This is a genomic window from Sphingopyxis sp. LK2115 (genome assembly GCF_014595975.1).
GTDB lineage: Bacteria > Pseudomonadota > Alphaproteobacteria > Sphingomonadales > Sphingomonadaceae > Sphingopyxis.
The window spans coordinates 56,803-113,797 of the sequence record NZ_JABWGQ010000042.1 but is presented as its reverse complement, the minus strand read 5'-3'; the positions used below and the strand labels follow the sequence as shown (position 1 = coordinate 113,797).

Below are 56,995 nucleotides of genomic sequence, written 5' to 3'. Positions count from 1 at the left end.
CCTGCTCGTGCGGCTGCGCGTCTCGTCCGATCATTCAAAGCTCAGCCTCGCCGCCAAGTTCGGCGCCGAGCCTGAAGAGGTCGCCGAACTGCTGATGGCGACGCGGCAGGTCGCCGACGCGCTCGGTATCTGCTTCCACGTCGGCAGCCAGGCAATGACGCCGCACGCCTATGCGCAGGCGATGGAGCGTGTCCGCGCCGCGATCGTCGCGGCGTCGGTCACCGTCGACATCATCGACGTCGGGGGCGGCTTTCCGTCCTCCTATCCGGGCATGGAGCCGCCGCCGCTCGATGCCTATTTCGACACGATCCACCGCAGCTTCGAAAGCCTGCCGATCAGCTATTCGGCGGAGCTTTGGTGCGAGCCGGGCCGCGCGCTGTCGGCCGAATACAGCTCGCTGATCGTCCGCGTCGAAAAGCGCCGCGGCGAGGAACTGTATATCAACGACGGCGCCTATGGCGCGCTGTTCGACGCCGCGCACGTCGGCTGGCGCTTCCCGGTGTCGCTGCGACGCGACGCCGAAAGCGACGCCGAACTGGTGCCGTTCAGCTTCTATGGCCCGACCTGCGACGACCTCGACCATATGGCGGGGCCGTTCTTCCTGCCGGCCGACATCAAGGCGGGCGATTTCATCGAAATCGGCATGCTCGGCGCCTATGGCTGCGCGATGCGGACGAAGTTCAACGGCTTCGGCGCCGACGAAACCCATGTCGTCAGCGACGAACCGATGACCAGCCTCTATACCGGCGAAGTCGAACAGGAACGCCGCAGCGCAACGGTGACAAAGCTGTTCTGATCGTCGCTGCGCGGCGACCGGCTTACATCGCGGCGATCCGGGGGATGACGTAGTCGGCGTCGCGCCCGACGCCGCGCAATGTCGCCGAAGCGAAGCCGTTTTGGCCCGAAAGCCCGACAAAGCCGAGCCCGCGGACGGCGGTCGATACGCCGCGGCGGTGGTGCGGATGGCCGTGCGCGTTAAGCGCGCCGGACGGGCGCAGGAAGGTCATCGCGTGGCGAAATCCGGTTGCGAAAATGACCTGGTCGACCCGCTCCTCGGTGCCATCGGGCCAGATAACCCCGTCGGCGCTGAAGGCACGGAACATCTTTCGCGTCGCGGGACGATCGGCCCGCAACGCGGCCTTGTAACGCCCGTCGTCGACGATCGGGACGCCATGGTCGGAAAACAGGTTGAGATCGTTCAGGCGCAGCTTGTCGAACCACCAATGGACGTCGCGGCCCAGCATCCGTTGCGGCAGAAAGCGAATGCGCTCGCGGACCGCCAACGTAACGTCGGCATGACTGGCCAGCTCGACCGCGATCTGCACCGCCGAATTGCCAGCCCCCACGACGATCACGCGCTGGCCGCTAAAGCCGCCGGGGCTGCGATAAGCCGACGAATGCAGGACACGGCCGCGAAAGTCGTCCTGCCCCGCCAGCGTCGGCATATTCGGTGTCCCAAAGGCACCCGATGCGACCACCAGTTTCCGCGCGCTGATGACCTGCCCGCCGCCGATGTCGGCCGAAAAGCCGCCAGTATCGCGCGTCACCGCCGCGACGCGCGTTGCCAGCCGCACGGGAAAGGCGAAATGATCGGCATAGCGTTGCAGATAATCGACAACATCGTCGCGCCGTGGATAGGCATAGGGCGCACCCGGCATCGCCATGTCGGGCAGCGACGAATAGCGCACCGGCGAGAATAGCTCGAGGCTGTCATAATAGTGCCGCCACGATCCGCCGACCGAAGGTGCGGCATCGACCAGCAGGAAATCGGCGCGCGACAGCTGCAGGCGCCGCGCCGCAGCGAGCCCCGCCTGCCCGGCGCCGATCACCAGAAAATCGACGTCGCTCATGCGTTGGCCCGCTCGGCAAAACCATGCCGCAACCGGTCATCGCCGTCGGCGAACTCGGGAACATTGAGCCACAGCCGCAGCAGGTGCCTTTTTTCGTCGGGCGCGTCCCAATCCTCATAATCGGTGCGCGCATGCAGCACGACCGAGTTTTTGAGGAACTGCATGTCGCCCTCCTGAAAATTCATGTCGAGCGCCATGCCGGGTTCGAACGGCAGCCATTCGAGCAGGTCGAGCAGGCTCTGCCCGTCGTCGCTGAGCGCCGCGATGTCGGGAAAATCCTCGGCGGCATTGCGGATATACCAGGTTAGCAGCATCATCCGGAAAATCCCGCCTGCGCGACTGACGATCGGATAACGAAAGGTCTTGGGACCACCCGGCCCCAGCTGGCCGTGCGCGTGATGGTGAAATTCGCGCTCCATCAACGGAGCAAGCTCCGGGCGCCGTGCGACGACCTGATTATACACCTCGACCGACGAACAGATGCGGCTGACCCCGCCCGCCCGCGCGCCGCGCAGGCAGAGCAAGCCGATGATGTCAGCGCCGTCGGTGTGAAAGGCCAGCTCGGCCCGCGTCTTGTACAGCCGGACATTGTGATCGCTGGCCGGTGCGCCGGTGTCGCGGATATCGACCAGCATCTCGCCCGCCGGATTCTGCGCGGTCGGCTGGCCGAGATGCAGGCCGATCAGCCAATAGGCCGCCGCCGCGACCTCGCGCCCGATGCGCCGGACCGGAAGCCCGCGGATCAGCACCATCCCGTGGCCGCCGTCGATCCGGGCGCGCCAATCGTCCAGCGCCGCCTGCAGTCCGGTGAGGGGATATTCATCGCGCCCCAGCCGGGTCAGCGGCACGCCCGCCGCGACTGCGGATTGAGCCGCCGTCACGATGGCGGTGATTTCAGTGTCATCCAACAGGTAGAGCCACTGTTCGGGTCGACCTTGCAGATGCTCGCCCCGCCAGGGTGCGGGAGATTGAACTGTCGACGTCATAGGGCGGTCCTCCATCCACGAAGCAGCGCGCCCTTGCAGCCGAAGCCGAACCAGACCCGCATCACATGATTCGATATTATTAGAAATATCGAATCATGTGATGCGGTCAACATATTTCCATAATTGTCGAAACAACATGGTTCCGCCTTCCCGCTGGCCTCGCAGGGAAAGGCTGCTAGATCTGCGCACAAATGTCCCCCTTTCACCATCTCCTTGCCAACAATCTGGTCGCCAACATCACCAATTTCACGGTGTGGTTCGCGCTGACCTTCTGGACTTTCCTGGAAACCCGGTCGGTGTTCGCGACCGGGATGATCGCGGGCATCTATCTTGTCCTCACCGCGATGCTGGGCATCTGGTTCGGCAGTCTGGTCGATCATCATGGCAAGCGTAATATGATGCTCGTCTCCAGCCTCGCGTCGCTCGCATTCTATGCCGCCGTGCTCGGCGGATATGCGCTCGATCCCGACATCCGCGCTGCAAATATCGCAAGCGTCACTTTCTGGCTCTTCATTCTGCTGACGATGCTCGGCGTGATCGTCGGCAACATCCGGATGATCGCGCTGCCCACGCTCGTGACCCTGCTGGTGCCTGAGGACCGTCGCGACAGGGCGAACGGCCTTGTCGGCATGGTCAGCGGCATCGGCTTCCTCACCACGTCCGCTATCAGCGGTTTTCTGGTCGCGTGGGGCGGTATGGTCGCCACCCTCATCTTTGCGATCATCCTGGCGATCGCGGCTGCGGTCGATCTGCTTTTCATCGGCGTCGACGAGCCGCGCGAGGCCGGGGAACCTGACACGCCGCGCCGCGTCGATCTTGTCGGCACATTGCGCGTTGTCCTGGCCATTCCGGGCCTGATAGCGCTGATCCTGTTCGCCGCGTTCAACAATCTGCTCGGCGGCGTCTTCATGGCGCTGATGGACGCCTATGGCCTGTCGCTGATGAAGGTCGAGGAATGGGGGCTGCTCTGGGCGGTCATATCCTGCGCTTTCATCCTCAGCGGAATGGTGATCGCGCGGACGGGACTCGGCGCCAATCCGGTGCGCACCTTGCTTTTGGTGAACCTGATTGCGTGGACGGTGGCGGTGTTTTTCACCATCCAGTCGTCGATCCTTCTGCTGACCATCGGCTGTTTCATCTGGATGTTCCTTGGTCCCTATGCCGAAGCCGCCGAGCAGACGACGCTGCAAAAAGTCGTGCCGTTCGAACGGCAGGGGCGCGTGTTCGGTTTTGCCCAGTCGGTCGAGCAGGCGGCCTCGCCGCTCACCGCCTTCCTGATCGCGCCGATCACGCAATTCGTTTTTGTGCCGCTGATGACCGACGGTGCCGGGGCCGCAGCGATCGGCGACTGGTACGGACGCGGGCCCGAACGCGGCATCGCGATCGTCTTTTCGATCGCAGGGCTGCTGGGCGTGCTCGCAACGCTCGCCGCTTTTGGGTCAAAATCCTATCGGCGCATTTCGGCGGCCTATGCCGACAGCGCAGGCAGCGGCGCCGCAGCGGCGTCAGCGACCTGAAACACTAACAGAAAAGCCTCTTCCGTTTCACTTTGCAATGCGTCTATCGTGCGCGGCGACCAGAGGGAGGCGCCATGTCCATACTGTCCGGCATTCGTATCATCGACCTGACGACGGTGATCTTCGGTCCCTATGCGACGCAAATGCTCGCCGACCTCGGCGCCGAGGTCATCAAGGTCGAGACGCCGGGCACTGGCGACATCTCGCGCTATCTGGGCAGCGGCATCCCCGATCCGACGATGGGATCGATCCACCTGACCGTGAACCGCGGCAAGCGGTCGATCGCGCTCGACCTGAAAAGGGTCGATGATGCCGCGGTGCTGCGCGATCTGGTCGCCACCGCCGACGTGTTTTTCCACAATATCCGTGGCAAGGCCATCGCCCGGCTGGGGTTTGATTATGCGGCGTGCCGCGCGCTCAAGCCCGACATCATCTATGTCCACGGCACCGGCTTCGGGCAGGACGGCCCCTATGCCGATCTTCAGGCCTATGACGATGTGATCCAGGCGGCGAGCGGCACCACCAGCCTGCTTCCGCGCGTCGATGGCGACCCGCGCCCGCGCTATTTTCCGTCGCTGATCGCCGACAAGATCGCCGGGCAGTTCGGTGCACAGGCGATCCTCGCCGCGCTCGTCCACAAGCTGCGCACGGGCGAGGGGCAGGCGGTCGAAGTGCCGATGTTCGAATGTTTCACCGCCTTCATGCTTACCGAGCATCTGCGCGACGCCGCGCTCGACCCGCCGATCGGCCCCGCAGGCTATCCGCGCCAGCTCGATCCGACGCGCCAGCCTTTTCCGACGCGCGACGGCCATGTCGCGATCGTCCCCTATACGCCCGAATCGACCGCACGACTGATGACGCTGCTGGGCAGCGAGGGCCTGACCGACACGCCAGAGTTCGAGGCGGCGAAGGCCACAGGACGGCATATGTCGATCGTCTATAGCGAAATCGCCCGCAAAACGCCGACAAAGACCACCGCCGAATGGCTGGCGCTCTTCGCCGCGAACGACATCCCCGCGATGGCGGTGCGCGACATCGATGACATCAAGGAGGATCCGCACTTCATCGCGACCGGCTTTTTCCGCCGCCGCACCCATCCCGACGTCGGCGCTTTTCACGAAATGCAGCCGCCCGTCCGCTACGGCGCGATGCCGCCGCGCGACCTGGGCTTTGCCCCGCGGGTCGATGGCGATGGCGAAGCGATCCGCGCCGAACTGTCGCAGGGGCAGGATTGAATTGCATATTGCCGCGCCTTGCCTAGCATCGCGGCCTGATAACTAAGGGGGACGCCATGTCAGACAGTTTACTTGCACCCGGCGCCGTGCTGGCGCTCTGGACGATCATCATGCTCGGCTGGGTCGCAGTGACCCGTTTTACGGCGATGGCCAAGGTCGGCGTCGACATCAAGACCGCGCCGCCGGGCGGGCGCGGCGCCGACCTGGAAAATGTGCTGCCGCCCGAAACCAACTGGAAGTCGCATAATTATACGCATTTGTGCGAACAGCCGACGATCTTTTACGCCGTCCTCATCTTCCTGCACCTGTCCGGCGGCGACACCGATCTGACGCGCGGCCTTGCCTGGGCCTATGTCGTGCTGCGTATCGTCCACAGCCTGTGGCAAGCGACCGTCAACCGCATCCCGGTGCGCTTTACGATCTTCGCGCTTGCGACATTCTGCCTGTTCGCGCTGTCGATTCTCGCGGTCATCGCCACTCTGGGCTGAAGGAGGCATCATGGATACGAACGCTATTCTGGGACCGGTCGCAACGCTCGCGCTGTGGTCGATGGTCATGTGGGTGTGGATGTATGCGACGCGCATCCCGGCGATGCAGCGCGCCAAGATCGACGCCGCCAAGATGGTCGGCGGCACCGGCAAGGGACTCGACGATGTGCTGCCGCCTGAGGTTCAGTGGAAGGCCCATAATTACAATCACTTGATGGAGCAGCCGACCGTCTTTTACGCCGTCGCCATTGCCCTGGCGATCGGCGGCATGGGCGGCGGGTTGAACGCGCAGATCGCCTGGGCCTATGTCGTGCTGCGGATCGTTCACAGCCTGATCCAGGTCACCGTCAACCGCGTGATGTGGCGCTTTCTGGTATTTGCGCTGGCCAGCCTGGCGCTGCTCGCCCTCTGCCTCCACGCCTTCATGGGCTTTGTGCTGAACTGATCAGCGGCTGAACCGCGCGGCCAGTTCCACATGGGTCGACCAGCGGAACTGGCCAACGGGCCGCACCCAATCGAGGCTGTATCCGCCCTCGACGAGCATTTTCGCATCGCGCGCAAAGCTCGCGGGGTTGCAGCTGACATAGGCGATCACCGGCACCGTTGAGGCCGCAAGCTGTTTCACCTGCTCCTCTGCGCCCGCACGCGGCGGGTCGAGGATGACGGCGCCAAACCGATTGACCTCGGCCGGCACCAGCGGACGGCGGAACAGGTCGCGATGCTCGGTTGCGACAAGCGCACGAGCGCGGTTGGCGGCCGCCGCCAGCGCCGCAATCGCGTCGCGCGCGCCTTCGGCTGCATAGACTTTGCGCCCCGCCTGCACCGACAGCGCAAAGGTCCCGACCCCGGCGAAAAGGTCGGCCACCGCAGGCGCGTCGCCGATAGCCCCGGCGACGGCATCGACGAGCGCCGCCTGCCCCGTCGCCGTCGGCTGCAAAAAAGCGAAGGGCGGGACTTCGACCGCGATGTCGCCAAAGCGCATCGTCGGCGGATCGGGCTGCCACAGGATTTCAAGTCCATCCCCCTGATCGATTGCCAGGCGCGCGAGACTGTGCGCACCGGCGAAATCCTGCATCGCCATGGCGGCATCGAGCCCTTCGGCCTTCACGCCCTCCAATATCAGTTCGACCCCCTGATCAAGCAGTTGCAGCTTGACCTTCACAGGTCGCCGCGGGTGCGCGAGCATCGTCAGCAGGTCGCGGACCGGCGCGACCAGTGCGAACAGCTCAGGCGCAAGCAGCGGGCACATCCGCATATCGACGATCTGGTTGCTCTGCGCGGCGTTGAACCCGATCGCGACCTGCTTTCCGGTCCGAAGCGCGGTCAGCGCCGCGCGGCGGCGGCTCTGCGGCGGCGACAGAAGCGCGGGCAGAACGTCGCCAAAGGGCACCCCCTGCCCCGCCAGACCGCCGACAACGCGGTCGCGCACGAAATCGGCCAGGGCAGGCTCTGCAACATGCTGCAACTGACAGCCGCCGCATTTGCCGAAATGGCGGCACAGGGGCTCGGCCCGGTTCGGCCCCGGAATGAGGATGCCGTCGTCGCGCACCTGGTCACCCGGCACGCCGCCCGCCACATGGCGGCCGTCGCCCGTCACGCCATCGCCGCGCGCGGCGATGCGTTCGATCAGCGCCGGTTCGCCCATGTCAGTCCCTTATCAGATCGTCGGCCACAAGGCCGGGGCCTATATGCGCCGCGCGCGCATTATGCCAGCCCACCGCCGCGACAGCGGCGTCGAAGGCGTCGCTGCCGCGTGCCAGCATCGCTCCGCACGCTCCCGCGAGCACATCGCCTGTTCCCGCGGTCGCCAGCCAGGGATTTCCGGGCCACGCCGCCGCGACGCGGCCGTCGGGTGCGGCGATGATCGTATCGGCGCCCTTGTAGACAACGACCGCTTGCGCAAGCGCGGCGGCGGCCCGCGCGCGGTCGATCTTGCTGCCATGCGTGTGCGGAAAGGCGCGTGCGAACTCGCCCTCGTGCGGGGTCAGGATCACCTGACGCGGCGTTCCGCAGAGGCGCGGCAGTGCGGCGTCGATCGCGGCGGCGTCGATCACCAGCGGCTTGCCCGAATCGAGCGCCGCACGGACATCGAACAGCAACTGCTCCCCCGGCGGAAATCCCGGCCCGATCACGACCGAATCGACGCGCGGGTCATTCAGACGTTCACGGAACCTCTCGTCCCCCTCGGTGATGATCGCCGAAAGCGGCGCGTCGTCGCTGCCGCCGAGTATGACATAGCCCGCGCCGGCGCGCAGCGCGGCGGCGGCAGCCAGGCCAGCGGCGCCGCGCATCGGCCCGGCACGGACGAGCAGCATGCCGCGACTGAACTTGTGCGCAGCGGCGTCGGGTGTTCGCAACCGGCCTCGCGGCAATGTCCGCATCACCCCCGCAGCAGCAATCCCGATCGGCGCCAGCTGCACGCGCCCGCACGACGGCGCGGTCGGCAACAGCACATGCGCGGGCTTGAGCGCACCGAGCGCCAGCGTTACGTCGGCGGCCAGTGGGGGCATCCAGTCCGCCCCGCCATCGCTGTCGATCCCGCTCGGCACATCGACCGCAAGCACGCGCCCGGACAGATGGCGCAGCACCGCCGCCAGACGGTCGGCAATCGGCCGTGACAGGCCGACGCCAAACAGCGCATCGACGATCAGCGGCGCGGCCGCCAGCGCGGCGTCGATCGCCTCGACCGGCCCGGTCCACGCCGCACGCGCCGCGCGCGCCAGGTCGGTCGCAGGATCGGCCGATGACGCCACGCGCACCCTCGCGCCGCGCTCCGCCAGGCGGCGCGCCGCGACATAGCCGTCGCCGCCGTTGTTACCGGGACCGCACAGGATCAGGATCGGCGCGCCCGCCGACATGCGCCACGCGGTGTCGGCGACTGCCGCACCCGCGCGTTCCATGAGTTCGCTGAGCGGCGTGCCCGCAGCGACGCATGCGGCCTCGGCGGCGCGCATCGCGTCGGCGGTCAGGATGGGAGCGTCTGCGGGCACGGACATGATGCTGACGTAGCGCGTTTCGCCGCCAGTGAGAACCAAGCAGGTTATAGCGGGCTTCGGCGTCGAATATCGTCGCGGCCGCGACAGCGGGGCCCGCCGGAAGCGCCGTGCACGGCCGACTGCGGCTCTTGCCGTCGCGGGAACGACGGCTATTCGGTCGCCCCGCCGGTGTTGGCGGGCAAGCGATATCGATCGCTGCCGATCGCCACTTCGATCAGCCTGTCGCCGATGATCGTCACTTTCGCTGGCTCCGCGCCATCGGCCGATACGACGCCGCGCCCGTCGGTCGTGATCTGCAAACGCCGGTATCCGACGTCGCTGCGCCCGACGACCAGAACCGCGCCGTCCGCCCCGCTCATTTCATCGACCGTGCAGTCGCGGGCGAAGGCGTCCGCGCCCTCCAGCGCGCATTCGATCCGCTTTTTGCCCGCGTCCGCCGCCTCGTCGCCCGACGCTCCGCCGCACGCGGCCAGCGACATCGCCATAACCATCGCCGCACCGCGTTTGCAAATCATCCCTTGCCCTTCAGCTGCGACAGGTCGCGCACCGCGCCGCGCGCCGCGCTCGTCGTCATCGCGGCATAGGCTTGCAGCGCGACCGAAACCTTGCGCGGCCGCGGTTTTGCGGGTTGCCAGGCGGCCTCACCCTTTGCCTCCATCGCGGCGCGGCGTTCGGCGAGCAGGCTGTCGGCGACGGCGAGCGTGATCGTGCGCGCCGGGATGTCGATGGTGATGATGTCGCCATTTTCGACCAACCCGATCGTGCCGCCCTCGGCCGCTTCGGGCGAGACATGGCCGATCGACAAACCCGATGTGCCGCCCGAAAAACGTCCGTCGGTGACGAGCGCACAGGCGGCGCCCAGCCCCTTCGACTTCAGATAGCTGGTTGGATAGAGCATTTCCTGCATCCCCGGCCCGCCCTTTGGCCCTTCGTAACGGATGACGACGACGTCGCCCGCCTCGACCTGTCCGGTCAAAATACCCGTGACCGCGGCATCCTGGCTCTCGAACACTTTGGCGGGACCGCTGAACTTCAGGATGCTTTCATCGACCCCCGCGGTCTTCACGATACAGCCGTCGAGCGCGATATTGCCGCTGAGCACCGCCAATCCGCCATCCTTGCTGAACGCATGATCCGCCGATCGGATCACCCCCGCCTCGCGATCGAGGTCGAGCGAATCCCAGCGCCGGTTCTGGCTGAAGGCGGTCTGCGTCGGCACACCGCCGGGGGCGGCCATGAAGAATTGCTGCACCGCGGGATCGTTCGTCCGGGCAATATCCCATTTATTCAGGGCATCGCCCAGCGTCGCGCTGTGCACCGTGGGCAAATGCGCGTGGAGCAGTCCGGCGCGGTCGAGTTCGCCGAGGATCGCCATGATCCCGCCCGCGCGGTGGACGTCCTCCATATGCACGTCGGCCTTCGCCGGCGCGACTTTCGACAGGCACGGAACGCGGCGCGACAGCCGGTCGATATCGGCCATGGTGAAATCGACCCCGGCCTCGTGCGCGGCGGCGAGCAGGTGGAGCACGGTGTTGGTCGATCCGCCCATCGCGATGTCGAGGCTCATCGCATTTTCAAACGCCTCGAACGTCGCGATATTGCGCGGCAGCACGCTGTCGTCGCCTTCTTCATAATGGCGGCGACACATTTCGACCACGATCCGCCCGGCGCGCAGGAACAGCTCCTTGCGGTCGGCATGGGTCGCGAGCGTCGATCCATTGCCCGGCAGCGACAGCCCAAGTGCTTCGGTCAGACAGTTCATCGAATTGGCGGTAAACATCCCCGAACAGCTGCCGCAGGTCGGACACGCCGCCTGCTCGATCGCCAGCACCTCTTCGTCGCTATATTTCTCGTCCGCCGCGGCCACCATCGCGTCGACCAGATCGAGCGCGACCTCCTTGCCTTTCAGCACGACCTTGCCGGCCTCCATCGGCCCGCCCGACACAAACACCACCGGAATATTGATGCGCAGCGCCGCCATCAGCATCCCCGGCGTGATCTTGTCGCAATTGGAAATACACACCATCGCGTCGGCGCAATGCGCATTGACCATATATTCGACCGAATCGGCGATCAGGTCGCGGCTGGGAAGCGAATAAAGCATCCCGTCATGCCCCATCGCGATGCCGTCATCGACCGCAATGGTGTTGAACTCCTTGGCGACCCCGCCCGCCGCCTCGATCTCGCGCGCGACCATCTGGCCCAGATCTTTCAGGTGAACGTGGCCCGGCACGAACTGGGTGAAGCTGTTGACGACCGCGATGATCGGCTTGCCGAAGTCGCTGTCCTTCATCCCTGTCGCGCGCCACAGGCCGCGGGCACCGGCCATGTTACGGCCATGGGTCGTGGTGCGCGAACGATAAGAAGGCATCTTACTCAATCCTGATAATTTTATTTCACAAACCGGCGGCAAGATGCGCCTCTACACGCCTATGCGCCGATGTTCAACGCCGCTTTCCTGCACATGCGCGACAGTCGCTCGGCGAACAGCGCCTGCCCCGCGGCATCGCCGACCAGATCCTGCCGCATCTCGATGCCGATATAGGGGATGTTGTTCGCCTCGGCATGACGGTTCATCGTCGCGTTCAGCGCCTTTCCCGAATAGGGCTGCTGATCGCCGACAAGCAGCCCTTCGTCCTCCAGCGCAGCAATCGCCCCGGCGACCAGCCGGTCGTCCTCATTATAAAGCACCCCGACGTGCCAGGGCCGCGGCTGATCGGGATGCGCCGACAGCGCGGGCGTAAAGCTGTGCAGCGACAGGATCATCGCGGGGCGGTGGGCCGCGACCGTTGCCGCGATATGGTCGTGATAGGGCCGGAAAAAGCGCGCCAGCCGCGCCGCGCGCGCCGCATCATTCAGCGCATTGCCCGGCACGGCATGACCATCGCTGGCGATCGGCAGCACACCCGGTGCATCCTCCTCGCGGTTGAGATCGACGACGAGCCGCGACACACCGCCGAGGATCGCCGCATCGACCGCGCCGCTGTCGACAAGCAGCGCCGCGACCTCCGCGACGCCGATGTCGATCGCGATATGGTTGGCGAGCAGCGCGGGATCGATGCCCAGATCAACGTCGTCCGGAACATGCGCCGACGCATGATCACCGATCAGCAGGATACCGCCTGCGCGCGGATCGCCCAGCTGACGCCAGGCCTCGCTCACCGCAATGCCCCCGCCATCAGCCACCAGCCGGGATGCCGCGCCGCGAGCGTCGCCGCCGCCGCGTCGCGTTCGGCCGGCGCGTCGAACAGCGCGAAACAGGTCGCTCCCGATCCCGACATGCGCGCCAGCCACGGCCGCAGCGCGCCCAGTTCGAGCAATATGTCGGCAATCGCCGGACAGGCGGCGGTTGCGGGACGCTGCAAATCGTTGCGCGCACCGATCAGCTGCGCCCGGTGGTCGGCGCCGATATAGAGCGGGCCACGGTCGATCCCGTCCCACGCGGCAAAAACCGGCCCCGTCGCAACCGGCTGGCGTGGATTGACCAGCAGCACCGGTGTGCCCTCGATCCGCAGGCCCGATGCCGCGCTCAGTTCATCGCCGACCCCCGACCCCACGCAGGCCTTGCTCGCCACACAGGCAGCGATGTCCGCGCCCAGCGGACTGACGATCCGCGCAAGCGTCGCATCGCCCAGCTCGGTCAGGAAATGCGTGCGGACCAGCCGCGCCATCGCCGCGGCATCGGCCGACCCGCCGCCAATCCCCGCCGCGACCGGAAGCCGCTTGGTAAGCGTTACCGCGAGCGGCGGCACACGGCTGGCGCCATAGCGTTCGCGCAGCAACGCCAGCACGCGCAGCACCAGATTGTCCGCATCCGCGTTCAGGCTCTCCGCAAACTCGCCGTCGATGAACAGCGTGTCGGCGTCGGCGACCGCCGCTTCGATTCCATCGCCGCCATCGACGAACGCGAACAGCGTCTCAATCTCGTGATAGCCGTCGGCACGCCGCGCGCGGACGTGAAGCGCGAGGTTGATCTTCGCCCATCCCGTCTCGCGCATCGACACGTTCATGGCGCCACCGTGGCGGGAGTCAGCCCGTCGCGCAGCTTCGCCTCGATCCGCGTCGCCATCTCGGCGTCGGCGAGCAGCGCCGCCGCGCGCCAGCTATAGCGCGCCAGAAACTTGCGGCCCGCCTGCCAATAGGCGTCGCCCAGATGTTCGACGATCACCGCATTGTCGGGTTCGCCGCGCTGCGCCTTTTCCAGCAGCTCGACCGCTTCGTCGGTGCGCCCGGTCAGGAAATAGGCCCAACCCAGCGAATCGGTGATGCTCGCGTTCTGGGGGGCCTTGGCCCACGCCGCTTCGATCCGCGCGATCGACCGCTGAACATCCTTGCGCCGTTCGAGCGCCGAATAGCCCGCGAAATTGAGCACGACGGGGTCGTCGGGCTGCAAGGCCACCGCACGTTCGATCAGCGGTGACGCCGCGTCCCATTCATCGGCCTGCAATTTCAGCTCGGCGCGGGCAAGCAACAGCGAACTGCGCAGCGCGCGGTCCTCCTCGCCCAGCGCCGCGTCCAGTCGCTCATAGGCGGCCGAGGCGGCCCTCGCGTCGCCCGACCGCCGCGCCAGATCGGCAAGTCGCACCAGCAAGGCGCGCGGCGCGTCGTCACGCGCGGCCGCCGCGGCGCGTTCGAGGCCGTCCGCCAGATTCCCGCTGTCAGCGATCAGCTCGGCCTGCCGCATCGCCAGGACCGGGGGCAGCTTTCCGCGCAGGCCGTCGAGCAGCGCCATGGCCGCTCCCTCCTGTCCGTCGCGGATAAGCGCCTCGACCAGCGTTGCCCGCACTGCCCAATCCTCATCGTTCAGCCAATGCGCGGCGCGCGCGAACAGCAGGGGCAATTTGGCGTCACCGGTCGGCGTGCGGGCCAGGCTGTCGGCGAGCAGGCCGAGCCACTGCGCGCTGCCCGCGCGCGGGCTAGTCACCGGCTGGTCGGGCAGCAGCAGCATCGGATCCTCGCGCTCGCCCGCTGCGAGCACGATGCGCGCACGGAGGCGTTCGGCGGCCGCGCCCTCGCCTGCACGATCGAGCGTCGCCGCGGCGCGCCGTGCGACGAGCTGGCTGAGCCGGTCGCTCAGGCCGATCTCGTCCGCCAGCCGCGCCGCATCGTTCCCGCGGCGCGTTGCCGCATGCACCAGCACGATCTGGAGCATCAACGCGGGTTCCGCGCGCGTGCCAGCAGCGGCCATCAGATGGCGATCGGGCCGCCGTGCGCGCGCGCCAACGTCGATCCAGGCCTGAAATGTCGGCACGATGAGCCGCGCCACCGGATTCATGCCTGCCTTGTCTGCGCGTCCCGCCAGAAAAACGCGCGCCGCCTTCCAGTCCGACCGCCGCATTGCATCGACCAGCAGCACGAGTTGCGCGTCGAAACGATGGTCGCCCGCAGTCCACAGCTGCTGCGCCGCGCTCCGCGCCGCATCGAGGTCACCCGCCGCGACCGCCTGTTCAAGCATCCGTCCGCGCAGACCCGGCAGTCCGGGCGAAAGGCTCGCAACCTCGTTCAGCGCCGACAGCGCCGCCGCAGGTGCGCCGCGCTCTTCGGCCAGCCGCGCGCGAACCAGCGCGTTCAGCGCGGCACCGTCGCCGTCGGTCGCCCCGACGGGGGCTGCCGCACCAAGCAGCGCGGCCGCGATCGACAGGCCGACGGGCTTACATATTTGGATAATTGGGGCCTCCGCCGCCTTCGGGGGTGACCCAGTTGATATTCTGGGTCGGATCCTTGATGTCGCACGTCTTGCAATGGACGCAATTCTGCGCGTTGATTACGAATTTGGGATCGCCCTCTTCCGCGCCGACGATTTCATAGACCCCCGCTGGGCAATAACGCTGCGCGGGTTCGTCATAGAGCGGCAGATTATATTCGACCGGAATCGACGGATCCTTGAGCTGGAGGTGAACCGGCTGATCCTCCTCATGGTTGGTATTCGACAGGAACACCGAAGAGAGGCGGTCAAAGGTCAGCACGCCGTCGGGTTTCGGATAATCGGGTTTCGGCATCATGTCGGCGCGATAGAGCGTCTCATTGTCGGGATGATGCTTCATCGTGAACGGCATCCTGATCTTGAACGTTTCAGCCCACATGGTGATGCCCGCGAGGATCGTCCCGCCAAGGTCGCCCCATTTTTCGACGAGCGGCAGAACATTGCGCACGACGCTGAGCTCCTTCTTGACCCAGCTGTCGTCATAGGCGGCCTGATAGGCATCGAGCGTGTCGCCCGACCGGCCCGTGGTCACCGCGGCAAAGGCCGCCTCGGCCGCCATCATGCCCGACTTCATCGCGGTGTGCGTGCCCTTGATGCGCGGCACATTAAGGAAACCGGCGCTGTCTCCGATCAAGGCGCCGCCGGGAAAGGCCAGCTTCGGCACCGACTGATAGCCGCCGTCGCTGATTGCGCGCGCGCCATAGGAAACGCGCTTGCCGCCCTTCAATATCTTTGCGATTTCGGGATGCGTCTTCCACTTCTGCATCTCCTGAAAGGGGGAGATGTGCGGATTGCGATAGTTGAGCCAGGTCACAAAGCCCAGCGCCACCTGTCCGTTCGCCTGATGATAGAGGAAGCCGCCGCCATTGGCATGTTCGTCGAGCGGCCAGCCCTGCGTGTGGATGACGCGCCCCGGCGCGTGGTTTTCGGGATCGATGTCCCACAATTCCTTGACGCCGAGGCCATAGACCTGCGGCTCGCAATCGGCGTCGAGCGCGAATTGCGGTTTGAGCATCTTGGTCAGATGCCCGCGCGCGCCTTCGGCAAAGAAAGTATATTTCGCGTGGAGTTCAAGGCCGGGGGCATAGTCGGGCTTGTGGCTGCCGTCGCGCGCGACGCCCATGTCGCCGGTTGCAACGCCCTTCACCGACCCATCCTCGTGATAGAGGATTTCGGCGGCCGGAAAGCCGGGGAAGATTTCGACGCCCAGGCCCTCGGCCTGCTCGGCGAGCCAGCGGCAAAGATTGCCCAGGCTGCCCGTATATGTGCCCTTGTTGTGCATGAAGGGCGGCGAGATGAACTCGGGCAGGTTGAACTTCTTTTTCCTGGTCAGCACCCAATGCTGGTTGTCGTTCACCGGAACGTCGGCGAGCGGACAGCCCATGGTGCGCCATTCGGGCAAAAGCTCGTCAAGCGACCTGGGGTCGATGACCGCGCCCGACAGGATATGCGCGCCGACTTCCGACCCTTTTTCAAGGATGCACACCGACAGCTCGCTGCCCGCCGCATTCGCCAGTTGCTTGAGGCGGATCGCCGCCGAAAGTCCCGCCGGACCCGCGCCGACGATGACCACGTCATAGGGCATCGATTCCCGTTCGCTCACCGCAATCACCTTTCTGCCGTCCCTGCGCCGATCATTCATCGTGTCCGGCGCTCATTCTGTCACGAAATGCGATGCCCGCCAATTGACGCGCCCGTCAACCTCCTGTTTCAAACATTTTCATGGGTGGGCCAAACACTGCATTGCTGGCGGAAAGCTATTGCGACTGGTGGTCGCTGGCGGGCGTCGAAGCGCTGGTCGGCGACCGGCCGGCGGGGTGGCTTGCGGTGCCGCCAGCCCATGACGCTGCGGCATCGCGGCCAAAGCGCGTCGCTGACCCCGCGCCCGAAACACAGCCATTGCCCGCAGCGCTTCGGCGGCAGCCCGCCGAAGCGCCTGCCGAACCCAGAGGACCCATCGCGTTTCCCGACGAGTGGAACGATTTTCAGCAATGGCTGGCCGCCAGCGACGAGGTTCCCGGCAGCCAGTGGGACGCGCGCCGCGTTCTTCCCGTCGGCAATGCCGCCGCGCCGCTGATGCTGCTCACCGCCTGGCCCGAAATCGACGACCAGCGCGAGGGGCAATTGTTCGTGGGCCCGGCGGGCACGCTGCTCGACGCGATGCTGCGGGCGATCGGTCTGACGCGCAGCCAATGCTATCTCGCCAGCCTTGCCATAACCCGCCCGCCGGGCGGCCGCATCGCCGCGCACGACAGCACCGAACTGGAACGATTGCTATGGCATCACCTGCGCCTCGCCGCACCGCAGCGGCTGGTGCTGGTCGGTGGCGATATCCTTCGTATGGCGGCGGGGCTGTCGCTCCCTGACGCGCGCGGAAAGTCACTCGATCTTAACCAGAATGGCGGCAAGGTGGATACGGTAGCCGTCGCGCATCCCGCGACACTGCTGGCCCGCCCCGCGCAAAAGGCAGCGGCGTGGGATAGCCTGAAACTGTTCAACTGGGGACGTTGACAGAATGCCGTTTGTGACCCGAATCCTTTTATCCTGCGCGACCGTGGCGTTCACGATCACCTCCGTTCCGGCGATTGCCGCCGATGCGGGCATGCCCGGCCTCACGGCCGCACCTCAAACCGTCCCCGGCATCATGTCGGCCAAGCAGAAGCAGCATTACGGGCAGATCCTGTCCGCGATCCGTGGCGAGCGGTGGACCGAGGCCAAGGCGCTTCTCGACAGCGCCGACGCCGATCCACTCACCGATTTTCTGCGCGCCGAACTGCTCGTCGCCGCGAACAGCCCTCGCGCCGAAGTCGCCGACATCATGCCGATCCTTGTGCGCGCTCCATTTCTGCCGCAGGCGCCGCAACTTGCCCGCCTTGCGACAAGGCGCGGCGCGATCGACATTCCCGCTTTGCCCGCCGAAACGCGGCTCACCTGGGCGGGCAGCGCACCGCGCCGCATCGGCGCCGACGCGGTGAGCAGCGACCCGGTCGCCGCCGGCCTTGCGCGAACGATCCCCGACCGGATCAAGAATGACGACCCCGCGGGCGCCGAAGCGTTGCTCAACGCCGTCGCCGACCAGCTCAGCCCTGCGGCGCGCGCCGAATGGCGGCAGAAGGTCGCCTGGTCCTATTATATCGAAAACGACGACGCCAATGCGCTCCGTCTCGCGCAAGCCTGCACCGCCGACGGCGGACCTTGGGCGACGCAAGGCGCATGGGTGCAGGGCCTCGCCGCATGGCGGCTCCATGACTATCGCACCGCGCTCGCCGCCTTCGATCGCGTTTCAAAAGAAGCGCCCGACAGCGAACTGCGCGCTGCGGCCTATTATTGGGCGGCGCGCGCGGCGGTCGCGGCGGGCGAACCGGCGGCGGTCCAGTCCCGACTGCGCGCCGCCGCAGCGAATGATGAGACGCTTTACGGCCTGCTCGCGGCCGAGACGCTCGGCGTTGCGCCAGTCAGCCAGCGCGAACAACTCCGCGCCGATCGCAGCGCATGGCGCGCGCTTCAGGGGCTTCCCAACGTGCGGATCGCCATGGCGCTCGCCGAACTCGGCGAGGAAAATTACGCTGGCGAAGCGCTGCGCCACCAGGCCCGCATCGGCCATCCCGACCAGCATGACGAGCTCATCGCCATGGCGGGCGCGCTCAGCCTGCCCGAAACGCAGCTCTATCTGGCGCACAACACGCCGCATGGCCGCAAGCCCGCGGCAACCGCGCGTTACCCGCAACCCAGATGGGAACCCAGCGGGGGTTGGCGCGTCGATCCCGCGCTCGTCTTTGCCCACACCCTTCAGGAGTCGCGTTTCCAGCGCGCCGCGGTGAGCAGCGCGGGCGCAATGGGGCTGATGCAGGTGCGCCCCGGCACTGCGCGCGATGTCGTGCGCTGGGAAGGCGCGGTTGCGGCGCTGGGCGACCTGAAGACACCGGCCGTGAACATGGACCTCGGACAGCGCTATCTCCAGTATCTGAGCCGCGAACCCGCTACCGGCGGCCTGCTGCCCAAGGTCATCGCCGCCTATAACGCCGGCCCCGCGCCGGTCGCGCGCTGGCAGAGCGAGATACGCGACAATGGTGACCCGCTGCTCTACATCGAATCGATCCCCTATTGGGAAACGCGCGGTTATGTCGGCATCGTGCTGCGCAATTACTGGATGTACGAAGCCCAGCAAGGCAAGCCGTCAGAAAGCCGCGCTGCGCTTGCGCAGGGCAAATGGCCCCGCTTTCCCGATAGCAAGGATCGCACGCGCCTGACCTGGGCTGGCGGGCTCGCCGATGCCGATTGACGAAAGCCTGACCTTCAAGCCCGTCCGCATCGCGCTGCTGACCATTTCGGACAGCCGCAGCGCCGCCGACGACCGGTCGGGCGACAAGCTGGAGGAACTGCTCACCGGCGCGGGGCATATTCTCGCCGCGCGCGCGATCATCAAAGACGAAACCGACCTCATCGTCTCGCGCCTCCACAACTGGATCGACGATCCCGACGTCGATGTCGTCATCACCACCGGCGGAACGGGCCTCACCGGCCGCGATGTGACGCCCGAGGCGCTGCGCCGGCTCGACGGCAAGGATATTCCCGGCTTCGGCGAGCTGTTTCGCTGGCTGAGCTATCAAAAGATCGGCACATCGACCATACAGTCGCGCGCATGCGCCGTCGTTGCGCGCGGAACCTATATCTTTGCGCTTCCAGGCTCGACAGGCGCCGTCACCGATGCGTGGGAAGGCATTTTGTCGACCCAGCTCGACCGCCGGTATCGGCCTTGCAATTTCGTCGAGCTGATGCCGCGGTTGATGGAATAATCGCACCATTGCTTCCTTAGGGTAGCCGCGGGCGCTCGATTTTTTGGCCTCCTCTTCGTGGCTTTGCGCCTTTTGCGTGAGATTATCCGGGGCTGACGCCAAGCCGCGAAGGCACGATTATAACGGGGCAAACCTGCGCTGACAGCGGCGAATGTTCTTTATTTGTTCCAGAAACGGCGATAAACTCGACCGGTGGAACACATCAAACCCCTACCCCCGATCTCCGGTCGCGGCGCTCCCGCCAACCCGCGCCCGACGCGGACCGGCTCGCTCGATCGCGAGGCTGATGGCGACTGGCTCGACGCGGCGAAGGATGTCGACGGTGCCCCGCCGCCGCTTCGCACCACCGTCACTGTCGAACAACCCAAAACGATCATTTCGCGCAACAAGTCGCCCGACATCAGCTTCGACCGTTCGATCAATCCGTATCGCGGTTGCGAACATGGCTGTATTTATTGCTTCGCGCGCCCGACCCACGCCTTCCACGACCTGTCGCCCGGTCTTGACTTCGAAAGCCGCCTGTTCGCCAAGCCCGGCGCCGCCAACCTGCTGCGCGCCGAACTGGCCAAGAAGGGCTACACCGCCGCCCCGCTCGCGATCGGCACCAACACCGACGGTTACCAGCCGATCGAGCGCGAATGGGGCATCACCCGTTCGGTGATCGAGGTGCTCGCCGAAACGCGCCACCCGCTGCTCATCACCACCAAGTCCGACCGGGTGCTGCGCGACATCGATCTGCTCGCGGCGATGGCGCGCGACAATCTGGTCGGCGTCGCGATATCGGTCACGACGCTCGACGCCACGCTTGCGCGCACACTCGAACCCCGCGCGCCGCATCCGCGCCGCCGCCTCGCCGCGATCCGCAAGCTCATCGACGCGGGCGTGCCCACGCAGGTCAATATCTCGCCGATCATCCCCGCGATCACCGACCACGAGATCGAGTCGATCATGGCCGCGGCGGCCAATGCTGGTGCGATCCGCGCGTCCTATATCTTGATGCGGCTGCCCTATGAGGTGGCTCCGCTTTTCCGCGCCTGGCTGGACGCCCATTACCCCGAACGCGCGGCCAAGGTGATGCACGTGGTGCAGGACATTCGCGGCGGGCGCGATAACGACCCCGACTTTTTCAGCCGGATGAAGGGGCACGGCATCTGGCCGCAGCTGATCCGCCAGCGCGTCAAACGCGCCGCCCGCGCGCATGGCATGGACCGCAGCTTTCCGCCCCTGCGCAGCGACCTGTTCAGGCCGCCTGAGCGCGATGGCCAGATGGAACTTTTCTGAACCAAAACTGTCGCCCGCGCGAAGGCGGGGCGACGATCTTTATCGCGCCTTCCGCCGGCTTACGCCTCCGCCAGCGATTTCAGCCGGTAATCCTTATAGTCATCGCGGATCTGGCGCTTCAGAATCTTGCCCGTGGCGGTGTGCGGCAGTTCGTCGACGAACACCACCTCGTCGGGCAGCCACCATTTGGCAACCTTGTCCTTCAGATAGTCGATGATCTCCGCCTCGCTGACCTGCGCGCCGGGTTTCCGGACGATCAGCAGGATCGGCCGTTCATCCCATTTCGGATGATAGACGCCGACCGCAGCCGCCTCCTGCACGCCGGGCGCGCCCACCGCGGCATTTTCCAGCTCGATCGAGCTGATCCATTCGCCGCCCGACTTGATGACGTCCTTCGCGCGGTCGGTGATCTGCATCACGCCATTGGGGTGAAGCACCGATACGTCGCCGGTGTCGAACCAGCCGTCGGCGTCGGCTGCGTCGGCGTCGGCCTTGAAATAGCGCTGGATGATCCACGGTCCGCGGATTTGAAGCCGCCCGCTGGTCTGGCCGTCGCGCGGCAGCTCGCGGCCATCATCGTCGACGATGCGCAGTTCGACCCCGAAGGGCGGGCAGCCCTGGCGACAGATGATGTCGACCTGTTCGTCGAAACTCAGCATGTCCCAGTTCCATGGCCGCTTGCCCATCGTCCCGATCGGGCTGGTTTCGGTCATTCCCCAGGCGTGGCCGACATAGACGCCCGCCTTCATAAAGCGCTCGATCATCGCGCGCGGTGCCGCCGACCCGCCGATGATGACATGCTTGAGCGCGCCATAATCCATGCCCGTCGCATCCATATGCGCGAACATCGCGAGCCACACCGTCGGCACCCCGGCGCTGTGCGTGACGCCCTCGGCATGCATCAGGTCGCACAAGGTCTGCGCATCGTTGGTGGCTGAAAAAACCAGTTTCGCGCCGACTGTTGCCGCCGCAAAGGGGATGCCCCAGCTGTTCGCATGGAACATCGGGACAATCGGCAGGATCACGCTGCGGCTCGACAGGTCGAAGGCGTCGGGCTGGATTTCGGTGATCGCGTGAATGACGTTCGAACGGTGCTCGTATAGCACGCCCTTGGGATTGCCCGTCGTGCCGCTGGTATAGCAAAGGCCCACCGGGTCGCGCTCGTCCAGTTCAACCCATTGAAAACTGCCGTCCTCGGCCGCGATCAGGTCGCGATAGGATTGATAGTCGCCCTGCGCCGGCGCGTCGAACAGCACGAAATGCTCGACGCACGAAAGCTGGCCGCGCAACCGCTCGACGATCGGCAGGAACGCCGCGTCAAAAAACAACACCCGATCCTCGGCATGGTTGATGATATAGACAAGCTGTTCGTCGAACAGCCGCGGATTTACCGTGTGCAGCACCCCGCCCATCCCGGCGGTCCCATACCAGCTCACAAGATGGTGGCCGTGGTTCATCGCCAGCGTGGCGATGCGGTCGCCCTTTTTGATCCCCAGCTTTACCATCGCGGCGGCAAAGCGCCGCGCGTCGGCGCCGATTTCGCCCCAGTTCGATCGCGTCACACTGCCATCGGCCCATCGCGAGACAATCTCGCGTCCCGCATGTTCGCGTGCGGCGTGGTCAATAAGGCTGGTGACGAGCAGCGGCTGGCCCTGCATTCCCATGGTGCGGCATCCTCTATTCCTGTCGTTGCCGGGCAGGAATAGGGCGCGATCGCGCCGCTGTGCAAGGGTCAAAGCGCGTCAGCGCACCCGGAACTCGCGCGGGGCCTCCAGCGACAGGGCGGCTTCGGATATCCCCGGCACAAGGTTCAGCCGCGTGACGATATCGGGGCCGAGCGCAAATCCGCGTCCCAGCTCGATCCGCACATCCTCGTCGGTCATTGGATCGGGCGTCACCACTATCACCCGACCGCGCGCATTGACGCGCTTTTCGAGCAGGCGCGCCATTTCGGCGATCGCGTCGGCCGCTTCGACGCGGCACAGCAGTTGGAGCGACGCCGTCGCGGCGATGTCGGCCAGCGGCTGTGCCCCGCGCACCGTCACGCGCGGCGTTTCCTCGCCTTCGAGGAGATCGAGCTCGACCGATAGCAGCGCGCAGCCTCCCTCGCCCGCCAGTTCCTCCAGCACCTTTCCCGCCGCTTCGTCAAAACAGCTCGATTGGAACTGTCCGCTACGATCGGAAAGCGTCAGATTGAGAAAGCGGTTGCCCCGCTGCGACACGCGCGCGCGCGCGCTTTCGACCATCGCCGCCATCACCATCGGAATGCGCGTGCCCGGCGTCATTTCGACATTTTCGCATATGTCGCCATAGGTGCGCGCGCCGCGCGCGGACAGGATCGCTTCATATTGCTCGACCGGATGCGCCGAGAAATAAAAGCCGAAAGCCTCCTTTTCGCGCGTCATCCGTTCGGCGAGTGTCCAGGGTTCGGCGGCGGGGAGCTGCAATGCCGGTGCGATCGCAATGTCCCCGCCGAACAGGCCGCCCTGCCCCGTCGAGCGTTCGTGCGCCGATGCATTAGCGCAAGCCAGCAGAGCCTCGGCGCCCGCAAAGGCGCGCGGGCGGTCGGGCTCGACGCAATCAAAGGCCCCTGCCCCGGCAAGCGCCTCGATCTGCCGCCGGTTGAGCAGCCTGGGGTCGATACGGCTCGCGAAATCGTCGAGGCTGGCGAAATCGCCCTTCGCGTGCCGCTCGGCGACCAGCGCCTCCATCGCCTTTTCGCCGACGCCTTTCAGCGCCCCCAGAGCATAGCGCACCGTCAGTCCCCCGTCGGTGCGGCCGACCGAAAAATCGGCTTCGCTGTCATTGATCGACGGCGGCGCAATGTCGATATTCAGCCGCCGCATGTCGTCGATGAACACCGACAATTTATCGGTCTGGTGGCTGTCGAACGACATGGACGCGGCGAAAAACTCATGCGGATAATGCGCCTTCAGCCATGCCGTCTGATAGGACAGCAGCGCATAGGCGGCGGCGTGGCTCTTGTTGAAGCCATAGCCCGCGAACTTGTCGATCAAGTCGAACAGCTCGTTCGCGGTCTTCGCGTCAATCTGGTTATGCTCGCCGCAGCCTTTGACGAAGGTTTCGCGCTGCGCGTCCATTTCGGCCTGGATCTTCTTGCCCATCGCGCGGCGGAGCAGGTCGGCGCCGCCGAGGCTGTAGCCGGCCAGAATCTGCGCGGCCTGCATCACCTGTTCCTGATAGACGAAGATCCCGTATGTTTCCGCAAGGATGCCCTCTAGCAGCGGGTGCGGATAGGCGATCGGCTCGCGCCCGTTCTTGCGCGCGCCGAACAGCGGGATATTATCCATCGGGCCCGGTCGATAGAGCGCGACCAGCGCGATGATGTCGCCGAAATTGGTCGGCTTCACCGCCGACAGCGTCCGCCGCATCCCTTCGGATTCCAGCTGGAACACCCCGACCGTCTCGCCGCGCTGGAGCAGTTCATAAACCGCCGGATCGTCCCACGCGAGGGTGTCGAGGTCGACGTCGATCCCGCGCAGCGCGAGCAGGCGCCGCGCCTCCTTCAGCACCGAAAGCGTTTTCAGGCCCAGAAAGTCGAACTTCACCAGCCCCGCCGTCTCGACATATTTCATGTCGAACTGCGTCACCGGCATGTCCGATCGGGGGTCGCGATAAAGCGGGACAAGCTGGTCGAGCGGGCGGTCGCCAATCACCACGCCCGCCGCATGGGTCGAGCTGTGCCGCGGCAGGCCTTCCAATTGCCGTGCCATGTCGAACAGCCGCCGCACGCCGTCGTCCTGCTTATATTCGGCCATCAGCTCCGACACGCCGTTGAGCGCGCGTTCGAGCGTCCAGGGGTCGGTCGGATGGTTCGGCACCAGCTTCGCGAGCCGGTCGACCTGGCCATAGCTCATCTGGAGCACGCGTCCCGTGTCCTTGAGCACCGCGCGCGCCTTCAGCTTACCGAAGGTGATGATCTGCGCGACCGTGTCGCGACCATATTTCTCTTGCACATAACGGATCACCTCGCCGCGCCGCGTTTCGCAAAAGTCGATGTCAAAGTCGGGCATCGACACGCGTTCGGGGTTGAGGAAGCGTTCGAAGAGCAGGCCCAGCCTCAGCGGGTCGAGGTCGGTAATCGTCAGCGCCCAGGCGACGACGCTGCCCGCGCCCGACCCGCGTCCCGGTCCGACCGGAATATCCTGCGCCTTCGCCCATTTGATGAAGTCGGCAACGATCAGGAAATAGCCCGGAAATCCCATCTGGGTGATGACGTCGATCTCGTAATCGAGCCGTTCGACATAGGCCTGCCGCTCGTCGGCGGTGAGGTCGGGATAGAGCGCCAACCGGGCATCGAGTCCGGCATGGGCATCGGCCTTCAATTGCGCCGCCTCGCCCTCGCGATCGCCGGCAAGGCTCGGCAGGATCGGCTTGCGCTTTGGCGCCATGAACGCACAGCGCTGTGCGATCACCAGCGTGTTATGGATCGCTTCGGGCAGATCGGAAAAGGCATCTTCCATCGCCTCTGCGGGCTTCAGCCAGGCTTCGGGATTGCTCGATCGGCGATCCGCGCTGTCGACATAGGCCGACTGCGCGATGCACAGCATCGCGTCATGCGCGGCGTGGAATTGCGGTTCGACGAAATGGGCGGGATTGGTGGCAACGATCGGCAGCGCGCGCGCATAGGCCATGTCGATGAGCGCATTTTCGGCGGCCTGCTCGGTGGAATCGCCGCGCCTTGACAGCTCGATGTAAAGCCGTCCGCCGAACAACGCCTCCAGTTGCTCGACATAATCTTCGGCGGCGCTTTGCTGCTCGCCCGCGAGCAGGCGCGCCAAAGCGCCTTCGCCACCGCCCGTCAGGCAGAGGAGGCCGTCGGTCTTGCCGGTCAGATCGGCCAGGACAACGTGCGGTTCCAACTCGACGGGTCGCGCGAGATGGGCGGCCGAGACGAGCGCGCAGAGATTATTGTAACCCACCTCGTCCTGCGCATAAAGCGCGAGCCAGTCGATCAACGGCGCGCCGTTCGCCATCCGCTGCCCAGGCCGCGCAACGCTGAGCAGCGCGCCGACGATCGGCTGCACCCCGGCCGCCTTGCACGCTTCGCCAAAGGCCATAACGCCATAAAGGCCGTTGCGATCGGCAATTGCAATCGCCGGAAACCCCCTTTCGCGCGCCGCCTTGGCAATCGCCTTGGGGTCGATCGCCCCTTCGAGCATCGTGAAACTGGAAAAGACGCGCAGGGGAACGAAGGGGCTATAGGCCATCGGGGGACGCTAACGTGAACCCGATGATTCGACCATGGCCTCGTTTCACAAAAACGTCATGGCGAGGAGCCGGAGGCGGCGTGGCAATCCAGAGTGGCGAAACGCCCCGGCGTTCGCTTCGCCTGCAATGACGAATCTCAGAAGGACTGTCCCAACAGGTCCTCAATCTCTTTGCGCAGCTGCTCCGGCGTCGTCGTCGGCGCGTGCCGCGACACAACCTTGCCGTCGCGATCGACGAGGAACTTGGTGAAGTTCCACTTGATCGCGCTGCCCAGAAGGCCGGTCTTTTCCTTCTTCAGATGCTTGAAGATCGGGTCGGCATCGTCGCCATTGACGTCGATCTTTGCCATCAGCGGAAACGAAACATCATAGGTCAGCGAACAGAAATTGCGGATCTCCTCGGCGTCGCCGGGTTCCTGCGCGCCGAACTGGTTGCACGGAAAAGCCAATATCTCGAACCCGCGATCCTTGTAATCGCGATACAGTTGCTCCAGCCCTTCATATTGCGGGGTGAAGCCGCATTTCGATGCGGTGTTGACGATCAGCAGCACCTTGCCCCGATAGTCCGCGAGCGGCTGCGCGCCGCCGCCCGGCAGCTTCGCCGAAAGATCGTAAAGCCCCATATCAATCCTCCTTCGCCTTGCGCGGCCTGTAGACGAAATCGAAACTCGTCGCCCACGTCAGCCCGTGATCGAGCGACTGTTCGCCATGCTGGCGTACCGCGCCGCCCGGCAGTTTGCTAAAGGTCATGCGGATCAAGCCGTCCTTGCCCTCTCCGGCAACATTCGCCCAATGCCCCGTCAGCACCATCCGCCCTTCGGCGACGCCGCCGTCGAAATCAACCCGCGTCCCGCTGCCGTCGACCCACGCCTGCCGCCAGCGGCGGCGTTCCTTGTCATAATGGCTGAACGAGCCGCCACCCGCGCCCTTGAAGGGCTTCCGGGTCTCGCGGATCGCACAGCCGCCGAACATCGCCTCGATGCTGCTTGTCGCGACCTGTGTGGTCGCACCGTTGGCAAAGACGTCCCATTCGCCGACCCAGAAATCAAAGGCGCGATATTCGGGGCCGATGCAGGTCGGCGGCGCGGGCAAGATCGGCGGGGGCAATATGGGTGGCGGCGGCGGTGGCGCCGACGGCGGCGGGGGCGGCGGCGATTGAGCCCGTCCAGCGCTCGCACCGCCCAGCACCAGGGCAAGCAGCGCCACCATGAAACGGATGGTCATCGGCAATCCCCCTACCTCTGATGGAAGGAGCCTAAGCCTCGATATGCCCTTCGTGCAAGCGCAACACGCGATCCATCCGCGCCGCGAGCCGTTCATTATGCGTCGCGACGAGCGCCGCCGACCCATGATCGCGGACCAGCGCGACGAATTGGTCGAACACCCGGTCCGCCGTCGCCTCGTCAAGATTGCCCGTCGGCTCGTCGGCGAGCACGAGCAAGGGCCGGTTCGCCAGCGCGCGTGCCACCGCAACGCGCTGCTGCTCGCCGCCCGACAGCTTGCTCGGCTTGTGGTGCAGCCGTTCGGCGAGTCCAAGCCTTCCGAGCAGGTCGGCGGCGCGCCCCTCGGCCTCCGCCTGGCCCGCGCCGCGAATGAGCTGCGGCAGCACGACATTCTCGATCGCGCTGAAATCGGGCAGCAGGTGGTGAAACTGATAGACAAAGCCGATCTTTTCGCGCCGCGTCCTGGTGCGTTCGCCTTGCTGGAATCGCGTCACATCCTCGCCGTCGATGCGGATCGTGCCGCCGAAGCCGCCCTCGAGCAGCCCGACCGCCTGAAGCATCGTCGACTTGCCCGACCCCGACGGCCCCAGCAGCGCCACGATCTCGCCACGGCGCAGCGACGCGTTGACGCCGCGCAGCACGTCGATGGTGACGTCCCCCTGCACAAAGCTGCGCTGAAGGTCGACGAGTTCCAGCACGGCGTCATTCATAGCGCAGCACCTGCACCGGATCGGTATTCGCCGCCTTGTAGGCGGGATAGAGCGTCGCGAGGAAACTGAAGACGATCACCATCACCGCGATGCCGACGATTTCGACCGGATCGGGCTTTGACGGCAGTTCGGTCAGAAAGCGGATCGACGGATCCCACAAGGGCTGGCCGGTCAGAAACTCGACGCCGCGCAGCACGCCCTGCCGAAAATGGAGCAGCCCGAAGCCGGCGATCATGCCGACGATCGTGCCCGCAACACCGATCGACAGGCCGATCGCCATGAATATCCGCATCACCGAATCGCGCGGCGCGCCCATCGTGCGCAAAATCGCCATGTCGCGCGTCTTGGCGCGCACCAGCATGATGAGCGACGAAATGATATTGAACGACGCGACCAGGATGATCAGCGACAGGATCACGAACATCGCGACGCGCTCGATCGACAGCGCCTCGAACAGGCTGGCGTTCATCGACCGCCAGTCGGACACGACCGCCTGCGCCGCCAGCTTTTCGGCGAGAGGCTGCAATATCTCGCCCACGCGGTCGGGATCTTCGGTCTTGACCTCGATCATCCCGATCTGGTCGCCGCTGAGCAGCAAGAGCTGCGCATCCTCCATCGGCATGACGACATACGCCTTGTCAAAGTCATAAACGCCGATCTCGAACACCGCCGATACCCGGTAACCGATCTCGCGCGGCACGGTTCCGAACGGCGTCGAGCGGCCCTGCGGATTGATGATCGTCACGTTCGAGCCGACCGTCGCGCCCAGGTTGCGGGCAAGTTCGCTGCCGATTGCGACATTGCCGGACCCCGGCGTCAGGCTGTTCAGGCTGCCCTGCAACACCTTGCCGCCCAGCACGGCGTTGCTGCGAATGTCGGGCACGGTCATGCCGCGCACCAGCACCCCCTCGACGCGCCCGCCAAAGGTCGCAAGCAGCGGCTGTTCGATCAGCGGCGTGGCCGAGGTGACCCCCGGCGTCGCCTTCGCCTGATCCAGCACGTCGCGCCAGTCGTCGAGCCGTCCGCCGAACCCCTGCACGACTGCATGGCCGTTCAGGCCGACGATCTTGTCGAACAGGTCGCTGCGCACGCCGTTCATCACGCTCATCACGACGACCAGCGCCGCGACGCCCAGCGTCACGGCGACGAAACTGAACGCCGCCGCCACGAAGATAAAGCCCTCGCCGCGCTGTGGCAGCAGATAGCGTTTGAAGATGGCGCGCTCATAAGGGCGGAGAATCATGGAAAACGCGGTCCTTGCGGCGCAGGAGAAGCATCACGCATGGCGCCGCTTTAGGCAGGTCGCGGGGCGCTGGCAATGGGCGCTGCAATGCGAGCGATTCGCAACATATGTTGCCCATTGGCCACAGGGCTTTGAAAAAGCGCGCTCGGCAGAGCGCGGAAGGGTGACAAGAGGCCGCCGCCGACCTACCCATCTGGCTTCTGGAACAACGCGGCCCGAAGGCCCGGCTCCAGGGAGCGCAGGTCTTTCGCCAGGCCTGCGACAAGGGGGATGGCGAGTGTTCGTCACAGGCGCCCGGGTCTTGGGAACAAGGCCCGGGCGTTGTGATTCCGGCAGGTTCAGCCGATTGAAAATGCGGCAGCAGCCGGCTTGACCCCAAACCGGCATCCACATCGCCGCCGTGCGCTGCCCGCAAAGGACAACGAAATCCTACTGCCCGTAACCCGCGGCCCCCGCGACCCGCACCGCCTCGCGCGCGGCGGTAAAGAGCGCCCCCGCCTTCGCCTCGCACTCACGCTGTTCATAGGCCGGGTCGCTATCGGCGACGATCCCCGCCCCCGCCTGGACGTGCATCATGCCGTCCTTGACGATCGCGGTGCGCAGGACGATGCAACTGTCCATATTGCCGTCGGGTGCGAAATAGCCGACGCCGCCCGCATAAGGCCCGCGCGCATCTGCCTCCAGTTCGGCGATGATCTGGCACGCGCGGACCTTGGGCGCGCCGCTCACCGTCCCGGCGGGAAAGCCCGCGAACAAGGCGTCGATCGCGTCCTTGCCCGGCGCGATGCGACCGATGACGTTCGACACGATGTGCATCACATGGCTGTAAAACTCGACCGTATAGCTGTCGGTTACGGTCACGCTGCCGCCGATCGCCGCACGACCGACGTCGTTGCGGCCGAGGTCGAGCAGCATCAGATGTTCGGCGCGCTCCTTGGGGTCGGCGAGCAGGCTTTCGCGGTTCTCGGCGTCCTCGGCGCTGGTGCGTCCGCGCGGGCGCGTGCCTGCGATCGGGCGGATCGTGATCTCGCCGTCGCGCACGCGCACCAATATTTCGGGCGACGAGCCGATCAGCGCAAAGCCCGGCAGATCGAGAAAATAGAGAAAGGGCGACGGATTGACGCGCCGAAGCGCGCGGTACAGATCGAAGGGCGGCAGGTCGAACGGCGTCGAGTAGCGCTGCGATAGCACCACCTGAAAAATGTCGCCCGCGGCGATATAATCCTTCGCCGTCGCCACCATCTCGGCAAAGCGTTCGGGCGACGTCGCGGGTGTTGCGGCGACGTCGCAGGGAAGCGATGCAGTCGACACGCGATCCGCGTGGACGCTCGCGCTCGACAGGCGTGCCGCGATGCTTTCGAGCCGCTCTTCGGCGGTGTCGATCATCCGGTCGATCGCGCCATGGGCGTCGGGCCAGATCGGCGCGATCAGGAACAGTTCGTCGGCGAGCCGGTCGAAGACGAGAATCGTCGTCGGACGCACGAAAATCATGTCGGGCAGGCCAAGCCCCGTGCCCGGCGCGCGCGGGATGCGTTCAACAAGGCCAATGGTTTCATAGGCAAAAAAGCCCACGAGCGTCGCCAGCGCCTTGGGCAGTCCCTTGGGCACGTCGAAACGGCATTCGGCAACGAGATCGCGCAGCGCCCGCAACGCCCCCGCCGCGACCGGGACAAAGGCGTCGCGGTCGAATCGCCAGTCGCGGTTGACGCGTGCGGTGTCGCCGCACACCTCGAACATCAGGTCGGGGTCGAGGCCGATCAGGCTGTAACGCCCGCGCGTCTCGCCGCTTTCCACCGATTCGAGCACCCAGTCGCCGCGCCCCGGCTCGATCAGCTTGAGCGCCGCCGACACCGGGGTTTCGACGTCGGCGATCAGGCGCTGCCAGACGACGGCCCCGCGTCCCGCGGCGAGCGCTTCGAGCGCGGCGGCCCTGCCCTCCAGGCTCACGCTTATTCGACGACCGGCGCGGTGCCGGTCAGTTCGCGGCGCAACTGGTCGACCAGCTCCCTGTTGATCGTCACCCCGGCGCGCCGCTTCGCCTCGGCCGCCATCTGCTCGACCAGTTCATTGCCAAAGGCGGGCGCCAGCGGCCGCGCAATCGCAGCTATGCGCTCGGGTTCGATCGCCTTGGGATCGGGACGCTGCACCTCGGCCAGCGCGATCACCATCCAGCCGCGATTGCCGGGAATCTCCAGCGTCTTTACGCTGCCCTCTGCCATCGAAAAGAGCAGCGCCAGTTCGGGCGGCACCCGGTCGCCATTGGCGCCCAGATCGGCGCGGCGACCGCCGATCGCCTGTACATTGCCGATGTTCGGCCCAGCAGCCGCGACGGCTTCGTCGAGGGTCTTGCCACCTTCGACCGCCTTGACGATCGCGCGCGCCTTGTCGCGCGCAACCTTCTGCCCCTCGGCAAAGCGCCATTCGGACAGCAGTTCGCCGCGGATTTGCGCGAAGGGCGGCGGCGCGGCGGCAACGATCGACTTCACCGCAAAGACGGCGAACTTCTCATTCTCGACGATCGTCGCGATCTGACCTTCACCCTCGCCGCCGACCTGGAACGCCTGCGCAATGACCGGCGCGAGTTCTGGCGCGGGTGCAAAGCCGGGCTGTCCCGGCGCGCGGCCGCTCGGCAGGATCGCCGGAGTCTCGATGAGCTGGAGCTTGCGGTCGGACGCAACCTCCTCGATCGACGCGCCGCTGTTCACCGCATCCTGGATTGCATTGTAATAATCGACGATCGCCTCGTTCGCCTTGCTCTTTGCCAGTTCGGCGCGAATCTCCGCGCTTGCTTCGGCCAGGCTGCGGGCCGGGCGTGCCGTCACATCCTCGACGCGCAGCACGGTCCAGCCGAGGCCGGTCTGGAGCGGCCCGACCACCTCGCCGCGTTTTGCGGCAAAGGCGGCCTTCGCAACCGACGCGCTTGTGGTCGCGGCATAGGCGCTCTGGCTGAGGTCGCCGGTCGTAGAGGCGGACAGACCCGCCTCGGCAGCCGCGCTCGCGATTGAAGCACCGCCGCGCACCTTCGCGGCGAGGCTGTTTGCGGCCGCCTGGTCGGGCAGGATCACCTGCGCGAAACGGCGCGTTTCGCTCGCCGCATATTGCGCGGCATTGTCCCGATACACCTTCGCGATTTCGGCGTCGGTCACGGCGGGCACCGGCACCGAGGCGCGGTCGAAAATCGCATATTGGATCACGCGGCGTTCGGGCACGGTGAACTTCGCGACATTCTGCGCCAGGAACCGGCGCAACGTCGCATCGCCCGGATCGTTTCCGGGCGCGAACGCGCTTGACGGGATGAAGGTCGCCTGCCCGCGCCGTCGTTCCAGCAGCAGCGCGGCATAGGGCTCGGCCATGCCGGACGCGATCCGCGGCATCTGCGCGATCGGCGCCGCCAGCTGTTCGAGCAGTATCTGTTGACGAAGGTCGCGGCGCAGCTGTGCTTCGCTGATCCCGTTCTGACGGAGGAAGTTCTGGAACACCGTCTGGTCGAACTTGCCCGAAACGCCTGCAAAGGCCGGCAGGTCGGCGATTCGCCCGTCGATCAGCCGCTTGCTGACACCGAAACCCAACTCGGTCGCATATTGATCAAAGGCCAGCCCGTCGATGAGCTGACCGAGCACCTGGTCGAGTCCGCCGCCTTCGACGAACGCCGCCATCGTCAGTCCCGGCTGATCACGGCGCGCCTGCTCATAGGCCTGCCGCACGCGGTCGCGCAGTTCGCCGACACCGATCTCTTCGCCACCGACCTTTGCCACATTGGCGCCGCCGATCCCGCCGAAGGTCGAGTTTCCGGTGACGTCGCTGAGCGCAAAGGCGACGCCGACCAGAACGACAAAGGCCAGCGCGAGAAACTTGCCGATCGTCGAGGAAAACATGGCGCGGATGGCGGTAATCATGGAACAGGCGGTCTTTCGGGCAGGGCGCAACGAAGCGCGGTTGCGCGCTGCTTTAGAGGCGCGATGCCGCGGCATCAAGGCGCGAAAGGCGAACCCGGCGGATCGCGGCGCCGCTTGCCTCGTGGCGACCTTCGCCGCTAGGGGCGGATCATTGTTCGCAGAAGCGGGAGAAGCGGGGCGATGACGCGGCGCAAATATGTGGTCGGTAACTGGAAGATGAACGGACTGAAAAGCGCGCTCGGCGAAGCGCGGTCGATCTTCGCCGCCGCCGATGCGCATCCCGGCGTCGATGTCGCCCTGTGCCCGCCCTTCACGCTGATCGGCGCGATGGCCGCGACGGCACCGGGCAAGGCGGTCGGCGGACAGGATTGCCATAGCGCGGCGTCGGGAGCCTTCACCGGCTCGGTCGCGGCGCCGATGCTGGCCGACGCCGGCGCGTCGCTCGTCATCGTCGGGCATAGCGAACGGCGCGAAGGCTTTGGCGAACGCGACGCCGATATTCGGGCGAAGGCGCAAGCGGCGCTCGCCGCGGGCCTGTCGGTCATCCTGTGCGTTGGCGAGCCGCAGGGCGTGCGCGAATCGGGCGGCGCGATCGCATATGTCCTGGCGCAGGTCGAAGGGTCGGTGCCCGACAGCTTTGATCCGCAGCGGTTCGCGATCGCCTATGAACCCATCTGGGCAATCGGCACCGGACTGGTTCCGACCGTGGCGGACGTCGCGGCGATGCACGGCGCGATCCGTGGCGCGCTCAGGGAACGGTTCGGCGATGCAGCGGAATCGATCCGAATCCTCTATGGCGGTTCGGTCAATGGCGACAATGCCGCCGAGCTGCTCGGCGCGGGCGACGTCGATGGTGCGCTGGTCGGCGGGGCCAGCCTGACCGCGGCCAAGTTCGTGCCGATCATCGCGGCGGCAGCGGGACTCTGATCTGATCTGTCGCCCCCGCGAAGGCGGGGACCGCCGATTACGCCTTCGCCTTCGCGGGGGGCGACGGTGGATGGGCCGATGTATGGCTTGAACCCATGCGGCATCGTCTCTATGTGCGCCACGGGCGCGATCCGTTTGAGGCCGCGCAAGTTCGGGAAAATAAGATGTCCAGCCTTTTCACCTTCCTGCTCGTCGTCCAGGCGCTCGTTGCCGCTGCGATGATCGGCGTCATCTTGATGCAGAAGTCGGAAGGCGGCGGCCTGGGCGTCGGCGGCAGCCCCGCGGGCCTGCTCTCGGCGCGCGGCGCTGCGGACTTTATGACCCGCGCGACGACGGTGCTCGCCTGCCTGTTCGTGGGTCTCTCGATCCTGCTCGCGGCGATGGCATCGGTCGGCCGTAGCGGCTCGACGATCGACACCTCGCTGTCGAAATCGGCGCAGACGAGCGGCGCGGCTCCGGCTTCGTCGATCACCGCCCCGGCGCAGCCCGCCGACGGCGCCGCTGCGGGCACCGCGCCTGCGCCGCTGACCGACGATCCGCTGGCCGCCGCGGCGGCGGCGGCGGCGAGCCAGGAAAGCGCTCCGGCCCCGGCGGATAGCACCAAGGCGGCGCCCGCCACCGAATAACAAACGGCGGCTTCGGCCTCCGCATCCACCCCGCACGCCAGCGGAAACTTTTTCCGTGGCCTGCGATTCGACGGCTTGCGCCGTCCCCCACCCTTTGAGTAAGTCTTTCCTCCCATGGCGCGGTTCATTTTCATCACCGGCGGCGTGGTCTCCTCGCTTGGCAAGGGTTTGATGGCGGCTAGTCTCGCCGCCCTCCTGCAAGCGCGTGGCTATCGTGTCCGCATCCGGAAATTCGATCCCTATCTGAACGTCGATCCGGGCACGATGTCGCCCTATCAGCACGGCGAGGTTTATGTGACCGACGACGGGGCGGAAACCGACCTCGACCTTGGCCATTACGAACGCTTCACCGGTGTCGCGGCGCGGCAAAGCGACAATGTGACCTCCGGCCGCATCTATCAGGGGATCATCGCCAAGGAACGCCGCGGCGACTATCTGGGCGCTACGGTGCAGGTCGTCCCGCACGTCACCGACGCGATCAAGGACTTTGCCCGCGCCGAAACCGACGACCTGGATTTCGTGCTGTGCGAGATCGGCGGCACTGTCGGCGACATCGAATCCCTGCCGTTCATCGAAGCGATCCGCCAGCTGAAGAACGAGGTCGGGCGCGACAACGCCATCTCGGTCCACGTCACTTTGGTGCCCTATATTGCCGCCGCGGGCGAGCTGAAGACCAAGCCGACGCAGCACAGCGTGCGCGAACTCGCCTCGCTCGGCGTCCAGCCCGACATATTGCTCTGTCGCTGCGAAAAGCCGCTGCCCGACACCGAGCGCGCCAAGATCGCGCAATTCTGTAACGTGCGCAAGGAAGCGGTGATCCCGGCGCTCGACGCCGACAGCATCTATTCGGTGCCCGTCCAATATCATGGCGAGGGACTCGACGCCGAAGTGCTCCACGCCTTTGGCATCCACGATGCGCCCGCGCCCGACCTTACCGCCTGGTACGACATCATGGACCGCAAGCAGCATCCCGAGGGCGAGGTCACGATCGGCGTCGTCGGCAAATATGTGTCGCTGCCCGATGCCTATAAATCGCTCAACGAGGCGCTGATCCATGGCGGCATGGCACATCGGGTCAAGGTCAATATCCGCTGGCTCGATGCCGAAATGTTCGAGCGCGACGAGGATCTTGTCGCCAAACTCGAACCGCTGCACGGCATCCTTGTTCCCGGCGGCTTCGGCGAGCGCGGGTCGGAGGGCAAGATTTCGAGCGTGCGTTTCGCGCGCGAAAGAAATGTGCCCTTTTTCGGCATCTGCCTTGGCATGCAGATGGCGTGCATCGAGGCGGCGCGCAATACGAGCGGAATTGCGAAGGCGTCGAGCACCGAGTTCGGCCCGACCGACGAACCGGTCGTCGGTCTGATCACCGAATGGATGAGCGCCGAAGGCCTGCAGAAGCGCGGCGCCAACACCGATCTTGGCGGCACGATGCGCCTCGGCGCCTATGAAGCCAGGCTCTTGCCGAACAGCCATGTCGCGAGCGTCTATGGCGCGACCAAGATCAGCGAACGCCACCGCCATCGTTACGAGGTCAACGGCGCTTATCGCGAGCGGCTTGAAAAAGGCGGACTCGTCTTTTCGGGCATGTCGCCCGACGGCATGTTGCCGGAAATCGTTGAGCGGCCGGACCATCCGTGGTTTATCGGGGTGCAATTCCACCCGGAGCTCAAATCCAAACCCTTCGACCCGCATCCCTTGTTCGCGGGTTTCATCGAAGCGGCGGTGAAACAGAGCCGGCTGGTCTGACCAAAAGGGGATTGGGGCCATGGATCACGCACGACTTGCCGAACTGCAAGGCCCCGACAGCATTTTTTCCGGTCTTTCGACTGACGATTGGGCCGACATCGCGCGCCGTGCAGTCCAGATCCAATTCGCCAAGGGCAAGGAACTGCTGGTCCAGGGTGATCCCGGCGACATGATGCTGATCCTGACCGAAGGCACGGCGCGCGTGTCGATGCTGACGTCGGGCGGGCGCGAGATCGTCCTTGCCTATGCCGAACCGGGCGCGGTGCTGGGCGAGATCGCCTTGCTCGATGGCGGTGAACGCACTGCGTCGGTGACCGCGACCAGCGCGGGCAGCGCGCTCCAGCTCGGCCGCAATGCGCTCAAGGATTTCGTCGCCAGCCACCCCGACTTCGCCTGGTCGCTGATGCAGCAACTCGCACGGCGACTGCGCACCGCCGACCAGACGATCGAAAGCGACCGCGCCTATGCCTCCGGCCCGCGCCTCGCGCGCTATCTGAAACGCCTGATCCGCAAGGATAGCGGGGTCGCGCAGCGCGTCGAGCTCAGCCAGACCGAACTCGGCAATTTCGCGGGAATGAGCCGCGAACATATCAACCGCCAACTCAAAAGCTGGGAGGAATCGGGAATCATCGCGCTCGAACAGGGCCGGGTGCGCGTGCTCGATCCGGCCACGCTGGAAGAGATCAGCGAAAGCGAGGGATAAGGGGTTTTCGAACCCAGCTGCCCATTCATACCCCGTCACCCTGAACCTGTTTCAGTGTCCATGGCCCGGCGGTTCCTCCGCCGCAGCGATCGACCAAAGGTCCGGCCACGGATGCCGAAACGAGGTCAGCATGACGAAACGACTGGGCGATCCAGCGCCCGGCCAATGGTGCGTGCCCTAATCCTCGTCCCGCGCCGGCAGGCTCAGCGTAAAGCGTGCGCCCTGCCCCGGCGCGCTGTCGACGGTCAGGTCGCCGTCCATAGCGCGCGCCAGGCGGCGGGCGATATAGAGGCCCAGGCCCGATCCGCCGCTGTCGGTGCGGCCCAGCCGCTCGAACTTTTCGAATACCACCGCCTGTTGCTCGGCGTCGATGCCCTGACCCTGATCGGCGACGGTGACCATCGCGCGGTCGCCCTCGCGATCGACGCGGAGCCATATCTGCGAATCTTCGGGCGAATAGCGGATCGCATTGCCGAGCAGGTTGAGCAGCACCTGCAAAACGCGACGAAACTCGCCCGTTGCGGGCATCCGGTCGTCGGCGCTGGGCGCCGAAATGCGGATGCCCTTCTCCTCTGCCTTCATGCCGAGCAGACCGACCGCGCGGCGCGCCAGATCGCCCAGATCAATGTCGTCGCGCGCCGCCTTGAACCCCGGCCGTTCGATATTCTGAAGGTCGGCGAGGTCGTCGACAAGCCCCAGCAAATGCCGTCCAGCATGAGCGATGTCGCCGGCATAGCGCGCATAATCGGCGCGGATCGGGCCTTCGAACTGGCCCGAAATCGTTTCGGCGGTCGCGATGATGCGGCTCAAGGGACCGCGCAGCGCGCCGTCGATCCGTCGGCCGAACTTCGGGTCGGACAGCGGCAGCGAGCCAAAGGCAGGATCGACAAGCACGCCGCCGTCCTTCGGCGTCGCGGCGGGCGGGGCGCCGGTCGCCGCCGCAAAGCCGCGGAAGCCGGTGAAGCGGCCCGCCGCATCGAACAGCGCGTCGCCGCCAAGCGTCATCGCCATCCCCGCAGCCCGCACATTCTGTCCTCCAAAGCGCGACTGGCGGGCGAGCGCGCGCAGGACAGCAAAGCGACCGTCGACGTCGGGTTGCAGCTCGAACAATTCGGACAGCGAACGTCCCTCCCATCCCGGCGGCACCGCGGGCGCACGCCCCGCGGCGCGAAGCGCGACGAGCCGCAACTGCTGGTCGCACTCCCACGCCCATCCGTCGGCGAGCGCCGTTTCCTCGGCGACGGGCGGCATTCCGGGTTGCGCCACGGCGCGCGCGCGCCAGTCGCTGATCTCGATGCTCACCCCCTCGTCGTCGGGTATGACGCGAACAAGCGCGTGGATGTCGCTATGATCGTCGGCGGCATGAAGCGGCCGGTTGATCTCGCGATGCAACCGCTGCGACAACGCGACGAGCCGCGCAAGGTGCGGCAGTGCCAGCGGCTTGCCAAGCCCCGCCCCGGCGCGCTGCTGAAGGCGGAGCAGCGGCACATCGGCGCTGACCAGCGCGCCCGACCGGTCGACGCGGCCGCGGACAATGCGCTCGCTCATCGCCCCGCCTCCGGGGCCGCGCCATCGGCGTCGTTCACGGCACGCGCCGGCAGCATGGCGAGCGATGCTTCAAGCAGCGCCAGCGCGTCGCGGTCGAGGCGCAACGGAGCGAGCAGCGACGGCAGCGCCGCCGTCTCGGCGGTCAGAAGCGACAGCGCCATATCGGCATATCGGCGCCGCTGCGCCGCTGCCGCGAGCGCGATCAGCGCGGGCCAGTCATGCGCCGCGATCGCCATGCGCGCCGTTTCGGGCAATGCGGTGCCGACCGCCTCGTGATAGGCGATGGCGGCGGCGGTCATGCCGCCCTCGTCGGCCTGCCGTTCAACCGCGTGCCGCACGGCATCGCCCAGGCTCGCCGCCCGGCCGGTGTCGATGCTCACCTCGGCCAGCCGCCACGCTGCCACCTCGTGGAGCAAGACGCGGAAGATGTCCTCGTCGACGTCGGCGATCGCCAGCTTAGGCTGTCCATAGGCGTCCAATCGCCGCCGGTCGGCAATACGCAGACCCAGATAGGCACGCTCTCGCGCCGTCATCGGAGCGTCAGACGCCGCGCCGCTCGCCTCGTCCGCGGCGCCCGCCAGCGGCGCCGGCACCATGCGTTCGGCCGACAGTGCGCGCCAGCGATGCTCCTCGGCCCGCGCAAAGCAGACGCCGACCAGCCGCGCCGCGTCGGGTATTCCCCGAAGCAGCCAGTCGGCCCATAGTGCAGCGCTGTCGATTGCGGGGTCGATCCGCGCCGCGACATCGGCGACCAGGCGTCGCGCGATCCCCAGCGACAGCGCGCGTTGTTCGTCGGTCAGCCGACCGGCGGTGGGCGCGGCGAAAAAGTCCGCCAGCTCGCCAAGGCGCGCCGACAGCGTCGGCGACGGCGGTTCGATGCCGGCAAAGGAGAGCGATTCACTCATGCGCATCCGCCAATAGCAGTTTGGCGTTAATAGGCCTTAAACCTTGAAGGACGTTGTTTTAGCGGGGCTCCGGGCGCCGCGCGAGGCGCAGCCAGAGCAGGATCTGGAACAGCGCGAGCAGCGGCAGGATCGCGAACATCAGCGACGCCAGCCCGAACAGCAGCGCAGGCGCGAGCATGATCCACGCCTGGTCGGCGTCGGGGAGCAACCAGTGAAAGCGCCGCCGCTCGCCCGCATCCTCGTAAAGCGCGCGCGCCAGCACGATCGTCGCCGCGAGGCACGGCGCCAGCGCCGCTTCGGCAAAGGGCGGCATCGACCGGCTGGCTGCACCGAAGGCGAGCAGCCACGGAAAGAGCGCGAGCAAGGCGAGCGCGAAACTGCGAATAAGCAAGCGCGTCCGGTCCTGCGCCGCACTTTCGGCGCGAAAGGCTGACAGAAAGCGCATCGCGGCAAGCCCCAGCCCGCCCAGCACCGCGACAAGCGCTCCCGCCGCGGCCAGCCCGCTCGCTGCCAGCGCAGCGACCCCGATCCACAGAAATGCGGTGACGACGGGCAGATAACGCGCGGTTTTCGGCGACTTGACGAGCAGTGGCCCGGCGAGCCGCACAAGCGGCATCATGATCGCCGAACGTCCCAGCCCCATGCCGCCATATTCGGTCCGTTGCAGGCTCGATTGCTCGATCAGCGCCGCGGTCGGGCGGTCGGACACGATCGCAATCTCGCCCTGCTCGAACAGCGCGGGTTCGCAGTAAAGACGGCGCGCGCCCGATTGCACGGCTAGGCGCAGCAACGTCAGCATCATGTCCCATTCACCCGGCATCGCCGCGAGTTCGGCGACCATCGGCGGCGCAACGGAGGCCAGCCCGCCCCAGCGCCGCGTCGCGTCGATCCGCTCGAATCCCTGGGTCAGCATGGTATCGCCGGTGACGAGAATCGCCGGCGATCCCGGCTTTGCGATCGCGGCATAATGGGTTCCGCCGGCGCGCAGACCGTCGGCGACAAGGATCAGTCTGTCCTCGGCCTCGACCAGCGGGACAAGATCGCTCGCCGCGCGCACCGGCGTCACCTTCACCCCCCGACGGCGAATGCGGTCGCACACCGCCAGCAGGTCGGCGGGCAGCGCGGCGACGGCGACGGCGATGTGCGTTACCCCGACATCGACAAGGCGCGCCGCCTGTCGCTCGATCAGCGTCTCGCCCGCGACGGTGACAAGCGCCCGCAATCCGCCATCGGGCAGCGTCTCGCTGGCGCCGACGAGCGCGATCAGGGGCATAGACAGGCGAGGAACGACAAGGGATGCACGGATCAACCTATTATGGCGGCAAGCGGCTTTGGCAAGCATCGCTTGTTCCTTCGTGCTTTCGAACGACGGCCGTCGCTTCCATGGCGGAAGCGCGATCGGCGTTGGCAATCGGCGCAGCGGGCGGCCTCGGCGCTGTTTTGGCTGAAACGCTTGCCGCCGATGGGCGCCATGACGTCATCCACTGTCCTGCCCGTTCGGCGTCACCTGCGCTCGCCATCGACATCACCGACGCGGATTCGGTGGCCGCAGCATCGGCGACGACCGAACCGGCGGCCGGTTCAGCGACCGCGCCATCCAAAGCCGCGTTCAACCAGATCGTCCGCAGCCTTGCGATCGCCGAGAGCGGCGCAATCCCGACGCCCTGATCATGGCCTTGCACAGCGGCTGGTCGATACGCCGGTGTCGCGGCCGTTTCGGCGCGCTCACGCCGGACCGGACGGTCCGGGGTTTCGCGTGGGACGGCAGCGAAATCATTCCCTGATAATCGCCCGAATCACTGGCAATCCGTTGCGCCTTGGGCTAGGCAGGAACCACCTCCCGAAAAGCAGAAAAAAGGCCGGGTCTTGACCGAAGATAATACGCCTGTGCAGCCGTCCGACGACGGCGTTTCGCCGATCAATATCGTCGACGAAATGAAGACGTCCTACCTTGATTACGCGATGAGCGTGATCGTCAGCCGCGCGCTGCCCGACGTGCGCGACGGCCTGAAACCCGTCCACCGCCGCATCCTCTATGCCGCGCAGGAAGGCGGCTTCGTCCCCGGTCGTCCGTACAAGAAATCGGCGAAGATCGTCGGCGACGTCATGGGCAACTATCATCCGCACGGCGACAGCGCGATTTATGATGCGCTGGCGCGCATGACGCAGGACTGGTCGCTGCGCGTTCCGCTGATCGACGGTCAGGGCAATTTCGGATCGATGGATCCCGATCCGCCGGCATCGATGCGTTATACCGAGGCGCGCCTTGCCAAGACCGCGATGGTGCTGCTGAACGATCTCGACAAGGATACCGTCGACTTTCAGCCCAATTATGACGCCAGCCGCGAGGAGCCGACCGTGCTCCCCGCGCGCTTCCCCAACCTGCTCGTCAACGGCGCGGGCGGCATCGCGGTCGGCATGGCGACCAATATTCCGCCGCATAACCTTGGCGAAGTGATCGACGCGACGCTCGCGATGATCGACCGCCAGCTCGAAGGCGGCGAACCGATCACGCTCGACGAATTGATGGCGATCGTCCCCGGCCCCGACTTCCCCACCGGCGCGATGATGCTGGGCCAGGGCGGCGCGCGCAGCGCCTATGCCACCGGCCGCGGTTCGATCATGATGCGTTCAACGCATGTGATCGAAGAAGGCAGGAATGACCGGCAATCTATTGTTTTGACGTCGATTCCGTTTCAGGTCGGCAAGTCGGGCCTGGTCGAAAAGATCGCCGAAGCGGCGCGCGACAAGCGGATCGAGGGCGTCGCCGACATCCGCGACGAATCGAACCGCGAGGGCGTGCGTGTCGTCATCGAACTGAAGCGCGACGCGACCGCAGAGGTCGTGCTCAACCAGCTGTGGCGCCACACCCCCGCGCAGTCGAGCTTCCCCGCGAACATGCTCGCCATCCGCGGCGGCCGCCCCGAAATGCTTGGCCTGAAGGACATTCTTTCGGCCTTCATCGCCTTCCGCGAAGAAGTCATCACCCGCCGCTGCAAGTTCGAGCTCGCCAAGGCGCGCGACCGCGCGCATATCTTGCTCGGCCTCGTCGTCGCGGTCAGCAATCTCGACGAAGTCGTCGGTATCATCCGCGGCTCGTCGTCGCCCGCCGCCGCGCGCGAAGCGCTGCTCGCGCGCGAATGGCCGATTGGCGACATCGCGCCTTATATCCGGCTCGTCGAAGCGATCGAGGGCGAGATGGAGGAAGCGGCGACCTATCGCCTGTCCGACGTGCAGGTGAAGGCGATCCTCGACCTTCGCCTGCATCGCCTTACCGCGCTTGGCCGCGATGAAATCGGCAAGGAACTCGGTGATTTGGCGGCCGAGATTGAGGAACTGCTTTCAATCCTGGCCGATCGCGTCAAACTATATGGCGTGATGCGCGAGGAACTGGTCGCGGTGCGCGACGAGTTTGCGACGCCGCGCAAGACGCTGGTGGCGCCCGCGGCCGACGGCATCGACGACGAGGATCTGATCGAACGGGAGGAGATGGTCGTCACCGTCACGCTCGACGGCTATATCAAGCGCACGCCGCTCGGCACCTTCCGCGCGCAGCGTCGCGGCGGCAAGGGCCGCGCCGGCATGGCGACCAAGGACGAGGATGTCGTCACCGAATTGTTCGTCACCTCGACGCACACACCGGTGCTCTTCTTCTCCACCGCGGGCAAGGTTTATCGCATGAAAGTGTGGCGCCTGCCCGAAGGCGGGCCGGCGACGCGCGGCCGTCCGATGGTCAACCTGCTCCCGCTCGCACAGGGAGAGACCATCTCCACGGTGCTGCCGCTACCCGAGGATGAGGCCGAATGGGGCAAGCTGCACGTCATGTTCGCGACCGCCAGGGGAAGCGTGCGCCGCAACAGCATGGACGCCTTCACCAACATCCCCTCGAACGGCAAGATCGCGATGAAGTTCGAGGGCGAGGATGAGGATGACCGGCTGATCGGCGTCGCGCTGCTTGACGAAAGCGACGATGTGTTGCTCGCGACGCGGCAGGGCAAGGCCATTCGTTTCCCCGGCGACGATGTGCGCGAGTTCCAGAGCCGCAACTCGACGGGTGTGCGCGGCATGAAGCTTGCCGACGGCGACGAGGTCATTTCGCTTTCCATCCTGCACCGCGTCGGCACGACGAGCGATGAACGCGAAGCTTATTTGCGCGCCGCGCCGTGGAAGGACAATGAGAATGAACCGGCGCTCCCCGCCGCGCGCATGGCCGAGCTTGCCGCGCGCGAACAGTTCATCCTCACCGTCTGTGCGAACGGCTATGGCAAGCTTTCGTCGGCCTATGAATATCGCCGCACCGGCCGCGGCGGCCAGGGGATCACCAACATCGACAATATCGCGCGTAACGGCCCGGTCGTCGCCAGCTTCCCCGCGACGCAGGCGCACCAGCTGATGCTCGTCACCGACCAGGCAAAGCTGATCCGCATGGGACTGGACAGCCTGCGCATCATCGGCCGCGGCAGCGCTGGCGTGCGCCTGTTCGACGTCGCCGAGGGCGAACATGTCGTGTCGGCGGCGCTGATCGAGGAAGGCGAGGACGACGAGACGGAGGGAGCGGAAACCGCAACCCCGGCAAACGAAACGTCCGCCGAATGACCAGGCCGACGACGGCCTTCAAAGTGCTTACCGCGCAGCAATGGGCGGCGTTCGAGCGCGAACGGGTGTTCCGCGGCGCGCCGGTCGACGTCGAGGATGGCTATATCCACCTGTCGACCGCAGAGCAGCTCGACACGACGATCGCCCGATATTTCGCCGACCAGCCGGACCTGATGATCGCCGAGGTGGACCTGATCCGGCTCGGCGACGCCGTCCGCTGGGAACCGGCGCGCGGCGGCCAGCTTTTTCCGCACATCTATGCCGAACTGCCGATCGAGGCGGTGGTCAGCCTGCGACGACGCGGCTGATCGCACCGCGACCGCGGGACAATTCTGACCCCCTACCGGCGCCTTGCCCTCCACGCGCGCACGGCGGCCATCGTCTTTTCGACATGCGCCTGCGGCTTGGGGTCGGTGTAGCTCATCAGGATGGTCCCGTTCGGCGCGATGACAAACGATGTCCGGTTCGACAGCATGGTCCCGTCGGGGCGCCGCATCGTGGCGTCATATCTGGCAGCGACCTTCGCGCCGGGATCGGCGGCGACCGCGAACTTGTCGCGGCATTCGGAGCGCGAAAACTCGGCGACGCGCTCGATATTGCCCGCGGTCACGCCGACGACGCGCGCGCCGAGCCGGTTGAAATCATCGCTCGCTTCGGCGAACAGATGCGCCTCCAGCGTGCAGCCCGGCGTAAAGGCGGCGGGGAAGAAATAGAGCACGACCGGCCCCTTGTTCAGCGCCTGTTTCAAGGACAGGCTGAACGGCTTGCCACCCAGCGCCGCGTTCAGTGTGAAATCGGGCGCCTTTGCGCCTTGCTGGAGGGCCGCGATCCCCGGCGCGGGCAGCAACGCGAGCGACACGCCCAAGCCAAGGGCGAGCCCCAGCGGCATTGCAATTCTTTTCAGCAATCTCATCGGGCGAACCTCCCTGCGACCGAAACCAAGAATGCGGAAAAATGGCCGCCGCGTCCAGCGCGATTGACGGCGCCTGGTAACGGCATGGCGCAAGCTGATCGCGGCGTGGGACGGGTATCGTTCACGGGTTCGCTCGGCGAGGCGGTTTTCTGGAAACCTGGCGTTCCGCCTGGGGCGGCTTTCGACCTAAGCCCGTCGTTCAACCGTCACTTTCGCGCGCCAGCGTCGATACCGTCCCCCAAGCGATCAGCGCCTGCCCGCCGAAATAGAGCGGCCAGACGAGCCACATCGTCACGTCCCTGGACAGCGCCCCGCCCTCGCCGGCAAAGATGAAGAGGTCGCTCGCAAGAAACAGCATCGCGCCGATGCCCGTGCGATAGCGCGGAAAGCGGCTCGCCCAGGCTGTCGCGGCCATGAGCGCGACGATCGCCGTATAACCGATCGCCGCCGCCATCTGTTCCGGCGCAGCCTGTTTCGTCAGCCCCCACGCCGCAAGCAGCGCGAGCGGCACAAGCACAAAGACAAGCAGTTTCTGCGATCCGGTCATCGCCGTGCGCCGGTTGCCGACATAGAGGGCAATTGCAATGACATGTCCGGCCGCGAACGCCGCCGCGCCGTGCATCATCCCGATCGCATCGAGCATCCAGTCGCCGAGCGCGCCGAAGGCCAGCGCCGCGGCGATCATCCACCCGCCCGTGCCGCGCGCATTCGCCGCCGCCCAAGCCGCGAGCAAGCCGACACCCGACGCCTTCCACGCCCAGATCGGCGGCCCGTCAAGGCGCAGGACCACAGCAGCGAAATAGCTGATCCCGCCCGCCAGCGCCGCAAGCCACAGCCCGCGCGCCCGGTCCCAGCGTCGCTCCCCGCTCATTATCGCCCCCTTTGCATCTTGCTCGCAACCGGCCTAGTGCGCGGCGCATTGGTCGCAAGTCAATGGACAGGGTAAATGGCGGATTACGACGTGCATATCATCGGTGGCGGCCTTGCGGGCTCTGAAGCGGCGTGGCAGCTCGCCGAGGCTGGCTATCGCGTGCGCCTGTCCGAAATGCGCGGGGGCGGCGACACGACGCCCGCGCATCAGGGCGACGCGCTCGCCGAAATGGTATGCTCGAACAGCTTTCGCAGCGACGATGGCGACAGCAACGCCGTCGGCCTTTTGCATCGCGAAATGCGCGCCCTGGGTTCGATCATCATGCGAGAGGCCGACGCGACCAAGCTTCCTGCCGGCTCGGCGCTCGCGGTCGATCGCGATCTTTTTTCCGGCGGCGTGACGCGCGCGCTGTCCGCGCACCCCAATGTCACGATCGTCCGCGAACGCATCGACACGCTGCCAAGCGAAGGCCTGACGATCGTTGCGACCGGACCGCTCACCGCCGCCGCGCTTGCCGAGAGTATCGGCGCCGCGACCGGCAAGGACGCGCTCGCCTTTTTCGACGCCATCGCGCCGATCGTCTATCGCGACAGCATCGACATGGACATCGCGTGGATGGCCAGCCGCTGGGACAAGATCGGCCCCGTCGGCGAGGGCAAGGATTATATCAACTGCCCGATGGACAAGGATCAATATCATGCCTTCGTCCAGGGGCTGATCGATGGCGAAAAGACCGAGTTCAAGGATTGGGAAAAGGACACCCCCTATTTTGAAGGCTGTATGCCGATCGAGGTGATGGCCGAGCGCGGGGTCGAAACGCTGCGCTTCGGTCCGATGAAGGGCGTCGGCCTCGACAATCCGCGCACCGGGCGCTGGCCCTATGCGGTCGTCCAGTTGCGGCAGGACAATGCGCTCGGCACGCTGTGGAACATGGTCGGCTTTCAGACCAAGCTCAAACATGCCGAGCAGGTCCGGCTGTTCCGCACCATTCCCGGCCTCGAAAAAGCCGAATTCGCGCGGCTGGGCGGGCTCCACCGCAACAGTTTCATCCGCTCGCCTGAATTGCTCGACGGCCAGCTCCGTCTCAAATCGGCGCCGCATATCCGCTTCGCGGGACAGATCACCGGCTGCGAAGGCTATGTCGAAAGCGCCGCGATCGGCCTCGTCGCCGCCCGCTTTGCGGCTGCCGAGCTTGGCGGCCGCACCCTGCCCCCGCCGCCGCCCGAAACCGCGCTCGGCGCGCTGCTCAGCCACATCACCGGCGGGGCCGATGCGTCATCCTATCAACCGATGAACGTCAACTTCGGTCTCTTTCCCCCGCTCGCCGAAGATGTGCGCAAGAAGGACCGCAAGCTCGGCTATACGCAGCGCGCGGGCAAGGCGCTGGCGGAGTGGATGAAGTTCGCGGAAGGTGTGGCGGCCTAGGCGCGGGCCGTCGGGATCGAGGCTTAGAACCGCTGCTTTGCAGTCGGGGAGCGGACGTCGGGGCATCCTTCCCGATTATGGCCGCTTGGGGTCGCTTCCAGACACTCCGTCCCGTCCCGGCTTTCTCAACAATGACACTTTGGCCCTGCCGCGCGTTTCGGCGCGGTCGTCGCAAACTCCGCCCGCGTCAGGTCGCCCGACTTGTCGGCATCGGCCCTGGCGAACCGCTCCCCCGTCGTCACCGCCCATTCCTCGAAAGTCAGCAGATTATTGCCATCCGTGTCCAGTTTGCGGAACGCCGCGGTGCGCGACGACATCAGCTCGACGCGACTGATCCGCTCGTTGCGGTCGCGGTCGAAACGGTTGAAGCGTCGCTCCTCGCGCGATGCTTGCTTCGCAGCGGGCAGCGCCGGCGGCGCCGGTCCGCGCGTTGGCGCATTGGCGCCGGCCACCGGGATCGCGGGCAAGGCGGGCGGCGGATCGGGCAGCACCGCCTCGTCGGCCAGCTGGCTATGTCCTTGCCAAAGGAACAGCCCGCCGGTCAGCAGCAGGGCGCTCGCCACGCCGCCGATCAGGAAACGCGAAACTGCCATACGCCCCTCCGTTCCGAGTGATCGCATCCGCTATCACGGTCGGCGCCGCGCCGCCAAGCGATGCAACCATATTGGCGGTGAATTATAATCGCCTGAATTGTTCAAAACCGCCTGACAAATCACTATACTCGATCAATGCAGAACTACCTCCCCTCGCTCAAACAGATGCAATATCTCGTCGCGCTCCATGAGCATGGCCATTTCGGCCGCGCTGCCGATGCGTGCAACGTCACCCAGTCGACCTTGTCGGCGGGCATTCGCGAGCTGGAGACGCTGCTGGGGCAAACGCTTGTCGAACGCACGCGCCGCGTCGTGCGATTTACCGCGCTGGGCGACAAGATCGTCGAAAAGGCGCACCGCGTGCTGCGCGAGGCCGAGGAGCTTGCCGATATGGCGGCCGCCGCATCGGCGCCGCTCGTCGGCGAGCTGCGGATGAGCGTCATTCCCACCATCGCGCCTTTCCTGCTGCCGGGCCTCCTCCCGCGGCTGCGCAAGGAACGCCCGTCGCTCAAGCTCTTCCTTCGCGAGGAACCAAGCGCGCAGGCGTGCGAGTCGCTCCATCACGGCGCCGTCGATTGCGTGCTGCTGGCACTCCCCTATCCGTGCGGCGACGTGGAGAGCGAAACCTTGTTCGACGACGCACTGTTCGTCGCCTTTCCCGGCGACCAGTCCGAAGACCTTCCCGCGATGGTCAGCGCCGACCAGATCGACCCCGCACAGATGCTGATGCTCGAAGACGGCCATTGCCTGAAGGATCATGCGCTTGCCGCGTGCAACCGGCCGGAGCTGCGCGCAGGCGCGCGAATGATGGGCACTTCGTTGCACACGCTCGTGCAGATGGTCGACAACGGCCTCGGCATTACCATGTTGCCCCAGATGGCGATCGAGGCGGGCATCCTCGACCACACCGACATCGACACGCGCCCGCTCGATTCGGACCATGACTGGCGCACGATCGCGCTTGTCTGGCGCAAGGGCAGCCCGCGCGCCGAGGAGTTCCGGATGCTCGCCGATATTTTCAGAAAGCATCAGGGGCGGGAAACGCCGCCTTTGGATCGGCGTCCCCGCGACGGCCGGCCTCTTTCCGGCGCGTCATGACGACCGGTCGAGATACCGGCCTTTGCCGGGATGCCGAGCAGCGCTCACTCCCACCGCGCAGCGCGGTCCCGGTCGTCCTCGCGTTCCTCGACCCACGCAATGCGTCCGTCGGCAAAGCTCTCGCGCTTCCACAGCATCACGTCGGTCTTCAGCCGGTCGATCAGATATTCGCACGCCGCCAGCGCCTCGGCGCGGTGGCGGCTGCTCGCGAGCACGAGCACGATCGTTTCGCCCGGCGTCATCGAGCCGACGCGGTGAATCAAGGTTAGCGCGCCCAGTTTCCAGCGGTCGGCCGCCGCATGGGCGAGCGAGGCCAGCCCCGCCTCGGTCATCGCCGGATGATGTTCGAGGAACAGTTCGGTCAGTCCCGCATCGCCGCGCACGCGGCCGATGAAACTGGCGCTCGCACCATGCCCGCCCGCGTCATGCAGGTCGATCTCGGCACCGACATCGATCGGCGCAGCCTGAACGAAAACGCGGATCATCCGCCCGTCACCGGCGGGAACAGCGCCACTTCGCGCACGCCCGCGAGCGGCGCATCCGGCCCCGCCAACGCGCCGTCGATCGCGGCGCGGATGCGGTGCGGATCGGCAAAGGTCGCGGCCCCGCGTTCGTCGCGCGCCGCGAGCCAGCCGAGCAGCGCCGCAACATCAGCGATCGCGGGCGGCAGCTCAACCGTCTCGCCCGGCGTGCCCATGCGCTCGCGCACCCAGGCAAAATAGGCCAGCTCGATCCGCATCAGTCCATATGCTTCAGGCCGACGCGCAGATAATCCCAGCCGGTCACCAGCGTCAGCACCGCCGCCCCCCACAAAGATGCGAGCCCGACCGTCTTGATCCACGCCATCGCGGGCAAGGCGCCCGCCAGGATCAGCGCGCCGAAGGCGACAAGCTGAAAGGTCGTTTTCCACTTGGCAAGCTGCGTCACCGGCATCGACACCTGCAAGGTCGCAAGAAACTCGCGCAGCCCCGACACGATGATTTCGCGCAGCAGGATGACAAGCGCCGCAATGACGTGCCACCCGTCGATGTCGCGCGTGAAGACGAGCAGCAGGATCACCGCCGCGATCATGATCTTGTCGGCGATCGGATCTAGGAAAATGCCGAGCCGCGACACGGTGCCCCGCGCGCGAGCCACATAGCCGTCAAAATAATCGGTAATGCCCATCAGGCAGTATAGGCTGAACGCCAAAGCATAATCGATCGGTTTGGGCTGATGCGACCCCTCGGTCACGCCCGGCCACAGCAGGAACAGCAAGATGGGAACCGCCAGGATTCGCGACAAGGTCAAAATGTTGGGAAGGCTCAGCATGATCCCCATCGACTTGGCCGGTCAAAATCACCTTTGACCAGCGCCGCCCTAGCCGATAAGCCCCCCCGGCGACAAGCTGTTGCCCGCGAAATGCGCGCGAACCGACAATGTTGAAAAGATTGGACCACGCATGACCGGTTCCTTTGCGCTGTTGAGGCAACGCCGGTTCCTGCCCCTTTTCGTTACCCAGCTCCTCGGCGCATTCAACGACAATCTGTTCAAGAATGCGATGGTGTTGTTCGTCGTCTATGGCGTGTTCAACGACGAGGCATCCGAAACCTTGTTCAGCGCGGTCGCGACGGGCGTATTCATCCTGCCCTTTTTCCTGCTGTCGGCGCTCGCGGGCCAGCTTGCCGATACGCGCGACAAGGCGCGGATCATCCGCATCGTCAAATTCTGCGAAATCGTCATCATGCTCGTCGGCGGGCTTGGATTGATCCTCGCCTGGCTCGGCTTTGCCGTTCATCTGCTTGCCATCCCGCTGATGATGCTCGCGCTCTTTGCGATGGGCATCCATTCGACCTTCTTCGGCCCCATCAAATATGCGATCCTGCCGCAGCATCTCAAAAGCGACGAGGTGCTCGCGGGCACCGGGCTTGTCGAAGCGGGCACCTATATCGCGATCCTTGCGGGGACGATCCTGGCCGGCATCATCGACGTCGAATGGGCGGCGCTCGGCGTCGTGCTCGTCGCCGCGGTGGGCTATTGGACGGGGCGCCAGGTGCCTCCCGCCCCGCCCGAACATCTGGAGACGGGGATCGACTGGCATATCATCCGCTCGTCGGTGGCGCTTGTGCGCGGCACGATGCACATCCCGCGCCTCTATCTCGCGATCCTCTCGATCAGCTTTTTCTGGACCATCGGCGCGGTGCTCTTCATCCAGTTCCCGCCGCTGGTGAAGAATGTCCTCCACGCCGACAAAAGCGTCGCCAGCCTCTTTCTCGCCATCTTCTCGATCGGCATCGCGATCGGCTCGGTCGCCGTCAACCGGCTGCTCAAGGGGCAGGTATCGGCGCGCTACAGCCCCGCCAGCGTCATCGTCATGGGCCTGTTCGTCGTCGCATTCTATTGGGTGTGCCGCAATTGGGAACATGATCCGTCGGGATCAATGTACGGCATTGCCGGATTCCTGGGTCACGCCGACGTCATCCCGCTCCTCGCCGCGCTGCTCGGCATCGCCATCAGCGGCGGCATGTTCGTCGTCCCGCTCTATGCCTTTCTGACGACGACGGTTCCCAAGGATCAGACCGCGCGCACCGTGGCGGCAAACAATATCGTCAATTCGGGCGCGATGGTGATCGGCTCGCTGCTCGCAATGGGTCTGGGCTTCGCGGGCATCGGCGTTGTCGACCAGCTGCTGATGAGCGCCGCCATGTGCCTTGTTTCCGCCTGGCTCGCGGTCAAGTTGCACCGGGCTTGCGATTAAACGCCTGTTCTTACATCACGAACAGCATCGTCGCGGTAAAGAAGATCGCGAAGCTCTGGACAAACAGCCGCAGATCGTTGTTTGAAAAGATCGTCGCGGATTCGCGATGCCCGGCCAGCGCCCGGCGCAATTCATCCTGCCAGTCCGCGGGAGCGTTCATTCGCGCGATCGTCAGCTGGCGCGCACCGTGCGCCCGTATACGCCCGCGAATGTCGACATGATCGTCCGTGTCCATGCGCCAAGGCTAGGACCATGTTAACGAGTCGGTAAGCTTAAAAGAGTGTTAACGCGCAACTGTCCCGAAGCAGGACGGTTTCGACGGCTCAGCGCCGGGGCACCGCCAACGGCCGGACGCGCACCGGCCGGCCGTCCTTCAATCCCGTCTGAAAAGATTTGCAGCGCGCCGGCTTCATGCGTGGCCCCAGGCAGAAGCGCGCCTCCTTCAGCCAACCCTGCCGGTCGGCCGTCACCGCGATCATTGCGGGGCTCACCCCCGGATTGACTGCGGCGAAGGCCCGGCGGACGTCGCCCGCCGTCAACCGCCGGGACGCCAGTGCCGCCATGTCGGGAAAGCGCACCGCGCGGAACAATAATTCGGAAGCGCGGAAATAGGCCGCGGGGTGCGGGCTCATGCACGTCCCGTGCTTTGCCCATTCATGCTGGAGCAGCTGCGCCGACGGCGTCATGCAAAGATGCTTTTTCAGCACCGGCTGCGGGACGATCTTTGCCGGGCGGCACCATTGGGGGTAGCCTGCATCGTCGGTTTCGGGCCACAGCCCGTGCAGCACCCACCCAAAGCGACCATTCTCACCCGAACATTGAAACCGCTCGCGCGCGCCCCTGGGATTGCGCACGCCCGCGCAATGCTGGGGCGACCAGCTCATCGCCAGCAAATAGCCGGTGACCGGCGGCCGCCGCACCGGCTCCCCCCGGCGCGGCTGTTCGAGCCGCGGCACCGGAATCCGGTCGGGCAGCGAACAGGCGAACGCTTGCGCCTGCGCCACCACGGGCGCAAGCAGCAGCAGCGCGGACGTCGCGCCGAACATAAATTGTCGCCTCCGCGCAAACGGGGGCCGTCGACGGCCCTTTTCTGCGTCGCCGGGTGAAACGACGGCGGCCCCCGCCTGCGCGATGGTTTGAATCTCAAGCCAGCGCAAAGTCGAGCCCGATGTCGGCCGCGGGTGCCGATTGGGTGAGCCGCCCGACCGACACATAGGTGACCCCCGTTTCCGCGATCGCGCGGATCGTGTCGAGCCGCACCCCGCCCGATGCCTCGGTCGCCACCCTGCCATCGACGATGGCGACGCAGGCGCGCAGATCGTCGAGCCCCATATTGTCGAGCAGCAGGTGCGTCGCGCCGGCGGCCAGCGCGGGTTCGACCTGCGCCACGCGGTCAACCTCGACGATGATGTCCGCGATTCCCGCCGCCACCGCACGGCGCACCGCTTCCTCGACCGACCCGGCCACTGCGACATGATTGTCCTTGATCATCGCCGCATCCCAAAGGCCCATGCGGTGATTCGTCGCCCCGCCCACGCGCGTGGCATATTTTTCGAGCACGCGCAGGCCCGGAATTGTCTTGCGGGTATCGAGCAGCGTCGCCCCGGTCCCCGCGATCGCATCGACATATTGGCGCGTCATCGTCGCTATCCCCGACAGATGCTGCACCGTGTTCAAAGCCGAGCGTTCGGCGGTCAGCATCGCGCGCGCATTGCCCGAAAGGCGCATCAAATCGCTGCCCGCCGCCACTTCGGCGCCGTCGTCGACAAGGATCTCGATCTCCATCGCCGGATCGAGCGCGCGGAAGAATCGCTCGGCGATCGGCAGGCCGGCGACGGTGATCGTATCGCGGCTGTCCATCACCCCGGCGAATCGCGCACCGGCAGGAATTGTCGCCATCGACGTAATGTCGCCCCCCGTGCCCAGATCCTCCGCCAACGTGGCGCGGACAAAGGCGTCGAGGTCGAAACCGGGCAGCGAAAAACGGGTCATAACGCCCGCGATAAGCCGCCGGCACCGCAAATCAACTTGACGTTTACGTAAACCAACGCTGTCATGAAAGAAAGAAAAGGTCGAGCCGTCCGCTCGTCCGGTCGTGCCGAGCTGATCGAAACACCATTTTTCTCTTCGGCGACGTCGAAAGAGGATGGCTCTTCGGCCCGCTCAGGGCGAACGGTTCTGGAAGGCGGCACGAAAAAGAAGGGAGAGGTTCGCATGCAGTCCCCCATTTGCACGATGCTTGGCATCGAGTTTCCGCTACTCGCCTTCTCGCACTGCCGCGACGTCATCGTCGCGGTGTCGAAGGCGGGCGGCATGGGCGTGTTCGGTGCCGCCGCACTGCCGCCCGAGCGGCTGGAGGAAGAACTGGCGTGGATCGACGCGCATGTTGGCGGGCGTCCCTATGGCGTCGACCTGATCGTTCCGAACAGCTTTGCGGGCAAGGGGGATGCGCCGTCCGCGGGCGCAACGCAGATTCCCGAAACGCATCTCAATTTCGCGGCCGAGCTGCTCGGCAAGTTCGATATTGATGCGAGCGGGCTCGATAGCGCGATGGAAGCGCGGCAGAGCTTTGGCGAAAATATGCGCGAGGAAGGCGCCGCGCGACTGCTCGAAGTCGCCTTTCGCCACCCGATCAAGCTGATCGCGAACGCGCTCGGCGTTCCGCCGCCGCTGATGCTCGACCTTGGCAAGCGGCACAATGTCCCGGTCGCCGCGCTCGTCGGCACGCGCGATCACGCGCTGGCGCAGGTGCGCGCGGGGGTCGACATCCTCGTCGTCGCGGGCGGCGAGGCGGGCGGCCATTGCGGCGAGGTCGCGACGATGGTGCTCGTCCCCGAAGTCGCCGCGGCGCTCGATGCGATCGGCGACACGACACCGATTCTCGCCGCAGGCGGCATCGTCACCGGGCGGCAGATGGCGGCGGCGATGGCGATGGGCGCACATGGTGCGTGGACCGGATCGGTCTGGCTGACAACCGCCGAGGCCGAAACCAACCCGGTCGTGAAGGAAAAGATGCTCGCCGCCTCGTCGCGCGACACGGTGCGCTCAAAGAGCCGCACCGGCAAGCCGTCGCGCCAGCTCCGATCGCCCTGGACCGATGCGTGGGAAGCCGAAGGCGCGCCAAAGCCGCTGCCGATGCCGCTCCAGTCGCTTGTCAGCGAACCCGCGCTCCGCAAGGTCGACAAGCTCGCCGAGGGCGGCCACGAAGGTGCCAGGACGCTCGCGACCTATTGGGTCGGCCAGGGCGTCGGGCTGATGAACGAGGCGATGGGCGCCGGACAGGTCGTACAGGCGTTCAAGGAAGACTGGATCGCCGCGTGCGAGCGGCTGAACGGGTTCCTGGGGGACTAATCCCGGCCGCTTTTGCAAGCTTTGCGTGCTCCCGCCTTCGCGGGAGCACGCCCATTGCATTTACGCCACCGTCGCCTTCAGTATCTTCCCCGGCTCGCGCGGCGGTTCGCCCTTGGGCAGTGCGTCGACATTTTCCATGCCTTCGATCACCTCGCCCCAGACGGTGTACTGGTTGTCGAGGAAGCGGGCATCATCGAAGCAGATGAAGAACTGGCTGTTTGCGCTGTTCGGATTCTGCGCACGCGCCATCGAACAGACGCCACGGACGTGCGGTTCGCTGTTGAACTCCTGCGGCAGGTCGGGAAGCTGGCTGCCGCCCATGCCGGTGCCCGTCGGGTCGCCGCCCTGCGCCATGAAGCCGGGAATCACGCGGTGAAAGACGACACCGTCGTAAAAACCCTCTTTCGCAAGGGTCGAGATGCGCTCGACGTGCAGCGGGGCGAGGTCGGGACGCAGGCGGATGACAACATCGCCGGTCGACAGCGAAAGCGTAAGGGTATCGGACATAATCTTGGCTCCTGCAAGCGGGGTTGGCAGCGCCATAGCGACACGCGGCGGGCAAGACTACGCCCTAAATCGCGAAAGCCTGCTCGCGGCGTTGCCATCGGCGAACGGCCGCTCTAGGGGAAAAGCCGGACACCGCCAAAGACGAGGGAGGACCGCGCGATGGACGAACGCGAAGAATCCCGGCCAGCGGACGGCGTCGCGACCACTGACGATCGCGAAGCTTTCATCCCGGAAACCGAGCTTGACGAGGACGACCGGCTGAAACCCGATTTCGTGCGCGATGTGATCGACCTTGCCGAAGCGGGCGAAAGCGAGGCGGCGCGCGAACGCATCGGCCGCCTCCACCCCGCCGACATCGCCGACCTGTTCGAACTTGCGCGCTCCGACGAGCGGCCCATGCTCGCCGCGGTGCTCGGCGACATGCTTTCCGCCGACGTCCTGGCAGAAATGAACGATTATGTGCGCGAGGAGCTGATCGGCCTGCTCGCGCCCGAACAGGTGGCCGAACTCGCGTCCGAACTCGATACCGACGACGCCGTCGCGATCATCGAGGACATGGAAGCCGACGAGCAGCAGGCGGTGCTCGACGCGATGGAGCCCGAGGATCGCGCCGCGATCGAGGATGCGCTTTCTTTCCCCGAGGAATCGGCGGGCCGCCTGATGCAACGCGACCTCGTCGCGGTGCCCGAACATGTCACGGTCGGCGACGTGATCGACCGGCTGCGCGAGGATGCCGAACTTACCAGTGATTTCTGGGAAATATATGTTGTCGACCCGATGCACCGGCCGGTCGGCACCTGCCAGCTCAGCTGGATCCTCCGCACCCCGCGCGACATCGCGATCAGCGACGTGATGAAGCGCGAGCAGACGCTGATCCCCGTGGACATGGACCAGGAAGAGGTCGCGCTGCGCTTCCAGAAATATGCGCTGATCTCCGCCGCCGTTGTCGACAAGGCCGGACGCCTCGTCGGCATGATCACCGTGGACGACATCGTCCACATCATCCAGGAAGAGGCGGGCGAGGATATATTGCGGCTGTCGGGCGCGGGCGACGGCGACATCAACGAACCGATTCGCGAAACATACAGCGCGCGCGTGCGCTGGCTGATCGCGAACCTCGGTACCGCGCTCGTCGCATCGACGATTGTTGGCCTGTTCGGCGGCGCGATCGAACAGATGGTCGCGCTTGCCGCGCTGATGCCGATCGTCGCGGGGGTCGGCGGCAACGCCGGCACGCAAACGCTTGCCGTCACAGTGCGTGCGCTGGCGATGAACCAGCTCACCGATTCGAAC

The 56,995-nt window shown here is 65.9% G+C and carries 52 protein-coding genes (2 of these 52 running past the window's edge); 21 read left to right on the top strand and 31 right to left on the bottom strand.

Going from position 1 to position 56,995, the window contains the following annotated elements; all coding sequences use genetic code 11:
• Positions 1-796 carry the 3' portion of a type III PLP-dependent enzyme gene (locus tag HUW43_RS08450; protein ID WP_188236988.1) on the top strand. The gene continues 398 nt to the left of window position 1, outside the view, so 796 of the gene's 1,194 nt are visible here — the last part of the coding sequence; the start codon falls outside the window, past its left edge; it ends in the stop codon at positions 794-796.
• A gap of 22 nt (positions 797-818) precedes the next feature.
• Here the strand turns inward: HUW43_RS08450 and HUW43_RS08445 are convergent, their stop codons facing one another.
• Together HUW43_RS08445 and HUW43_RS08440 are read right to left on the bottom strand one after the other, a co-directional pair.
• Positions 819-1,850, bottom strand: a complete 1,032-nt coding sequence (locus HUW43_RS08445; RefSeq protein ID WP_188236987.1) for an NAD(P)-binding domain-containing protein — start codon at positions 1,848-1,850, stop codon at positions 819-821.
• Positions 1,847-2,758, bottom strand: coding sequence for a TauD/TfdA family dioxygenase (locus tag HUW43_RS08440; protein ID WP_188236986.1), 912 nt, complete (start codon positions 2,756-2,758; stop codon positions 1,847-1,849). The genes HUW43_RS08445 and HUW43_RS08440 overlap by 4 nt, the downstream gene beginning before the upstream one ends.
• A 269-nt stretch (positions 2,759-3,027) precedes the next feature.
• Between HUW43_RS08440 and HUW43_RS08435 the strand changes: the two genes are divergently transcribed.
• From HUW43_RS08435 to HUW43_RS08420, 4 genes are all read left to right on the top strand, one after another.
• Positions 3,028-4,353 (top strand): MFS transporter, encoded by a 1,326-nt coding sequence (locus HUW43_RS08435; protein WP_188236985.1) that lies wholly within the window; start codon positions 3,028-3,030, stop codon positions 4,351-4,353.
• Between the two features lie 74 nt (positions 4,354-4,427).
• Complete coding sequence (locus tag HUW43_RS08430) at positions 4,428-5,588, top strand: CaiB/BaiF CoA transferase family protein (protein ID WP_188236984.1); 1,161 nt, start codon at positions 4,428-4,430, stop codon at positions 5,586-5,588.
• Positions 5,589-5,644: 56 nt separating this feature from the next.
• A complete protein-coding gene (locus HUW43_RS08425) occupies positions 5,645-6,076 on the top strand; it encodes an MAPEG family protein (protein ID WP_188236983.1) in 432 nt (143 codons plus the stop codon).
• 10 nt (positions 6,077-6,086) lie between these two features.
• Positions 6,087-6,521, top strand: coding sequence for an MAPEG family protein (locus tag HUW43_RS08420; protein WP_188236982.1), 435 nt, complete (start codon positions 6,087-6,089; stop codon positions 6,519-6,521).
• Here the strand turns inward: HUW43_RS08420 and HUW43_RS08415 are convergent, their stop codons facing one another.
• From HUW43_RS08415 to HUW43_RS08380, 8 genes are all read right to left on the bottom strand, one after another.
• Complete coding sequence (locus tag HUW43_RS08415) at positions 6,522-7,721, bottom strand: class I SAM-dependent RNA methyltransferase (protein WP_188236981.1); 1,200 nt, start codon at positions 7,719-7,721, stop codon at positions 6,522-6,524.
• Between the two features lies 1 nt (position 7,722).
• The gene (locus HUW43_RS08410; protein ID WP_188236980.1) at positions 7,723-9,072 is read right to left on the bottom strand and encodes an NAD(P)H-hydrate dehydratase; all 1,350 of its coding nucleotides are present in this window, start codon (positions 9,070-9,072) and stop codon (positions 7,723-7,725) included.
• A gap of 149 nt (positions 9,073-9,221) precedes the next feature.
• Positions 9,222-9,587: a hypothetical protein gene (locus tag HUW43_RS08405; protein WP_188236979.1), complete on the bottom strand. Its 366-nt coding sequence runs from the start codon at positions 9,585-9,587 to the stop codon at positions 9,222-9,224.
• Complete coding sequence (gene ilvD / locus HUW43_RS08400) at positions 9,584-11,443, bottom strand: dihydroxy-acid dehydratase (protein WP_188236978.1); 1,860 nt, start codon at positions 11,441-11,443, stop codon at positions 9,584-9,586. Before ilvD ends, HUW43_RS08405 begins: the two co-directional genes overlap by 4 nt.
• Before the next feature lie 59 nt (positions 11,444-11,502).
• Positions 11,503-12,234, bottom strand: coding sequence for an N-formylglutamate amidohydrolase (locus HUW43_RS08395; RefSeq protein WP_188236977.1), 732 nt, complete (start codon positions 12,232-12,234; stop codon positions 11,503-11,505).
• Positions 12,231-13,082 carry a 4-(cytidine 5'-diphospho)-2-C-methyl-D-erythritol kinase gene (locus tag HUW43_RS08390; RefSeq protein WP_188236976.1) on the bottom strand — a complete coding sequence of 284 codons (852 nt, stop codon included), beginning with the start codon at positions 13,080-13,082 and terminating at the stop codon, positions 12,231-12,233. The genes HUW43_RS08395 and HUW43_RS08390 overlap by 4 nt, the downstream gene beginning before the upstream one ends.
• Positions 13,079-14,527, bottom strand: coding sequence for a tetratricopeptide repeat protein (locus tag HUW43_RS08385; RefSeq protein ID WP_188236975.1), 1,449 nt, complete (start codon positions 14,525-14,527; stop codon positions 13,079-13,081). The genes HUW43_RS08390 and HUW43_RS08385 overlap by 4 nt, the downstream gene beginning before the upstream one ends.
• A gap of 196 nt (positions 14,528-14,723) precedes the next feature.
• A complete protein-coding gene (locus HUW43_RS08380) occupies positions 14,724-16,379 on the bottom strand; it encodes an electron transfer flavoprotein-ubiquinone oxidoreductase (protein WP_188236974.1) in 1,656 nt (551 codons plus the stop codon).
• Between the two features lie 119 nt (positions 16,380-16,498).
• On the opposite strand from HUW43_RS08380, the gene HUW43_RS08375 reads away from it, so the two are divergent.
• The 4 genes from HUW43_RS08375 (at position 16,499) to HUW43_RS08360 (ending at position 20,853) form a co-directional block, all read left to right on the top strand.
• The gene (locus HUW43_RS08375) at positions 16,499-17,287 is read left to right on the top strand and encodes a uracil-DNA glycosylase family protein (RefSeq protein ID WP_188236973.1); all 789 of its coding nucleotides are present in this window, start codon (positions 16,499-16,501) and stop codon (positions 17,285-17,287) included.
• Between the two features lie 91 nt (positions 17,288-17,378).
• Positions 17,379-19,058: a lytic transglycosylase domain-containing protein gene (locus HUW43_RS08370; protein ID WP_223181383.1), complete on the top strand. Its 1,680-nt coding sequence runs from the start codon at positions 17,379-17,381 to the stop codon at positions 19,056-19,058.
• Positions 19,048-19,572 carry a molybdenum cofactor biosynthesis protein B gene (gene moaB, locus HUW43_RS08365; RefSeq protein WP_188236971.1) on the top strand — a complete coding sequence of 175 codons (525 nt, stop codon included), beginning with the start codon at positions 19,048-19,050 and terminating at the stop codon, positions 19,570-19,572. The genes HUW43_RS08370 and moaB overlap by 11 nt, the downstream gene beginning before the upstream one ends.
• A gap of 192 nt (positions 19,573-19,764) precedes the next feature.
• A complete protein-coding gene (locus HUW43_RS08360; protein WP_188236970.1) occupies positions 19,765-20,853 on the top strand; it encodes a PA0069 family radical SAM protein in 1,089 nt (362 codons plus the stop codon).
• 59 nt (positions 20,854-20,912) lie between these two features.
• Here the strand turns inward: HUW43_RS08360 and HUW43_RS08355 are convergent, their stop codons facing one another.
• The 8 genes from HUW43_RS08355 to HUW43_RS08320 form a co-directional block, all read right to left on the bottom strand.
• Positions 20,913-22,517 carry a long-chain fatty acid--CoA ligase gene (locus tag HUW43_RS08355; RefSeq protein ID WP_188236969.1) on the bottom strand — a complete coding sequence of 535 codons (1,605 nt, stop codon included), beginning with the start codon at positions 22,515-22,517 and terminating at the stop codon, positions 20,913-20,915.
• A 78-nt stretch (positions 22,518-22,595) separates the two neighbouring features.
• A complete protein-coding gene (dnaE, locus tag HUW43_RS08350) occupies positions 22,596-26,084 on the bottom strand; it encodes a DNA polymerase III subunit alpha (protein ID WP_188236968.1) in 3,489 nt (1,162 codons plus the stop codon).
• A 137-nt stretch (positions 26,085-26,221) separates the two neighbouring features.
• The gene (locus tag HUW43_RS08345) at positions 26,222-26,707 is read right to left on the bottom strand and encodes a glutathione peroxidase (RefSeq protein ID WP_188236967.1); all 486 of its coding nucleotides are present in this window, start codon (positions 26,705-26,707) and stop codon (positions 26,222-26,224) included.
• A 1-nt stretch (position 26,708) separates the two neighbouring features.
• Entirely contained in the window at positions 26,709-27,308 is a 600-nt protein-coding gene (locus HUW43_RS08340; protein WP_188236966.1) for a hypothetical protein, read from the bottom strand.
• 31 nt (positions 27,309-27,339) lie between these two features.
• Positions 27,340-28,017, bottom strand: a complete 678-nt coding sequence (locus HUW43_RS08335) for an ABC transporter ATP-binding protein (RefSeq protein ID WP_188236965.1) — start codon at positions 28,015-28,017, stop codon at positions 27,340-27,342.
• Entirely contained in the window at positions 28,010-29,260 is a 1,251-nt protein-coding gene (locus HUW43_RS08330) for a lipoprotein-releasing ABC transporter permease subunit (RefSeq protein WP_188236964.1), read from the bottom strand. The genes HUW43_RS08335 and HUW43_RS08330 overlap by 8 nt, the downstream gene beginning before the upstream one ends.
• 429 nt (positions 29,261-29,689) lie before the next feature.
• Positions 29,690-31,207 (bottom strand): anthranilate synthase component I family protein, encoded by a 1,518-nt coding sequence (locus HUW43_RS08325; RefSeq protein WP_188236963.1) that lies wholly within the window; start codon positions 31,205-31,207, stop codon positions 29,690-29,692.
• Between the two features lie 2 nt (positions 31,208-31,209).
• Complete coding sequence (locus tag HUW43_RS08320) at positions 31,210-33,156, bottom strand: peptidylprolyl isomerase (RefSeq protein WP_223181382.1); 1,947 nt, start codon at positions 33,154-33,156, stop codon at positions 31,210-31,212.
• A 180-nt stretch (positions 33,157-33,336) separates the two neighbouring features.
• Here HUW43_RS08320 and tpiA point away from each other — a divergent pair, with 180 nt between their 5' ends.
• The 4 genes from tpiA (at position 33,337) to HUW43_RS08300 (ending at position 37,158) form a co-directional block, all read left to right on the top strand.
• Positions 33,337-34,083 carry a triose-phosphate isomerase gene (gene tpiA, locus HUW43_RS08315; protein ID WP_188236961.1) on the top strand — a complete coding sequence of 249 codons (747 nt, stop codon included), beginning with the start codon at positions 33,337-33,339 and terminating at the stop codon, positions 34,081-34,083.
• A 164-nt stretch (positions 34,084-34,247) separates the two neighbouring features.
• On the top strand, positions 34,248-34,709 hold the full coding sequence (gene secG / locus HUW43_RS08310) for a preprotein translocase subunit SecG (RefSeq protein ID WP_188236960.1): 462 nt from the start codon (positions 34,248-34,250) through the stop codon (positions 34,707-34,709).
• A 114-nt stretch (positions 34,710-34,823) separates the two neighbouring features.
• Positions 34,824-36,455, top strand: coding sequence for a CTP synthase (locus HUW43_RS08305; RefSeq protein WP_188236959.1), 1,632 nt, complete (start codon positions 34,824-34,826; stop codon positions 36,453-36,455).
• A gap of 19 nt (positions 36,456-36,474) precedes the next feature.
• Positions 36,475-37,158 carry a Crp/Fnr family transcriptional regulator gene (locus tag HUW43_RS08300; protein WP_188236958.1) on the top strand — a complete coding sequence of 228 codons (684 nt, stop codon included), beginning with the start codon at positions 36,475-36,477 and terminating at the stop codon, positions 37,156-37,158.
• 177 nt (positions 37,159-37,335) lie between these two features.
• On the opposite strand, the gene HUW43_RS08295 is transcribed toward HUW43_RS08300, so the two are convergent.
• Genes HUW43_RS08295 through HUW43_RS08285 form a run of 3 tightly spaced genes read right to left on the bottom strand, consistent with a single transcriptional unit; the run spans position 37,336 to position 40,884 of the window.
• Positions 37,336-38,706 (bottom strand): sensor histidine kinase, encoded by a 1,371-nt coding sequence (locus HUW43_RS08295; RefSeq protein WP_188236957.1) that lies wholly within the window; start codon positions 38,704-38,706, stop codon positions 37,336-37,338.
• Positions 38,703-39,611 carry a hypothetical protein gene (locus HUW43_RS08290; RefSeq protein ID WP_188236956.1) on the bottom strand — a complete coding sequence of 303 codons (909 nt, stop codon included), beginning with the start codon at positions 39,609-39,611 and terminating at the stop codon, positions 38,703-38,705. The genes HUW43_RS08295 and HUW43_RS08290 overlap by 4 nt, the downstream gene beginning before the upstream one ends.
• 58 nt (positions 39,612-39,669) lie before the next feature.
• Positions 39,670-40,884, bottom strand: coding sequence for a hypothetical protein (locus HUW43_RS08285; RefSeq protein WP_223181381.1), 1,215 nt, complete (start codon positions 40,882-40,884; stop codon positions 39,670-39,672).
• A 110-nt stretch (positions 40,885-40,994) separates the two neighbouring features.
• Here HUW43_RS08285 and HUW43_RS08280 point away from each other — a divergent pair, with 110 nt between their 5' ends.
• From HUW43_RS08280 to HUW43_RS08270, 3 genes are all read left to right on the top strand, one after another.
• The gene (locus HUW43_RS08280) at positions 40,995-41,279 is read left to right on the top strand and encodes a hypothetical protein (protein WP_188236954.1); all 285 of its coding nucleotides are present in this window, start codon (positions 40,995-40,997) and stop codon (positions 41,277-41,279) included.
• A gap of 198 nt (positions 41,280-41,477) precedes the next feature.
• Positions 41,478-44,207, top strand: coding sequence for a DNA gyrase subunit A (gyrA, locus tag HUW43_RS08275; RefSeq protein WP_188236953.1), 2,730 nt, complete (start codon positions 41,478-41,480; stop codon positions 44,205-44,207).
• Positions 44,204-44,515 carry a DUF952 domain-containing protein gene (locus HUW43_RS08270; RefSeq protein ID WP_188236952.1) on the top strand — a complete coding sequence of 104 codons (312 nt, stop codon included), beginning with the start codon at positions 44,204-44,206 and terminating at the stop codon, positions 44,513-44,515. The genes gyrA and HUW43_RS08270 overlap by 4 nt, the downstream gene beginning before the upstream one ends.
• Positions 44,516-44,547: 32 nt before the next feature.
• Here HUW43_RS08270 and HUW43_RS08265 read toward each other — a convergent pair whose 3' ends face one another.
• The gene (locus HUW43_RS08265) at positions 44,548-45,120 is read right to left on the bottom strand and encodes a peroxiredoxin (protein ID WP_188236951.1); all 573 of its coding nucleotides are present in this window, start codon (positions 45,118-45,120) and stop codon (positions 44,548-44,550) included.
• 199 nt (positions 45,121-45,319) lie between these two features.
• Entirely contained in the window at positions 45,320-45,991 is a 672-nt protein-coding gene (locus HUW43_RS08260) for a lysoplasmalogenase family protein (protein ID WP_188236950.1), read from the bottom strand.
• 75 nt (positions 45,992-46,066) lie between these two features.
• On the opposite strand from HUW43_RS08260, the gene trmFO reads away from it, so the two are divergent.
• Entirely contained in the window at positions 46,067-47,416 is a 1,350-nt protein-coding gene (gene trmFO / locus HUW43_RS08255; RefSeq protein WP_188236949.1) for a methylenetetrahydrofolate--tRNA-(uracil(54)-C(5))-methyltransferase (FADH(2)-oxidizing) TrmFO, read from the top strand.
• 125 nt (positions 47,417-47,541) lie between these two features.
• Here the strand turns inward: trmFO and HUW43_RS08250 are convergent, their stop codons facing one another.
• On the bottom strand, positions 47,542-48,009 hold the full coding sequence (locus tag HUW43_RS08250) for a hypothetical protein (RefSeq protein WP_188236948.1): 468 nt from the start codon (positions 48,007-48,009) through the stop codon (positions 47,542-47,544).
• 135 nt (positions 48,010-48,144) lie between these two features.
• On the opposite strand from HUW43_RS08250, the gene HUW43_RS08245 reads away from it, so the two are divergent.
• Positions 48,145-49,107: a hydrogen peroxide-inducible genes activator gene (locus HUW43_RS08245; protein WP_188236947.1), complete on the top strand. Its 963-nt coding sequence runs from the start codon at positions 48,145-48,147 to the stop codon at positions 49,105-49,107.
• Positions 49,108-49,151: 44 nt separating this feature from the next.
• On the opposite strand, the gene HUW43_RS08240 is transcribed toward HUW43_RS08245, so the two are convergent.
• Genes HUW43_RS08240 through pgsA form a run of 3 tightly spaced genes read right to left on the bottom strand, consistent with a single transcriptional unit; the run spans position 49,152 to position 50,418 of the window.
• Complete coding sequence (locus HUW43_RS08240) at positions 49,152-49,592, bottom strand: molybdenum cofactor biosynthesis protein MoaE (RefSeq protein WP_188236946.1); 441 nt, start codon at positions 49,590-49,592, stop codon at positions 49,152-49,154.
• Positions 49,589-49,846, bottom strand: coding sequence for a molybdopterin converting factor subunit 1 (gene moaD / locus HUW43_RS08235; protein WP_188236945.1), 258 nt, complete (start codon positions 49,844-49,846; stop codon positions 49,589-49,591). The genes HUW43_RS08240 and moaD overlap by 4 nt, the downstream gene beginning before the upstream one ends.
• A complete protein-coding gene (pgsA, locus tag HUW43_RS08230; protein ID WP_188237010.1) occupies positions 49,846-50,418 on the bottom strand; it encodes a CDP-diacylglycerol--glycerol-3-phosphate 3-phosphatidyltransferase in 573 nt (190 codons plus the stop codon). Before pgsA ends, moaD begins: the two co-directional genes overlap by 1 nt.
• Positions 50,419-50,548: 130 nt before the next feature.
• Between pgsA and HUW43_RS08225 the strand changes: the two genes are divergently transcribed.
• Positions 50,549-51,844, top strand: coding sequence for an MFS transporter (locus tag HUW43_RS08225; protein WP_188236944.1), 1,296 nt, complete (start codon positions 50,549-50,551; stop codon positions 51,842-51,844).
• A gap of 10 nt (positions 51,845-51,854) precedes the next feature.
• On the opposite strand, the gene HUW43_RS08220 is transcribed toward HUW43_RS08225, so the two are convergent.
• From HUW43_RS08220 to nadC, 3 genes are all read right to left on the bottom strand, one after another.
• Positions 51,855-52,079 (bottom strand): hypothetical protein, encoded by a 225-nt coding sequence (locus tag HUW43_RS08220; protein WP_188236943.1) that lies wholly within the window; start codon positions 52,077-52,079, stop codon positions 51,855-51,857.
• Positions 52,080-52,167: 88 nt separating this feature from the next.
• A complete protein-coding gene (locus tag HUW43_RS08215; protein ID WP_188236942.1) occupies positions 52,168-52,890 on the bottom strand; it encodes a ribonuclease T2 family protein in 723 nt (240 codons plus the stop codon).
• 97 nt (positions 52,891-52,987) lie between these two features.
• Complete coding sequence (gene nadC, locus HUW43_RS08210; RefSeq protein ID WP_188236941.1) at positions 52,988-53,836, bottom strand: carboxylating nicotinate-nucleotide diphosphorylase; 849 nt, start codon at positions 53,834-53,836, stop codon at positions 52,988-52,990.
• 222 nt (positions 53,837-54,058) lie between these two features.
• Here nadC and HUW43_RS08205 point away from each other — a divergent pair, with 222 nt between their 5' ends.
• On the top strand, positions 54,059-55,195 hold the full coding sequence (locus tag HUW43_RS08205; protein ID WP_188236940.1) for an NAD(P)H-dependent flavin oxidoreductase: 1,137 nt from the start codon (positions 54,059-54,061) through the stop codon (positions 55,193-55,195).
• Positions 55,196-55,255: 60 nt separating this feature from the next.
• Here HUW43_RS08205 and HUW43_RS08200 read toward each other — a convergent pair whose 3' ends face one another.
• Positions 55,256-55,705: a peptidylprolyl isomerase gene (locus HUW43_RS08200; RefSeq protein ID WP_411157938.1), complete on the bottom strand. Its 450-nt coding sequence runs from the start codon at positions 55,703-55,705 to the stop codon at positions 55,256-55,258.
• Positions 55,706-55,861: 156 nt separating this feature from the next.
• Between HUW43_RS08200 and mgtE the strand changes: the two genes are divergently transcribed.
• Positions 55,862-56,995: the 5' portion of a magnesium transporter gene (gene mgtE / locus HUW43_RS08195; RefSeq protein ID WP_188236938.1), read on the top strand. 306 nt of this gene lie beyond the right edge of the window; 1,134 of the gene's 1,440 nt are visible here — the first part of the coding sequence; its start codon is at positions 55,862-55,864; its stop codon lies off the right edge, out of view.

Coding starts and splice junctions, on each gene's coding strand:
- HUW43_RS08220 (WP_188236943.1), bottom strand. CDS start 52,079: ATGGACACGGACGATCATGTCGACATTCGCGGGCGTATACGGGCGCAC.
- trmFO (WP_188236949.1), top strand. CDS start 46,067: ATGGCGGATTACGACGTGCATATCATCGGTGGCGGCCTTGCGGGCTCT.
- ilvD (WP_188236978.1), bottom strand. CDS start 11,443: ATGCCTTCTTATCGTTCGCGCACCACGACCCATGGCCGTAACATGGCC.
- HUW43_RS08280 (WP_188236954.1), top strand. CDS start 40,995: ATGGCGGAAGCGCGATCGGCGTTGGCAATCGGCGCAGCGGGCGGCCTC.
- HUW43_RS08390 (WP_188236976.1), bottom strand. CDS start 13,082: ATGAACGTGTCGATGCGCGAGACGGGATGGGCGAAGATCAACCTCGCG.
- HUW43_RS08370 (WP_223181383.1), top strand. CDS start 17,379: ATGCCCGGCCTCACGGCCGCACCTCAAACCGTCCCCGGCATCATGTCG.
- HUW43_RS08340 (WP_188236966.1), bottom strand. CDS start 27,308: ATGACCATCCGTTTCATGGTGGCGCTGCTTGCCCTGGTGCTGGGCGGT.
- dnaE (WP_188236968.1), bottom strand. CDS start 26,084: ATGGCCTATAGCCCCTTCGTTCCCCTGCGCGTCTTTTCCAGTTTCACG.
- nadC (WP_188236941.1), bottom strand. CDS start 53,836: ATGACCCGTTTTTCGCTGCCCGGTTTCGACCTCGACGCCTTTGTCCGC.
- pgsA (WP_188237010.1), bottom strand. CDS start 50,418: ATGCTGAGCCTTCCCAACATTTTGACCTTGTCGCGAATCCTGGCGGTT.
- HUW43_RS08420 (WP_188236982.1), top strand. CDS start 6,087: ATGGATACGAACGCTATTCTGGGACCGGTCGCAACGCTCGCGCTGTGG.
- HUW43_RS08435 (WP_188236985.1), top strand. CDS start 3,028: ATGTCCCCCTTTCACCATCTCCTTGCCAACAATCTGGTCGCCAACATC.
- HUW43_RS08355 (WP_188236969.1), bottom strand. CDS start 22,517: ATGGGAATGCAGGGCCAGCCGCTGCTCGTCACCAGCCTTATTGACCAC.
- HUW43_RS08285 (WP_223181381.1), bottom strand. CDS start 40,884: ATGCCCCTGATCGCGCTCGTCGGCGCCAGCGAGACGCTGCCCGATGGC.
- HUW43_RS08305 (WP_188236959.1), top strand. CDS start 34,824: ATGGCGCGGTTCATTTTCATCACCGGCGGCGTGGTCTCCTCGCTTGGC.
- HUW43_RS08430 (WP_188236984.1), top strand. CDS start 4,428: ATGTCCATACTGTCCGGCATTCGTATCATCGACCTGACGACGGTGATC.
- moaB (WP_188236971.1), top strand. CDS start 19,048: ATGCCGATTGACGAAAGCCTGACCTTCAAGCCCGTCCGCATCGCGCTG.
- HUW43_RS08205 (WP_188236940.1), top strand. CDS start 54,059: ATGCAGTCCCCCATTTGCACGATGCTTGGCATCGAGTTTCCGCTACTC.
- HUW43_RS08330 (WP_188236964.1), bottom strand. CDS start 29,260: ATGATTCTCCGCCCTTATGAGCGCGCCATCTTCAAACGCTATCTGCTG.
- HUW43_RS08385 (WP_188236975.1), bottom strand. CDS start 14,527: ATGCTTGAACAGGCGGTCGCGGCGGGTGACCTCGATGCGGCGCGGAGC.
- HUW43_RS08260 (WP_188236950.1), bottom strand. CDS start 45,991: ATGAGCGGGGAGCGACGCTGGGACCGGGCGCGCGGGCTGTGGCTTGCG.
- secG (WP_188236960.1), top strand. CDS start 34,248: ATGTCCAGCCTTTTCACCTTCCTGCTCGTCGTCCAGGCGCTCGTTGCC.
- HUW43_RS08415 (WP_188236981.1), bottom strand. CDS start 7,721: ATGGGCGAACCGGCGCTGATCGAACGCATCGCCGCGCGCGGCGATGGC.
- tpiA (WP_188236961.1), top strand. CDS start 33,337: ATGACGCGGCGCAAATATGTGGTCGGTAACTGGAAGATGAACGGACTG.
- moaD (WP_188236945.1), bottom strand. CDS start 49,846: ATGCGGATCGAGCTGGCCTATTTTGCCTGGGTGCGCGAGCGCATGGGC.
- HUW43_RS08240 (WP_188236946.1), bottom strand. CDS start 49,592: ATGATCCGCGTTTTCGTTCAGGCTGCGCCGATCGATGTCGGTGCCGAG.
- HUW43_RS08250 (WP_188236948.1), bottom strand. CDS start 48,009: ATGGCAGTTTCGCGTTTCCTGATCGGCGGCGTGGCGAGCGCCCTGCTG.
- HUW43_RS08445 (WP_188236987.1), bottom strand. CDS start 1,850: ATGAGCGACGTCGATTTTCTGGTGATCGGCGCCGGGCAGGCGGGGCTC.
- HUW43_RS08295 (WP_188236957.1), bottom strand. CDS start 38,706: ATGAGCGAGCGCATTGTCCGCGGCCGCGTCGACCGGTCGGGCGCGCTG.
- HUW43_RS08375 (WP_188236973.1), top strand. CDS start 16,499: ATGGGTGGGCCAAACACTGCATTGCTGGCGGAAAGCTATTGCGACTGG.
- HUW43_RS08345 (WP_188236967.1), bottom strand. CDS start 26,707: ATGGGGCTTTACGATCTTTCGGCGAAGCTGCCGGGCGGCGGCGCGCAG.
- HUW43_RS08300 (WP_188236958.1), top strand. CDS start 36,475: ATGGATCACGCACGACTTGCCGAACTGCAAGGCCCCGACAGCATTTTT.
- HUW43_RS08290 (WP_188236956.1), bottom strand. CDS start 39,611: ATGAGTGAATCGCTCTCCTTTGCCGGCATCGAACCGCCGTCGCCGACG.
- HUW43_RS08410 (WP_188236980.1), bottom strand. CDS start 9,072: ATGTCCGTGCCCGCAGACGCTCCCATCCTGACCGCCGACGCGATGCGC.
- HUW43_RS08405 (WP_188236979.1), bottom strand. CDS start 9,587: ATGATTTGCAAACGCGGTGCGGCGATGGTTATGGCGATGTCGCTGGCC.
- HUW43_RS08320 (WP_223181382.1), bottom strand. CDS start 33,156: ATGATTACCGCCATCCGCGCCATGTTTTCCTCGACGATCGGCAAGTTT.
- HUW43_RS08225 (WP_188236944.1), top strand. CDS start 50,549: ATGACCGGTTCCTTTGCGCTGTTGAGGCAACGCCGGTTCCTGCCCCTT.
- HUW43_RS08245 (WP_188236947.1), top strand. CDS start 48,145: ATGCAGAACTACCTCCCCTCGCTCAAACAGATGCAATATCTCGTCGCG.
- HUW43_RS08215 (WP_188236942.1), bottom strand. CDS start 52,890: ATGTTCGGCGCGACGTCCGCGCTGCTGCTGCTTGCGCCCGTGGTGGCG.
- HUW43_RS08425 (WP_188236983.1), top strand. CDS start 5,645: ATGTCAGACAGTTTACTTGCACCCGGCGCCGTGCTGGCGCTCTGGACG.
- HUW43_RS08270 (WP_188236952.1), top strand. CDS start 44,204: ATGACCAGGCCGACGACGGCCTTCAAAGTGCTTACCGCGCAGCAATGG.
- HUW43_RS08265 (WP_188236951.1), bottom strand. CDS start 45,120: ATGAGATTGCTGAAAAGAATTGCAATGCCGCTGGGGCTCGCCCTTGGC.
- HUW43_RS08335 (WP_188236965.1), bottom strand. CDS start 28,017: ATGAATGACGCCGTGCTGGAACTCGTCGACCTTCAGCGCAGCTTTGTG.